This is a genomic window from Vibrio sp. R78045, from assembly GCF_042466085.1.
In the GTDB taxonomy this organism is placed as follows: Bacteria; Pseudomonadota; Gammaproteobacteria; order Enterobacterales; family Vibrionaceae; genus Vibrio; species Vibrio cyclitrophicus.
Map to the genome: position 1 here is coordinate 692057 of NZ_JAXHBS010000013.1, position 57671 is coordinate 749727.

The window sequence follows — 57671 nt, forward strand, 5'->3', positions numbered from 1 at the left end:
TAGAAAGCGCACTGCCGCTTACTTACCCAATGCAAGATCTTAAAAAAGCATAGTTTGATTGCTGTGTTCCTTTAGTAGTCACTCTTCTAAAGATAACAATATTGAGGCTTTGGTTGACTTCACTCTTCTGCATTAGAGTGGACAATCAGAGCCTTTTTTATGCCTGCAATTCCCTCAATCTACTGATTATCTTATACATAGAGTAGAAGCCTCAGGCTAAACTTGGGCCATACAGTTAGACGGTAGCAATTTAAACCAAACACTTATTGTCCGCCTAGACTTCTGTTACATTAGCGTCATCTGATACTTGTATTGACTATGAACTAAGGGAAGCTATGAAGCTTTACATTTACGACCACTGCCCTTTCTGTGCAAGAGTTGCCTACATCGCTCAATCTCTAGAATTGAACATCGAGCTTGTCTCTGTGGATTATGACGATGCTCAAACCCTTATCGATTTGATCGGTAAAAAAATGGTACCGGTCTTACAAAAAGATGACGGTTCTATCATGGCGGAGAGCTTAGATATCATCGCTTACTTTATGAATTTGAAATCAAGCGATGAACAGCGAGAACCTTCAGAGCAGGTGATTCTGTTTCAAAGCCGCGCATTCCCGTTGAGTCAGCGTATTGGTTTGCCACGTTGGTGGAAACTGGACCTTGCCGAATACCAATCACCAGCAAGCAAAGAAGCATGGCGTGCAGCCAAAGAAACCGAAGAACTCAACTTCGATAAGCTGATTGAGCAAACACCACAGTTTGTTGATCAGATTAACCCGTTATTAAAAGATACTGAGCTTTTACTGAACCTAGAAAATGGTCAGTCGTCGCTGCCGCTTATTGACCAAGCTGTGTATTTTTCTATGTTGCGCGGTTTCTGCGTTGAGCCAAGCATCACGTGGCCACCAGCACTTGAGCGTTGGTTAGAACACCAGAGCCAAACACTTAAGCTTTCGCTGCTTCGTTAACTCGTTAAAAACAAAAAGAGAAGATCACCGATGAACTTCTCTTTTTAAACACCCTATACCCCTAATTAGAGCAAGCGTCTTCTCAACCCTGTACGCTCCAAGATCCGTGTAGAAATTTCTTCAACTGATAGCGAAGAAGTGTTGATATAAGGTATCGCTTCTCGGCGGAACATCGCCTCTACAGTCTGTAACTCATACAAACATTGCGAATCACTGGCATACTCACTGCCTGCCAATCGGTTCTCACGGATTTCAGTCAATCGTTCTGCATCTATGGTCAAACCAAACAGCTTATGTCGGTAAATCTCAAACTCTGGCAAAAGCTTCAAACGCGCTAAATCGTCATGGATAAATGGGTAGTTCGCAACGCGTAAACCAAATTGCATTGCCATGTATAAGCTTGTCGGTGTCTTACCGCTTCGAGAAACACCCAGTAAGATGATGTCCGCCTCTTCCAGGCCTTTTAAAGTAATGCCGTCATCATGCGCGAGCGTATATTCAATTGCTGCAATACGGTCGAAATACTTAACCGAATCCTTATTTACACTGCGTGAGCGCTGTAATTTAGGAACCGGTGCCATTTGAATATCATCCTGAACCTTTTGAACAATACTTTCCAATACGTCATAACAGTGAGCTTGCGCTGTAAGTAATTTCGCTTTGATATCTGGGATCACAATAGAAAAGAACACTAACGGCTCTAACCCGGTATCACGATACGAAATATCAATCTCTTTTAATAAATCAGAAAGTTTGTCCTCACTTTCCACAAACGGAAAGGTTTTTTCATTGGCTTTGAATGGGAATTGACCTAGAACAACATGCCCTAAAGTCTCACATGTTATGGCCGTTCCATCAGAAACATAGAATACATCACGACTTTGAATATCAATTTGCATTTTTTATTTAATGTTTAAAATTATTTTGAGTAGGATGGTAACCATAATATAGATAATAAAACCCTGCTGACTATTACGTCCCCCACAGCTTTAGAAAATAATTTACATTTTTTTAAACTGATACGTAATCGTTTGCCTTTAAATCCCTACAATGCTTGCTATGTTTCTGGAGAAATAAATGCAAAATAATACCCTATGGTTCAATGGCCTATCCATGGAAGATGTCGACAAAGTCGGCGGTAAGAACGCCTCACTGGGCGAGATGGTTTCTAACCTATCCAATGCTGGTGTTTCTGTACCTAATGGTTTTGCTACCACTTCGTATGCGTTTAACGACTTTCTTGACTACAAAGGTCTTGATGAGCGCATTCACCAACTACTTGATGAACTTGATGTTGAAGACGTTGACGCACTGCGTAAGACAGGTGCAACGATTCGACAATGGGTTCTAGATGCCCCCTTTCCTGAATCACTAGAGCAAGACATCCGCGATAACTACCGCGAGCTGATCGAAGACAACGAAGAATTGTCTGTTGCGGTTCGTTCATCTGCAACCGCAGAAGACCTTCCAGATGCTTCTTTCGCCGGCCAACAAGAAACCTTCCTTAACGTGAAAGGTATCGATGCGGTACTCGAAGCAACCAAGCACGTTTATGCTTCACTGTTTAACGACCGTGCCATCTCTTACCGTGTACACCAAGGCTTTGATCACCGTGGAATTTCATTGTCTGCAGGTATCCAGCGTATGGTTCGCTCAGACAAAGCCTCTTCAGGTGTAATGTTTACGCTTGATACTGAGTCTGGCTTCGACCAAGTGGTGTTCATTACCTCTTCTTGGGGTCTAGGTGAAATGGTTGTACAAGGCGCGGTGAACCCAGATGAGTTCTACGTTCATAAGCCAATGTTAGAAGCGGGTCACTATCCAATCGTTAAAAAGACATTTGGTTCTAAGTTGATCAAGATGATCTACTCAACCAACCAAGAGATCGGCAAGCAAGTTGATATCATCGACACCGATAAACAAGAGCGTAACGAGTTCTCACTGAACGATGAAGAGATCAAAGAACTAGCGAAACAAGCGATGATCATCGAGAAGCACTACCAACGTCCGATGGACATTGAGTGGGCAAAAGATGGCATCGACGGTAAGCTTTACATCGTCCAAGCTCGTCCTGAAACCGTATGTTCTCAAAGTGACCAAAACGTTATCGAGCGTTACGAACTAAACAACAAGGCGGATGTCTTGGTTGAAGGCCGTGCTATCGGTCAACGCATCGGTTCAGGCCCTGTTCGCTTAGTTGATTCTCTAGACCAAATGTCATTGGTTCAAGAAGGCGACGTACTGGTAACAGACATGACAGACCCAGACTGGGAACCTGTGATGAAGAAAGCGTCCGCGATTGTGACTAACCGTGGTGGCCGTACTTGTCACGCAGCAATCATAGCTCGTGAGCTAGGTATTCCTGCAATTGTTGGTTGTGGTACAGCGACAAGCAGCCTGAATGACGGCGACACAGTAACAGTGTCATGTTCAGAAGGCGAAACCGGCTACGTTTACAACGGCGAACTCGACTTTGAAATCAAACGTTCTGAAGTTGATGAGCTGCCAATGCTGCCAACCAAAGTCATGATGAACGTGGGTAACCCAGATCGCGCATTCGACTTTGCACAGATTCCAAACGAAGGTGTTGGCCTTGCTCGTTTAGAGTTCATCATCAACAAGATGATCGGCATTCACCCGAAAGCTCTATTGAACTTCGATGCTCAAACTGACGAGCTAAAAACAGAAATCAGTGAGCGTATTCGCGGCTACAAAGATCCAATCGATTTCTACGTAAGCAAGCTGACAGAAGGCATCGCGACTATCGCATCTGCATTCTGGCCTAAGCGTGTAATCGTACGTATGTCTGACTTTAAGTCGAACGAGTACAGCAACCTAGTCGGTGGTAAAACGTTTGAACCACATGAAGAGAACCCAATGCTGGGCTTCCGTGGCGCATCTCGTTATATCTCACCAGTATTCGAAGACTGTTTCGAGCTAGAGACTCAAGCGATCAAGCGTGTTCGCAACGAAATGGGTCTGAAAAACGTTGAAATCATGATTCCATTCGTTCGTACTCCAAGCGAAGCAGCATCGGTTATCGACATTCTGGCTAAGTTCGACCTTCGCCGTGGCGACCAAGGTCTGAAAGTCATCATGATGTGTGAACTACCATCGAATGCAATTTTGGCTGAAGAGTTCTTGAAGTACTTCGATGGCTTCTCTATCGGTTCAAACGACATGACACAGCTGACGCTTGGTCTTGACCGTGACTCTGGCGATGTTGCACACCTATTCGATGAGCGTAACCCTGCTGTAAAAGCGATGCTGAAAATGGCTATCGACGCGGCAACCAAAGCGGGTAAATACGTGGGCATTTGTGGTCAAGGCCCATCTGACCATGATGACCTAGCGGAGTGGTTAATGGAACAAGGCATCAGCTCTGTATCCCTAAACCCAGACACGGTTATCGATACATGGTTGAAGCTTGGTAACGTAGCAAATAAATAACGCTTCGTGCGAGACCTAAACGACAAAAGCCAGTCACGATGACTGGCTTTTCTAGGTTCTTTGCATGTTAGCAAACTAGGGGTTAGAAGTAGTATCTCACACCAATCCAAGCCTCGGTTTGCCAATCATTCGGCATTGACACACCTTTCACATCAACATCTGCTTTGGTAATGTCATAACGCGTATTCAACCACCAAGTTCTTGCACTGTTCATCGGTACATTTAATGATGTTTTGAAAGAGAAGTTCTGCATATCGATGTCATCGCCAGAAAGATCCTGCCACTCTGGTACTAAAGACACATAGGCGCCAAAGTCACCGAGATGCTTCGCGGTAATCAAACCAAGAGAGTATCCCGTTAAATCATCTTTAGATGAAGTAACACCAGGGATCTCCATGCTACCTGTCATCAACCCTGCTCTTGGAAATACAAGAAATCCACCGGTATAAGCAGGATTAATCGCAACAACCCCGCCAACCGACAACAAATCGTTTTTGATGTTAGTACGCGTATTAATGTAATCTAATGACAGACCCACTTTAGGTGTCGCCTTAGTACCCGTCTCAAATACATGGAAATACTGGACTCTAGAGTTACTGTACTCAGTGCCAAACTTGTCTGGATCGCGAAGCGCTGTGTTACTTTCATCGACAAACGTCGCTTCAGCAAGTAGGGCAAACTGTTGACCGTTTTCTAAACCGCCAGAAACTTGTCCCTGAAATTGGATATCTGAGCTACCGTTCAACATCAATGCAGCTTGAGTATAAACTTTGGTGACATCAGCCGGGTCGATAACACGTTCGGACTCTGCATGTGCAGGCAGCGCTAAACCTAAACTCAAAGGGATCAATAGAGCAAACTTTTTCATTATATATCTCGAAAGTCGTTTGCTTCCTCCTTGAAGCCTGGAACATCCTGTTGGGTTATAAGTAGATTATTTGTCGGCAAGTAGTTTCGCTGCAGAGCGCATCAGTGCCGGGCCTTTATTCTCACCAAAACCTGAGTGGTATGGGTTGGTTGAAAACATCACGCCTACAAAATCACGCTCTGGGTCGATATAGATAAACTGGCCAAGGTTGCCACTTTTCGACATCGCACCGTCATTGAAGATATAATCGAATTGATAAGCGTTGTAGTCGGCCTTTTCGTTAAAAGCATGCACTGAACTACTATCTTTGCTGGTGCCTTCGAAGGTTTTCGGATCGCCACCATTATGAATGCGGTCAATCACCGCTTGTGAGATCACAGGCTCATCAGCAACGGCTTTCCAGCTCGGTGTAAATAACGTTCCCCAACGTGCCATATCTTCTAAGGTCGTCGAAACCAAACCTACCGCGATACCCATTCCATCAGGTGTTAGGTTGATCTGCATAGGCTGACGAGCATGTACCTTAGACCAAACACGGTCTTCAAATACCTCAGTCCAAGTCTTGTTTTCAATGTTTTCGACTAGTTTGGTCAAAACCATGGTATTGATTGAGGCATAGCGGAAATGATCACCAGCTTTCTCACCCTCTAGTTTTTGTGCTCCTTTCGCAACATTCATCCAAGTTTCCATCTCACCGGTTTTAGCTCTTGGTGAATTGAATGATGCGGCGAAGAAACGCACTACGTCAGAATCAGGATTCAATATTGATTCGAGCGTTTCTTCATTGTCTAACGCAGTCGACATGTTGAGCACTTGATGGACAGTGATTTCTTCCCAATTACTCCCTTTTAACTCGGGAATGTAATAAGTAATGTCTTGTTCTGGATCGACTTTACCTTCTTCAACCAGCATAGCGACTACTGCACCTACTGTCGTTTTCGCTGTTGACGCCCAAACGTGGCTATCTGTAGGGCTCATGCCTGGATAAGCCTGATAAACAATTTCACCCTTGTGAATTAACATGAAGCCTTGAGTTCTGAACTGCTCATCCGCTAGGTATTGCTCCATTGTCAGCTCACCTTTGGTTTCGGTGTTTACGGTTAATTTAGCAAGGCGTGAATCGATGTTTTTAACCAGTGGCTTATATTCAGCATTAGGAGCGGCAAGAGCAGTCGGCATAAATTCACTCATGTGCATGTTGTAATAGACACTATGATCACCACCCATTTGCCAATGGAAATTATTGAAATTTTCACGAGCTGAATCAACGAAACCAGGAGTAAAAGATTGGTGAGCATCTTTTACAGGTAGAGTAACCTGCGCGCCTTCAATCTTAAGCGCAGCTTCTACTGGGTTTTCTGCAAATACAGTCGATGACACAGCAAGCGATGAAATCGTGAGTGATGAAAGAATTAGGGCAATAGGTGTAAGTTTCATGTTCTTCTCCTCTTTGGGTTAGAAGAAGTATATGAAGTTGCGCTACACTTAATTAGGTCATTTGGTGACATTTATAGGTAATACTAACAATAATGAAAGCATCATCGAACATAACTAACATACTATTGAGCTCTACCAGTAATATTGCCCCGTACATTGCATATTGTGACAAGAGATCGCTTGACTGGCGCAGTGTCGCTATCGAGTGCGGTTTACCAATTGAGCTAACACAGTCTAACCAATGGCTCCCTACCCAAGATTTAATTCTTTTTATTCATCGACTTGAGCGTAAGTTTGGTTATTCGATTGGTATTGAAGTTGGGCGAAAAACCTCTCTCGAACAACTTTCACCACAGCTACACCATGAGATAGAGAAATGCATATCGTTAGAACAAGCCATTCGTTGTTTGATCGCTGAAATGCCTAGTTTGAACAACCACGTCACGATATGGACCGAGAAAAAAGATGGCTTGTGGTGGTTATGTCATCGCAGTTGCTATCATCCATCAACCTCTGGATTTGAACAATCCGAATGGTTTAGATCTCTTACAGTGATTACCCTATGCCGTAAGTTTATAGACGACCAGTGGCAACCATCACGCGCTAAACTTGTCTCTACCAACAACGGTGCGCGTCAGTTACCTAAACACTTTTTTAATTCTGATATTCAGTTTGAGCAACAATATGGTGCGATTGCGATCCCACTGCCCGACGACTATCGCGCTATCTCAGAACAAAATAGTACCCAAGATTGGGATCAAGCAGTAAAGACACTGATAAACACTTACTCGACTTTACCTTGGTTCAATATTGAGTGGTTTGCGACCATGCTCGGCATGACAAAACGAACACTACAGAGAAATCTAAAGAGTAAAGGCATTCTTTTTAAAGAAGCCAAAGAACAAGTTCGTGAAACCAAGGCAAAACGGCTACTCGAAGAGACCGACCTTTCAGTTCAAGAGATCAGTTGGCAAGTTGGTTACAGTGATTTGAGCAACTTTAACCGTGCTTTCAAAGGTTGGGTTGGTATCACAGCACCAAGTTATCGGCACAAAGCGAAGCATTAGAAATAGTCGACTTAAAAACCTTTAGACCCAATCCGCCAATATAAAACTCAGAAACAAGATACGACACCGTAAATTTCAATAAGCGAACGCATAAAGTTGCATCGCACAATGCTCACATACCGATGAAACTGTGCAAAGGTAATATCGATAGATCTAATAACAATTATTGGTATCGAGCTGACCTTACGTTATCCTTTACGCAATTCTTCATTGAGAGGTTTGTCACCACAACAAGCCTAACTTCAAGACCGATAAGAGTGTTATGAATTCTACTACCGCAACTCCCTCGCCTTCTCTTGGCCGACAACTCTATACAATGACATGGCCAATGCTATTTGGGGTACTTTCCCTGATGAGCTTCCAACTTGTAGACAGTGCTTTCATTGGCCAACTGGGCGTGCTACCGCTCGCTGTTCAAGGTTTTACACTTCCGATACAGATGATCATCATTGGTATACAGGTCGGGCTAGGAATCGCAACGACCGCGGTAATTGCAAGAGCCATTGGCGCGAATGAAACGCGCTACGCTAAGCAGCTTGGTGGATTAGTGATTGCGATGGGCAGCGTGAGTGTCGCGCTTTTCTCTGTCATCATCTATCTGCTTCGTGGGCCAATTTTACAATTGTTGGATGCGCCACCGACGGTATTACCGATCATTGATTCTTATTGGATCTATTGGCTAGCCAGCTCTTGGACAGGAGCCCTACTCTACTTCTTTTACAGTGTTTGTCGTGCCAACGGTAATACCATGCTGCCCGGTTCAATGATGATCGCGACCAGTATCATCAACTTGATATTGGATCCGATTTTCATCTTTACTTTCGACATGGGCATCAATGGAGCAGCCATTGCGACCATTTTAGCGTTCGGTGCGGGCATCTTTATCGTTGCTCCTAAGGTAACTAAGAAACATTGGATGACATTTGACTGGCACGATCTCAACATTGGTAAGAGTGTTCGCTCCATTGGCAACATCATGGGACCAGCGATGATCAGTCAGCTGCTGCCACCCGTTTCATCAATGTTTGCCACTAAGCTACTTGCTAGCTATGGCACCGCTGCCGTTGCTGCTTGGGCGTTGGGTTCACGTTTTGAATTCTTCTCGATTGTCGCCGTGCTTGCACTAACGATGTCGATGCCACCAATGATTGGACGCATGTTAGGAGAGAACAACCTGATAAACATACGTAAGCTCGTTAAGATTGCAGTCATGTTCGTATTGGGTTTCCAGCTGGTGATAGCATTAGTGACTTGGTTATTTTCGAGCGGACTGGCCAACCTAATGACCAGTGAAAGCGAAGTATCAACGATTTTGAACTATCACCTACTGATCGTGCCTATTAGCTTAGGGCCATTGGGAATCTGTATGCTGATGGTTTCTGTGTCTAACGCTCTAGGCAAGTCTTACACCGCCTTGACGATTTCAGCGCTGCGCCTGTTCGCCTTCTTCTTGCCTTGCTTGTGGGTTGGTTCGCAGCTTGCTGGTATTGAAGGCCTGTTCTGGGGTGCCATGGTGGGTAATGTGCTTGCCGGTACATGTGCTTGGTTTATGTACCAACGCGCACTTGGGCAAGTCGAGGCTAAGCTTTCTAATTAATCAGTTAGCGAACTAAACGGCTTGCCAGCTAAACCGCTATAAAGTTATTAAACGAAAAAGCAGCCACCTAGGCTGCTTTTTTAGTTTCAGACTTAAAATATATTGGGGTTAGACTTGCTCAAAGTAAGCCAAAAACTCACCGCAATCTTTTTGGAATGGTGGCAATATTTCTGCTAGTGTTTCATCATCCCAATGCCACCATTCAAAGCTTTCTAATCGCTCGGCATAGCTAGGAGCATCAAACCGAGGACGCAGTTGCCAAACGCAATCGAGTATGGCGGTACGCCTTAAGCAGCGGTTGCCAACGAAAACAATCAAGCAGTTCAGGCCCTGCATCAACATAAATGAGTTAATCATTCCATTGTGTCAAAGTACTTCGCCAGCCTAAAACTGCAGTACTTCAGTTTCATTCGGGACCATTTTAAAAGGAAGTTATTTTAAATACCCGAATTCCCTATGCTAATACATGCATTGAAAGATAAACACTTGTTTTCATATGATTTTCAGACAAAAAAAGCCCGCTGATTTCTCAGCGGGCTTTTCAATGGTGGTGGAGGGATAGGGATTTGAACCCTAGAACCGCTATTAACGGTTGCCGGTTTTCAAGACCGGTGCTTTCGACCACTCAGCCATCCCTCCAACAAATTGTCATCAATAGATTAGTACACTAATGATGTTGCTAATTGCATACGCAAATAGCGATACCTTTTGTCTTCACTTTTAAAAAAGTGAAAATAAATTTAAAGCCTGGCGATGTCCTACTCTCACATGGGGAAGCCCCACACTACCATCGGCGCTATTGTGTTTCACTTCTGAGTTCGGCATGGAATCAGGTGGGTCCACAATGCTATGGTCGCCAAGCAAATTTTGCTTTTACTTTCAGTTTTTAAAAACTGAAGGCAAAATAATCTGGAAAGCTGCTTCTCTATTTAATAGAGCTATAAAAGTTTCTCACAAACTCATTCAAGCGTTTGTAGTTTTGCTTCTGCTTTTTTAAAAGCGGAAACAAACAGTTTTGAGTCCACAAAACCCCTTGGGTGTTGTATGGTTAAGCCTCACGGGCAATTAGTACAGGTTAGCTCAATGCTTCGCAGCACTTACACACCCTGCCTATCAACGTCGTAGTCTACGACAACCCTTTAGGACACTTATAGTGCCAGGGAAAACTCATCTCAAGGCTCGCTTCCCGCTTAGATGCTTTCAGCGGTTATCGATTCCGAACTTAGCTACCGGGCAATGCCATTGGCATGACAACCCGAACACCAGAGGTTCGTCCACTCCGGTCCTCTCGTACTAGGAGCAGCCCCTTTCAATTTTCCAACGCCCACGGCAGATAGGGACCGAACTGTCTCACGACGTTCTAAACCCAGCTCGCGTACCACTTTAAATGGCGAACAGCCATACCCTTGGGACCGACTTCAGCCCCAGGATGTGATGAGCCGACATCGAGGTGCCAAACACCGCCGTCGATATGAACTCTTGGGCGGTATCAGCCTGTTATCCCCGGAGTACCTTTTATCCGTTGAGCGATGGCCCTTCCATTCAGAACCACCGGATCACTATGACCTGCTTTCGCACCTGCTCGAATTGTCATTCTCGCAGTCAAGCGGGCTTATGCCATTGCACTAACCACACGATGTCCAACCGTGTTTAGCCCACCTTCGTGCTCCTCCGTTACTCTTTGGGAGGAGACCGCCCCAGTCAAACTACCCACCAGGCACTGTCCGTAATCCCGATTCAGGGACCAACGTTAGAACATCAAAACTACAAGGGTGGTATTTCAAGGACGACTCCATCACATCTAGCGACGCAATTTCATAGTCTCCCACCTATCCTACACATGTAGGTTCAATGTTCAGTGCCAAGCTGTAGTAAAGGTTCACGGGGTCTTTCCGTCTAGCCGCGGGTACACTGCATCTTCACAGCGATTTCAATTTCACTGAGTCTCGGGTGGAGACAGCGTGGCCATCATTACGCCATTCGTGCAGGTCGGAACTTACCCGACAAGGAATTTCGCTACCTTAGGACCGTTATAGTTACGGCCGCCGTTTACCGGGGCTTCGATCAAGAGCTTCGACCGAAGTCTAACCCCATCAATTAACCTTCCGGCACCGGGCAGGCGTCACACCGTATACGTCATCTTACGATTTTGCACAGTGCTGTGTTTTTAATAAACAGTTGCAGCCACCTGGTATCTGCGACTCTCGTCTGCTCCATCCGCAAGGGACTTCACTGATAAGAGCGTACCTTCTCCCGAAGTTACGGTACCATTTTGCCTAGTTCCTTCACCCGAGTTCTCTCAAGCGCCTTGGTATTCTCTACCCGACCACCTGTGTCGGTTTGGGGTACGATTCCTTACAATCTGAAGCTTAGAGGCTTTTCCTGGAAGCATGGCATCAATGACTTCACTACCGTAGTAGCTCGACATCGTATCTCAGCGTTAATAGCGGTCCGGATTTACCTAAACCACCCGCCTACATACTTGAACCTGGACAACCGTCGCCAGGCCCACCTAGCCTTCTCCGTCCCCCCATCGCAATTGTAAGAAGTACGGGAATATTAACCCGTTTCCCATCGACTACGCCTTTCGGCCTCGCCTTAGGAGTCGACTTACCCTGCCCCGATTAACGTTGGACAGGAACCCTTGGTCTTCCGGCGAGGGAGTTTTTCACTCCCTTTATCGTTACTCATGTCAGCATTCGCACTTCTGATACCTCCAGCAGCCCTTACAGACCACCTTCAACGGCTTACAGAACGCTCCCCTACCCCACATACCCTAAGGTACGTAGCCGCAGCTTCGGTGTATAGCTTAGCCCCGTTACATCTTCCGCGCAGGCCGACTCGACCAGTGAGCTATTACGCTTTCTTTAAATGATGGCTGCTTCTAAGCCAACATCCTGGCTGTCTGAGCCTTCCCACATCGTTTCCCACTTAGCTATACTTTGGGACCTTAGCTGGCGGTCTGGGTTGTTTCCCTCTCCACGACGGACGTTAGCACCCGCCGTGTGTCTCCCGGATAGTACTTACTGGTATTCGGAGTTTGCAAAGGGTTGGTAAGTCGGGATGACCCCCTAGCCTTAACAGTGCTCTACCCCCAGTAGTATTCGTCCGAGGCGCTACCTAAATAGCTTTCGGGGAGAACCAGCTATCTCCAGGTTTGATTGGCCTTTCACCCCTAGCCACAAGTCATCCGCTAATTTTTCAACATTAGTCGGTTCGGTCCTCCAGTTGATGTTACTCAACCTTCAACCTGCCCATGGCTAGATCACCTGGTTTCGGGTCTAATCCTAGCAACTGTACGCCCAGTTAAGACTCGGTTTCCCTACGGCTCCCCTAAACGGTTAACCTTGCTACTAAAATTAAGTCGCTGACCCATTATACAAAAGGTACGCAGTCACACCACGAAGGTGCTCCTACTGCTTGTACGTACACGGTTTCAGGTTCTATTTCACTCCCCTCACAGGGGTTCTTTTCGCCTTTCCCTCACGGTACTGGTTCACTATCGGTCAGTCAGTAGTATTTAGCCTTGGAGGATGGTCCCCCCATATTCAGACAGGATATCACGTGTCCCGCCCTACTCGTTTTCACTGATTATGATGTGTCGGTTACGGGGCTATCACCCTTTATTGCGAGACTTTCCAGACTCTTCACCTGCATCATTAAAAGCTTAAGGGCTAATCCAATTTCGCTCGCCGCTACTTTCGGAATCTCGGTTGATTTCTCTTCCTCGGGGTACTTAGATGTTTCAGTTCCCCCGGTTTGCCTCCTGTTGCTATGTATTCACAACAGGATACTTACTTATGTAAGTGGGTTTCCCCATTCAGGAATCCCAGACTCAAAAGGTTATTACTACCTAATCTGGGCTTATCGCAAGTTATTACGCCTTTCATCGCCTCTGACTGCCAAGGCATCCACCGTGTACGCTTAGTCACTTAACCATACAACCCGAAAGGGTTTCTATTTGCTTTCACTTTAAAAAGTGAAGACAAATAAGCGTATGGCAACTAACCAAGGTTTTTGGTTGTCATCAAGAAGGGTTAATTCTTGATGACTGTTTGCCGGACTCAATTTACTTTTTGTTTCCACTTTTTAATAAAAAGTAGAATCAAAAAATGAACAATCATTTCTGATCATTCGAATACAAGACACTTGAATGTGTTTGTTGTGTTTATGCCGTTCTTATTAAATAAGAGCAGATAAACATTGAGAACTTTTAAATTTGATTAACTTAATCACAGCCTTGGCCGTTTTGTTTTACTTTTTAAAAAGTAAAAATAATTAAGCTAATCAGTCAGCTTTCCAAATTGTTAAAGAGCAAGAGTTTTTCAAGTTTTAAACTTTCAAAACCATTTTTAAAAACTCGCTTCAGACTGTTGTCATCAAAGAATGTTTAAAGATGGTGGGCGATACCGGGCTCGAACCAGTGACCCCCTGCTTGTAAGGCAGGTGCTCTCCCAACTGAGCTAATCGCCCATAAAAGTTTTAATTCCTTATGGAAGGAATGGTGGAGCTATGCGGGATCGAACCGCAGACCTCCTGCGTGCAAGGCAGGCGCTCTCCCAGCTGAGCTATAGCCCCATATTTTTATTTCCTTGGGAGGAAATGGTGGGCGATACCGGGCTCGAACCAGTGACCCCCTGCTTGTAAGGCAGGTGCTCTCCCAACTGAGCTAATCGCCCCAAATTTTATTTCCTTGGGAGGAAATGGTGGGTCGTGCAGGATTCGAACCTGCGACCAATTGATTAAAAGTCAACTGCTCTACCAACTGAGCTAACGACCCTTTTTACTTTTTGAAGGAAGTGGTATCCCGTAGGGGAGTCGAACCCCTGTTACCGCCGTGAAAGGGCGGTGTCCTAGGCCTCTAGACGAACGGGACACTGCTAATTTATCTCCACTTTAAAAGTAGAAACAAACTTCGAAGAACTTTGGGAGCTCTTCTTCTCTTTTTCTTTCTAAACCTAATCAATCTGTGTGGACACTCATCGTAAGTATCTTCGTATAAGGAGGTGATCCAGCCCCAGGTTCCCCTAGGGCTACCTTGTTACGACTTCACCCCAGTCATGAACCACAAAGTGGTGAGCGTCCTCCCCGAAAGGTTAAACTACCCACTTCTTTTGCAGCCCACTCCCATGGTGTGACGGGCGGTGTGTACAAGGCCCGGGAACGTATTCACCGTGACATTCTGATTCACGATTACTAGCGATTCCGACTTCATGGAGTCGAGTTGCAGACTCCAATCCGGACTACGACGCACTTTTTGGGATTCGCTCACTATCGCTAGCTTGCTGCCCTCTGTATGCGCCATTGTAGCACGTGTGTAGCCCTACTCGTAAGGGCCATGATGACTTGACGTCGTCCCCACCTTCCTCCGGTTTATCACCGGCAGTCTCCCTGGAGTTCCCGACATGACTCGCTGGCAAACAAGGATAAGGGTTGCGCTCGTTGCGGGACTTAACCCAACATTTCACAACACGAGCTGACGACAGCCATGCAGCACCTGTCTCAGAGCTCCCGAAGGCACACCTGCGTCTCCGCTGGCTTCTCTGGATGTCAAGAGTAGGTAAGGTTCTTCGCGTTGCATCGAATTAAACCACATGCTCCACCGCTTGTGCGGGCCCCCGTCAATTCATTTGAGTTTTAATCTTGCGACCGTACTCCCCAGGCGGTCTACTTAACGCGTTAGCTCCGAAAGCCACGGCTCAAGGCCACAACCTCCAAGTAGACATCGTTTACGGCGTGGACTACCAGGGTATCTAATCCTGTTTGCTCCCCACGCTTTCGCATCTGAGTGTCAGTGTCTGTCCAGGGGGCCGCCTTCGCCACTGGTATTCCTTCAGATCTCTACGCATTTCACCGCTACACCTGAAATTCTACCCCCCTCTACAGCACTCTAGTTCACCAGTTTCAAATGCAGTTCCGAGGTTGAGCCCCGGGCTTTCACATCTGACTTAATGAACCACCTGCATGCGCTTTACGCCCAGTAATTCCGATTAACGCTCGCACCCTCCGTATTACCGCGGCTGCTGGCACGGAGTTAGCCGGTGCTTCTTCTGTTGCTAACGTCAAGATGCGCAGCTATTAACTACACACCCTTCCTCACAACTGAAAGTACTTTACAACCCGAAGGCCTTCTTCATACACGCGGCATGGCTGCATCAGGCTTTCGCCCATTGTGCAATATTCCCCACTGCTGCCTCCCGTAGGAGTCTGGACCGTGTCTCAGTTCCAGTGTGGCTGATCATCCTCTCAGACCAGCTAGGGATCGTCGCCTTGGTGAGCCATTACCTCACCAACTAGCTAATCCCACCTAGGCATATCTTGACGCGAGAGGCCCGAAGGTCCCCCTCTTTGGCCCGTAGGCATCATGCGGTATTAGCCATCGTTTCCAATGGTTATCCCCCACATCAAGGCAATTTCCTAGGCATTACTCACCCGTCCGCCGCTCGACGCCCATTAACGCACCCGAAGGATTGTTAGTGTCGTTTCCGCTCGACTTGCATGTGTTAGGCCTGCCGCCAGCGTTCAATCTGAGCCATGATCAAACTCTTCAATTTAAGATTTTGTCGGCTCAATGAATACTGACTTCAAAACTAATATTCATTGCTCTTTCGAAAAAGATTGATGAACATGTAATTCTAAAGCTATTACCCCTCTCTTCTTAAATAAATAAGAACAGAATGGTAATGAATTGACTGTGCCAAATACTTTCTTTCCACAAGAGAAAGTAGTTATTCGTATTGGTCACTCAGTTCATTGAAACCAAAGTTGATTCCGAGGAATCTGTTTTACTTCTCTTAATAAAAAGGGAAGATAAAACGTTTTGATATTCATCAACGAGTGCCCACACAGATTGATAGGTTTAAATTTTTAAAGAGCTTTGCTTATCGAAACTTTCTTTTTACAAAGAAACCCTTGAAAGCGGACGTGAATTCTAGCGATTTAATCTTAAGTGTCAAACACTTTTTAAAATTAATTCCTTTCGAACTTTCCGTCTTACTGATTACTGCTGAAGCCTTGTGGCGTCTACCGTGTCAGTGAGGCGGCATTATAGAGATCATCGAAAACATGGCAACCCCTTTTTTGATAAAAATTCAAAAAAGTAGCTTAAGCGGCTACTTTTACGTCAAAACCCGCTTTCACAGGTTAAAGCTCATACAATCAAGAGCATATAACTTAGAATTTTGCGACTAGATCTTTCGAAAATGCCTCTATATCCAGTTCAATACTCCACTTTTCACTTAGCTCCACTATGTTATCTAGCGATTGCTGAACCGTTTTTATCGTCAATGTATTGTTATCTAGGTCGTATACCTGTTTTTGCGTAGTGTAATAGAAGTAAAGGATAATTAATGCTTCTCGATCGCCTTGCTCAGCTTTTAGTTGAATACGCTTAAGCTTACGATAGATTTGATTGTGAACTTGTTTAAGGTTCCACACATAAAGCGCCTCTTTAAAGTAATCATGCCCTTTCACACGACTCGCGATAAAGGCATTCAGTGCGACTGATAAAATCACCCCGAGTACATTCAAATGGAAATTGCCTGTCGCTTCCCCACTAGCGGACCCAGCTGAACCAAAAAGTTCAATCAGAATGCTACCGAATACGATAGCAAACAAGGCGAGTGACCCAACTAACGAAACCAACAGCAGGTTCATCTTCTTTCTATATTCTTCTTTATTGATTTTCTGTAACTTCATCGACTACTTCCTTAAGTAAGTCACCTAATAATTTGCGCATACTATCTACGTAAACATTGGGTCGCTTCAACCCTTACCATCTTGTAATGTGGTCATTCTCTATTTAATACGCAGAGTTCTTCTGGTTGGCGCTATAAGCAACTCTATTTGACTTCATTAATAGAAAAGAGTTACATACCGCCACAATTTTGGTTATTCATAAATTCATGTTGATAAAGTCCGTTTAGCTTTATCACATACTGACAAGGTACATTCCATGCGTTCATTTGTATTACGCGCTCGCGCAGCCCCTACAGAGAGTAAACTTATCTTAGAAGGTGTTGGGCAAAACGCTCATACCGAGATTCTGGCTCATACTCTGATGAACACGATCTTCGTTGCTCAATCTCACCGTGAGAATGTCACCGTGCACCTTGTGCTAGAGAGTACTAAAGACTTTTCACGTACCATTACATTCGATTCAAATGAAATCACCAACATTGGTGGCTTTCATGAATCTGCACTGTTATCTGCGGTAGTAAGAGCGGTTGACGCTTCTCAAGGCATGACAAAAGAACAGACACGTCAGGTAGAACCGGGCATCACTGTCCGTACCATGAGCTTTGAAAAGTTGGTCAAAGAACTGGCCGAAGACCACCAGCTGTACATGATGGATAAGAAAGGCGACATTATCCGTGATGCAGAGATTGCGGAAAACCCATGTTTCCTTCTAACTGACCACATCCCTATGCCAAAGAAAAGCTACAACAGCTTAAAGCGTTTAGGAACAGAGAAAATCAGTTTAGGTCCGAACATGCTGTTCGCTTCTCAGTGTGTAGTGTTGATCAACAATGAGCTTGATATTCGCGGTTTCTAACCTCCTAGCTAATTATCTAAACAAAAAAAGAGCTCACTTAGTTGAGCTCTTTTGCTTATTTACCTCTCAGTATCGATGGTGTTATCTCGAAATCAGGCCTGATTAACCAAAGATGAAGCTGTATAGGAAGCCTGCACCCATCGCCATGCTTAGGATAACGAATAGGAATGCTGCAATCATTTGATTCTTAAAGATTGATTTAAGCAGGATAACTTCCGTTAAACTTGCGCCTGCACTACCAATGATCAATGCCATTACTGAACCCAACGCCATACCTTTTTGTACTAAAGCTGCACTTAGTGGGATTACCGCTTCAGCACGAATGTACAGTGGAATACCAATCACGGCTGCTACTGGAATCGCATACCACATACCTTCACCAGCGTACTGTGCAATGAGGTCTGTAGGAATGAAGCCGTAGATGAATGAACCAATCGCGATACCCATCATTAGATAAGGGAATACTTGTTTGAAGTCTTTCCAAGTTGAGAACCAAATTCTCATCCAACGGCTAGGTTCTTTCTTCTCTACGATTTCAGCCGTCGCGCTTCCATCCGTTGAGCAGCCTGACACAGTCACTTGTGGTTCTTCTTTTTTCGAATCGCAGCAAGATGTCTCTTTTGCCATTACAGGCGCAGGCTCACCACATGCACTTGTACCACATGAAGATTCCGCTTTAACAGGTACTGCTTTCTTAGGGGCAGAGTCATCACAGCTAGTCCCACAGCTTGAAGCTGAACCTGACGATTCATACGCTTCAGGTTTTACGTAACGCTCAAAGCCAAGCTTCTCAAGTGCGTAACCTGCGACTACCGATACCGTCATTGCTACTAAGAAGTAGAACACAGCCACTTGCCAGCCGAACGTAATCACGAACAAGCCAATGATCACCGGGTTCAAGAGTGGGCTACCGAATAGGAACACCATCATTGGACCAAAACCTGCTCTTGCACGCAGCAATCCTTTTAGGAAAGGAATCGTCGAACATGAACAGAAAGGCGTAATCGCACCCAATAGTGCAGCAACCACATAGCCCTTACCGTTACGTGAGCTCAAGATAGATTGAATCTTTTCTGGCGTAAGAAACTCTTGCAGAATCCCAACAATGTAGCTGATCGCCAAAAAAAGGATGATTAGCTCTACTGCTAAGAAAGCGAACATATCAAGTGCGTCTTTTAGCATTGTTAACATTTCATTGCTCATAATAACTCCAAACTGGATTTAAGGCGGGACTCTATGAGGAAAGTAACTAACCCTTAATTTCGAATATTCTCGAATTATAGAAATAAACAGCTACAGTTCAAGGTTTATTTCGATAAATATCGAAATAAATTTTGGAAAACACTATTTTACAATGACTTACATAGCCACAGTTTTTAAATTTGAATTGTTCTTATATTTCGACTAACATCGAAATTAAAACTTGAGGGGTTAATATGAACTTAGAAGTCGTTGCGAAAGCACTTAAAGAGTTGGGCCACCCTGTTCGCCTAACCATTTATAAAAGTGTTGTTAAAGCTGGCTACCAAGGCATTGCAGTTGGCGGCCTACAAGAAGAACTAGGCATTCCCGGTTCTACCTTGTCTCATCACATATCAAGCTTGGCGTCTGCGGGTTTAATCAGCCAAAGACGAGAAGGAAGAACGTTATTCTGCGTGGCGGAGTATGAATGTCTAGAAGGCGTGATTGATTTCTTACAAGACGAGTGTTGCGTAAATGAACAGTGCAACTAAGGCACCTTTGAATAGGGCATCTTTGGACTTAGAACAGGTTTGGGCTGAATATCAGCAAGCGTTAAAGTCATTCCTGTATTCCAAGGTCAACAACTCTGCGGATGTAGACGACTTGCTTCAAGATATCTTGATTAAGACTTATCAGAACTTAGATAAGGTACAAGATGCGAGCAACGTAAAGTCGTGGCTATTCCAATTAGCCAATCACACGATTATCGACTTCTACCGTAAGCATGCACGCCAACAACGTGATAGCCAAATTGATGCTGAAGATCTGTGGTTTACCGATTTAGACCACGACTCTGAGTTCAAACAAAAGCTCTCATTGTGTATTGAACCTTTTATTCAGGTACTGCCAGAACAAAGCTCATCGTTACTGCTTGCTGTCGACATCAAAGGCCAAAGCCAGAAAGAGATCGCAGAGGCGCAAAACGTCAGCTACTCAACGGTTAAGTCTCGCGTTCAGAAAAGTCGTTGGGATCTTAAGAACCTGTTTGAAGAGTGCTGTAACCTGTCACTTGATCAACAAGGCAATGTGATTGATTGCGAACTCAAGCCAGACAACGATTGCAACAACTGTTAATCGTTGCATTGAAATAGAACAAAGCCAGCAATTGATGCTGGCTTTGTTGTTTTTATAATCTGCAAATCACTTTGCTTAAGCTAACCTAGTGCTTGAGCGAACCTAACTACTCTGCTTCCACTTACTAAGCTGCTTCCGCTTTGACGACCGGTTGATAGCGCCCAGGCTTATGGTTCATCGCTAGAATCAAGTTGGTGACTATCGCACCAAGCACAGACAATAGAACCAGTGACACGTCAACAATAAACAGTGAAAGCACTACAATCGTACAGTCTAACGCCATCTGAACTTTGCCCGCTCGAATACCAAAACGTTCTTGTAAGAATAACGCCAAAATGTTGAAGCCACCTAAACTCATCTTATGACGGAAAATCACCAGCATACCGGTACCAATTAGGCCACCACCCAATAACGCAGCATACAATGCATGAATTTCGGCAATTTGAATCACGTGATACAAGTGATCCACAGCGAACGAAACAATCGAAACGGCAATAAAGGTATTGACGGTGAAACGCCAGCCCATACGAGCAACCGACAAAATATAGAAAGGTAAGTTGAGTGCAAAGAACACTTGGCCAAAGCTTAAGTCAGTTACTTTGGTAATGAAAATTGCTAAACCAGCCGTGCCTCCAGTGAGCAAACCGACCTGATTGAAAAAGATAACGCCGAGTGAAACCAGTGCGCTACCTAAGATCAGTGCCAGTAAGTTTTCGCGAAAGTTATGATCTTTATCCATGTGAATGACTCTCCCTGAATCTTTTAACATCGCGTTTCAGTAGTTTTGAAACGATTTACGCCCAAATTTACGATGTTTAACAAATAAGTCGAGTGAACGAACGATGTTGGTTAGTGATTAGTTTGTATATTAGTTTTTACAGCTTTGTGAAAACCAATATAAAGCAATAACTTAAACTCTCGATTTTGATCTTTTATTCTGAATCTCAGGATTTTATAGATTAACCAGCGAACATCCATTTTTTCTATTTACTGGTCATATTTCGCTCGAATACTCACGACGAATAAATCTATGCATAAAACGCATAAAATAAATCACAAATAGTCATTTGATACATTAACCACTCGTCATTATGATGCGCGGCCTCTTACAACAGTGAGCTAATGTAAACACCTTATGTTTTCACAATCTCTTTTTGCCCAATTGGCCAGGATGATGCTATTTCTCGTCATTAGTTTGGTTATTGTGCATCACAGTCAGCCATTGATTGATCTTTTGGCTCAGCATGCCGTGAGCAGTGGCTGCCACCAGCAGTCAGCGCATGAGCACTCCGGGCACGAACATCACCATGATATGACTGAACAACCCATGTCAGAGCAAGACCACTCACACCACCATTAATTTAAGAGTATTAGAATGAGCATTTTCCGTTTTCCTTTACTGGTATGGCTTGGGATAGGCACACTTATTATCAGTCTAGGGATCAGACAATCATTCGGCATTTTCATGATGCCAATTTCAGAGCATTTCGGCACGGGTCGAGAGTTTTTCAGCTTCGCGGTTGCTCTACAAAACCTTTTGTTCGGCGTGTTCCAGCCTTTTGTTGGTATGGCCGCTGACAAATGGGGAGCAAGACGCATCATTATTGCAGGCGCATGTGCTTACAGTTTGGGTTTACTTCTTACCTCAATTTCTACCGAATCGAGCATGCTTTACGTTTCACTGGGTGCACTGGTTGGCCTTGGGTTAAGTGCGACAAGTTATGTAATCGTGTTAGGCGCGGTAGCCAAAGTAGTACCTGCAGAGCATTCGGCTAAAGCGTTTGGCTTAACCACTGCTGCTGGTTCATTTGGTATGTTCGCGGTGATTCCGGGCGCGCAATACATGCTGAACGAATTTGATTGGCAGAGTGCAATGCAAGTGTTTGGCGTGCTGTGTTGTTTCATGATCTCTTTTGCCCTGTTTATGCGAGCGCCTAAAGTAGCCTCAAACAAACAAGCGCAAGCAGAAGAGAACCAAACTCTGAAAGAAGCAATGTCTGAAGCATTTGCTCATAAAGGTTACTGGTTAATTCACGCAGGCTTCTTCGTGTGTGGTTTCCATGTAATGTTTATAGCAACGCACTTACCTAGCTACTTAGCAGACAAAGACCTACCGGCGAGCAGCGCAGCAATGGCACTGGCTTACGTTGGCATCTTCAACATCTTCGGGTCTTACTTCTGGGGTGTAATGGGCGATAAGTTCAGCAAGCGTCATGTAATGTCGGCACTGTACTTAGTGCGTACCGTGGTTATCGGAGCGTTTGTCACTTTGCCTGTTACTGAGTCAACCGCGGCTATCTTCGGTGCGGCGATTGGTTTTTGTTGGTTGGGTACGGTTCCGCTAACTTCTGGCTTAGTTCGTCAGATCTTCGGTGCTCGTTACCTGTCGACGTTGTACGGTTTGGTGTTCTTTACTCACCAAGTAGGTAGCTTCCTAGGCGCTTGGGTTGGCGGTCGTATTTACGATTACTACGGTTCTTACGAGCCAATCTGGTGGTCAACGGTAGTACTGGCGTTTGCAGCAGCACTTATTCATTTACCCATCAATGACAAACCCATTGAACGACTGAAATTGGCAATGGCTTAACGTTTTATGCTGACACCCCCATCAGCGAAAAACTAACAGTCATTCCAATAAAGAGAGTGATTATTGAAGGATAACATCTTGAGGTATCCACTCTCTTTTTCGTTGCACGTTATATCAACGATGAAAACGGTCGATATTTACATAAACATCACTGAATAATAAGACTATTATTTTCGTTTTAATTTATAGTACCCACCCGATCCTTTAAAACTAATCCGCAGGCTTATGGAATACATCGATCAGACTGTCCTTATAGCAATGGCACTCATTTTTGTCGGCTCGTTTGTGCAAACCGCAATCGGCTTTGGTTTGGCTATAGTGGCAGCCCCACTGCTGTTTTTGGTCTCTCCAGACTATGTACCTGCGCCTATCTGTCTCGTTGGCCTATTCATTTCTATATTTAACGCTTTTAAACATCGAGCGAATATTTCTATTGGCGGATTAAAAATCGCATTGCTGGGCCGCATTCCGGGTTCACTGGCAGGCGGAGCTTTGTTGGTGATGGTTTCAACGAGCGTGTTGTCATTATGGTTGGGCTTATTGGTCGTATTTGCCGTGATTGTTAGCCTACTGCCCTTTAGACTCGAACCAACCCCAACTAAGATGGGTATTGCGGGGTTCTTTTCTGGGTTCTTTGGCACCAGTTCGGGTATTGGTGGTCCACCGATGGCACTGCTGCTACAACACCAAGATGCCAATCAGCTTCGTGGTAACCTTTCTGCGTTTTTCGTGTTTAGTTCGATCATCTCGTTACTGGTACAGATCCCGATTGGCTTCTTCACCATGCACCATTTGATCATAACCATCCCTTTACTGCCAGCAGCTTGGTTGGGTTACAAGGTGGCATTGATGACGACACAAAGCATCCCTAAAGAGAAGATACGCATTGGTTCATTGCTGCTATGTTCTATCAGTGGCTTTACGGCAATCTGGCAGGGGCTAGTGGGCTAGTGAGTGGCGATAAAGACGGGAAGAAGAAAATTCTTAGAGAATCAACACAGATCAAGCCCCTTAGCGATAAAAAGGACATTCTATGACTTACGATGAATTCAACGCATTCTGCGAGTCACTACCTGCAACCAGTTATGTGATGCAGTGGAATAACTCGCACGTTTGGAAAGTGGGTGGCAAGGTGTTTTCGATTGGTGGTTGGGGACCGAAAGATGAGCCTGCGTTTATCTTCAAGACATCCGATCAGAATTTCGATTTTCTCAAAGAAGAGCAGGGATATAAACCCGCGCCCTACTTTGCTTCGCGCGGAATGAAGTGGATTCAGCTTTTTGAAAGCACATCAGAAAGGGATGAGGAACTGAGATATTACCTCACTGAATCACACCGAGTTGTCTCATTAGGGCTAACTAAAAAGAAACAAGCAGAGCTAGGGCTCAATCAATAACGTTTATTTCGTATTGCTAATCTGAGCCCTTCTTTTACAGTGAGGCAGAATCCCTAAGAAGTCTATTTCAAAAATACAGGTAAATAGCGTTCTATTTTTTGCTCTGAGATAAGCGGCACCAATAAATAGATCAAACCTGCAAAGGCAATAGATCCGGCTAAGTCTTCTGGGCGATGCATGCCAAGCCAAACTCGGCTGTAAGCGACACCACCAGCCCAAACCAGTAAACCACCTACCAAATAAAAACGCTTCGCTTCTAAAAACAATCCACCGAAGAACGCCAAACACACACCGACGAAAATCATGTGTCCAGATGGGAAAGAGTAGTCCGTTTCACCCAGCCAGTGACGCGTTCGCCACTCACTCACCTCATCTTGCACAGATGCAATTGCTGCGTTCTTTTCCATTAGTGGCAGTTCATAAAACACTTCGGGCATTTCAACGACTTCTTGCGTCACCAAATACTCAGAATAAGGACGAGGGCTTTCTGTTGAATGCTTTAAGAAGGTTTTCGCTGCAAAGCTAAGAACCAACAACAGGCCAAGCTGCAGACAAAGGCTGGCTATCTTAGCTTTGGAAAATTTCATCGCGAGCAATACCAGAGACAAAACAGCTAGCGTTACCAAGAATCCTTGGTTACCTGCTGAGTACGTCACGAACGTCATGAAGGCGCCATAGAAAGGCAAAACCGCACTTCCAAGGTCAAAGTCCGATCCAAAGATCAAAAAAGGTATGAGAGAATACAAACTTAGAACGAGCAGCAATAAGCCTTTGGATTTGTTAGAGAACAGAGAAGTCATGGCTAAGATCTTTTAGATGAAGTGGTCTGATGCTATCGCAGCTTAGCATCACCAATATCAATTTTATGTCAAAACGGTCAGTCAGCCGTCATGGTGTAACGATATTCGATTAATAGACCTATCGAGTATTGATTCGGTGAACAGCCACGCCAACACCAATAACATTCAACATCCACTTATGTTCATAGAGACAGCAAAGACCACTAAAGACGGCCTGACGCGTTCTGCTGATAAAGTGAACACTTACCGGGTTATACGACCAGAATCTTAAAAACTTTGCTGTCAGTCCTTTAAATCCAGTATTGAAAGGATTACCATCTGGTCTGCTTTCAAAAGCAAAACAGATTATTAATTTTTATTCTCAGGGCGGGGCGAAATTCCCCACCGGCGGTATGTCCTTAGCAAAATCTAAAGATAAGCCCGCGAGCGCTCGATTCGTCGAGGTCAGCAGATCTGGTGAGATGCCAGAGCCGACGGTCATAGTCCGGATGAGAGAGAATGAAAACACACTCGTTTAAGTTGGAAAGGCACACCCGCGTGAATTGGGTTCGTACCTCCAACTTAGGCGGGTGCATTTCGTTTTGGATAAAACCATAATGAGCTAAAGCCAATCATAGTACGATTGGTACAAGCCTACTTGTAATGAGTTGGCTTTGTTGTGCTCGGTTGAGATCCCTCATACAGCCCTGATTCTGGTGATATTTTAGGAGTTTAACCATGAATCAGTCTTCACTACTTGCCGAATTTGGCGAACCAATCACTCGCGTTGAAAACGCACTGCAAGCTCTACGCGAAGGTCGTGGCGTACTTTTACTCGATGATGAAGATCGCGAGAACGAAGGCGACATCATCTACTCAGTAGAACACCTAACCAATGCTCAAATGGCGCTTATGATCCGCGAATGCAGCGGCATTGTGTGCCTGTGTCTAACCGACGAGCAAGCAAATCAACTTGAACTTCCACCTATGGTTGTTGATAACAACAGCGCAAACCAAACTGCGTTTACCGTAACTATCGAAGCAAAAGTGGGTGTAACAACAGGTGTTTCTGCCGCTGACCGTGTAACAACGATCAAGACAGCTGCAAACCCAACAGCTAAGCCTACTGATCTTGCTCGCCCAGGCCACGTATTTCCGTTACGTGCGCGTAAAGGTGGCGTACTTGCACGCCGCGGTCACACAGAAGGCACTGTGGATCTTATGCAAATGGCAGGTCTTCAATCAGCAGGCGTACTGTGTGAAGTAACCAATCCAGACGGCACGATGGCAAAAGCGCCAGAGATCGTTGCTTTCGGTAAAATGCACAACATGCCAGTACTGACCATTGAAGATATGGTGATGTACCGCACCGAGTTCGACCTTAAGCTTGCATAACGTTTAATCGTTAACTCTCAATACTGACGGTCAGCAATCATCAAAATAGATACAAACGTCAGAATGAATATTGAAAGGCCTCACTACTTATTGCTATTTCTAGTTAAAAGCATATAAAGAGTGAGGCCTTTTCGTTTCTGTATCTTGCCCTAAAACATGCTGCGCATTGAGTGTGATTAATGACAAAGCCTTGTATTAAAACACACCAAATCAATAAGTTTAACCTCTCAAAAATTACCGCAATAACTGAAACGTTTTCACTCAATTGGTGACCTTATGCACCAATATTGATCACCCATAATTACCGATAAAACATAAGCAATTGAAATGTAAGATTTATTTATTTTGGCACGGTGTCTGCACTACCACTAAGTAGGTATGCAAATATTAGGAGTTGAATATGTTTGTAGTTATTTCAGTGGGTTTATCGATTGCAGTGCTTGCTGCACTGTTTCACTTTTCAAAAAAGAGACAGACAGCGCTATCACATAGGTTTGAAACTTTAGTTCTACTCAGAGAGCTACTGTTGTTATCACGTAAACATCGCGCCGCAACACACTACGCTCTTGCTTATAAGTTGTCTAGCGACTCGATTCGTAAAGTGAATGAGATTTACGACAACATACTTGAAGTATCTGAACTGCTTCAATCTCATGTGTCGTTCGATAGCCGTCCTATGTATCGCATCTATCACCTCAAGCTCATCGCCATGCACAGTGACTGGCAAAACCGAACTTTGGTACGTAACCAATCAATTCACGGCAAGACGATTCGTCACAGCATGTTCTTGATGGATGAAGTCATGATCATATGGCTGATTCAATCTGAACGAGAAGACATGAGTAGTGAATACCATATGAATTGGCAACAAATCTTGGATTGCATGGAAATCCTGACCAAACTACGAATGTGCATACCTGATATGGAAAAACCTGAAGAGTATGCGAGATTCAAGTTCTATGCATCTCAGACACACCGTAAGCTCAATCAATTATCAATGATCTGCCCTATCAGTAGCGGCTCACCGATTTGTACACGTGCGATGCATGCACTCACTGAGATCGCATCAAGCACCGAAGCAACTCAACCGGCAGATACCATGTACGAATTGACAAGCGATATATCAACCGTCGTTTCAAAAGTATACGACCAAGTATTGACGGACATAACCAGAAGCTTGTATCGACCTTTACCTGACATCAACGAAAAGGCGATAGACACCCGATTATCCGTACATCATTACATGTAAAGACTTCGTGAGAGGAGAGCGTGCTGGAACTCTGAATTATTGAGTTCAAATCCGATATCACCTTTGATATCGGATTTTTGTATTTATATGTTTATGCCTTGTGTACTTGTGTACTTAGGATATATAACCTCAAACATCCTCAGATTTAATATCGCTAGACCAAGCTTCTGCAGCAAAATCAATAAACTGACGAACAACAGGGAGTTGATAGCTGCGTGATAGATACACCGCCCAAAGTATACTACTCGGTGAAACAAAACCCCCTAACACCTTTTGTAATTTACCATCAGCAATCAATGGATTCGCTAGATCGCATGGGAGGCGTACGATCCCTTTTCCATGCTGTGCGGCTCGGGTTAACACCTCAACATCGTTGGCTTTAATGGTCCCAGACACCTCAACTGAATAATGTTGGTTATCTTTCACGAAATCCCATTTAGTCACACTAAGGTGGCGAAAGCAATTATGTTGTCGAAGTTCTTCAATTGTTTTAGGTTCTCCATGCTTGTCTAGATAAGCAGCAGATGCACACACAACCGAGTCGATTTCCATCAGCTTTCTGGCAATTAAGTTTTCATCAGGTTGATCGGTATATCGAAGGGCAATATCAATTCGCTCATCCACCAACTGAGTAAAACGATCCGAAGCAAAAAGTTCGACCATAATATTAGGGTGGCGTTCAGTGAACTGCTCGACCACATCCAATAACATGTTTTGAGTCAGCCCAATAGGCGCTGCGATTCGAATTGTCCCGGAAAGATCATCGGTTTGATTAAGCGCAGTAACCTCTAGCTCTGCGGTCTCATGAAGTATTTTTTCACAGCGTTGTAATGCGATTTCCCCTGCCGCCGTCAAACTCACCTTTCGAGTTGTTCTATGCAAAAGTCTTTGCTTTAGCCACGCTTCTATCTCTTGAACGTGGCGCGATACCTGTAAACGGCTCATATCCAAATGCTCTGCCGCTTGCGTAAAGCTGGCACAATTTGCCACTTCGACAAAACTACGCATCGCCGTCAACCTATCCATAACACACTCCCAACTTTTTACTGATTATCCGGTTTGATTCAAGTTGTGCCACCTAACAAGCCAATTAGATAACCATATAGATACAATCTACATCATTTTATGATATTTATCGCAGTTTAGTAAACTATTAGACTGCAATGGCTGTCGAGAAAACGACTTAATAAATTGAATAACTGGAGAGACATTATGAAAATTGCAGTATTAGGCGCATCAGGTTGGATTGGTAGTCACATTGCTCAAGAAGCTCAATCTCGTGGTCACGACGTGGTTGCTGTAGTAAGAGATGCAAGCAAAGTAGAAACCAAAGGTGTTGAGGTTCGTTCATTTGATTTACAAGATGAAGTCGCAAATCTAGCAAGCGCACTATCCGGCGTTGATGCAGTAATCACTTCGATTGGCGGACGTGCTTTGGGCAATCACGACATCGTAAAAAACACTGCGACTAAATTGCTGGAAACATTACCGAGCATCGGTATCGAGCGCCTACTTTGGGTTGGCGGTGCAGGCTCATTAGAAGTGGCGCCAAACATTCCGTTAGTTACTGTTCCTGACTTCCCAGCGGATTACAAAAACGAAGCGCTAGCACAGGGCGAAGCGCTTGAAGTGTTCAGACAATCTGATAACGAAGTTAACTGGACGTTCATTAGCCCTGCAGCAGAAATCTTCCCGGGCGATAAGCTATCAACCTACCGCACTGGTGGTGATCAACTGCTCACCGACGAAGATGGCAACAGCAAAATATCCGTCAGCGATTACGCTATTGCGATGATTGATGAACTAGAAGCTGGCAAGTTCCCGCGTCAACGTATTGGTGTCGCTTACTAGTCTGCCCATATGTGAAAATTGAAAAAGCCGATTGCTCAAAGCAATGCGGCTTTTTCATCTTTATATGGAGCATTCCTCTAATCCAATGGCAAGTGCCCCGTTTTCACGAAGATAACAGTCTCTTCTTCCACATAAGGGAAATGCTCGCTCATGTGAGGGCTACGCATCCATGTGTGTTTCGGGTACTCGCCGTGTTCATCTTTAAAGGTGCCCGACAACACAAAGATCTCTTCACCACCAAAATGACGATGCGGCTGAAAGCGTTCGCCGACAGGCCACTTCACTAAAGCGACATGTTCGTGCTCAAACTCATGCAGTGGCATAACTTGTAAGCCACCAATACCTGCAAGCCATTCCGTTTCTAGGGTATTGATACGAACTTGAGTTAAGTCTCTCGCATTAAACTGATTAAGCTTAACCAAGATCGTACAGCCATTTTTGCTTGATGGAGAATGCGCACTTCCCGGCGGATTACGGATATAAGTGCCAGCAGGGAAATCTCCAGTTTCATCAGAGAAAACACCCTCTAACACGAAGATTTCTTCGCCTTTCGGATGCGGGTGCTCAGAAAACGAAGATTCAGGATCGTACTTCACAATACTGGTCGTGTGACCTGATTCTTTCTCTTCTCTTTCAAGCGGCTTGCGCCATACCCCTATAGCAGGGCTTGCAATCCAGTCTAATGATTCGGTTTCAATAACCAGTTTTTTTGAAAAGTCCATGTTGAACATAATGGCGACCTTACTCTTGTTATCGTTATAATTATTCTTATTATCTTTCCAGCTTTTATTCTACGCGAATACTCATCAAAGAGGCCATCTCGCTGCATTTTTCCTGCGCGACAGCCACCTTAAAAGAATCCTAATTAATTGCGGCCAGCAATCACACCGCCATCAACATCCCAGACTGCACCCGTTACCCAATCAGCACTGTCTGACAGTAAGAAAGAGATACTATTAGCGATGTCCTTCGGCAAACCTACTCGACCAATTGGGTGGAACGCATTAAAACCTTCTAGTGCTTGGTCCACTTCTTCTGGTTTAATGAATGATTCGTAAATTGGCGTTTTAACCACAGCCGGAGACACGGCATTCACGCGAATGTTATGCTCAGCCAGTTCCATTGCCATGTGTTGTGTTAATGCGTGCAGGCCAGCTTTAGCCATTGAATAGGCAGAAGATGGCGTCGCTTTGATTGCTTGCTTACCCCACATAGAACCAACGTTAACCACATTGCCACCGCCGTTCTTGATCATCAATTTGCTTATCGCTTGAGTGATGAAGAAGGTTGCTTTATTCAGCTTCATATATTGCTCGTAATCAGATTCTTGGTGCTCAATAAACGCTTTAGGGTTGAAATAACCTGCAGCATTAACAAGGTAACCAATACCTTCATCTAACGACTCAAGGTGTTCAATAAGGCGAGACACACTCGCATCATCATAAAGGTTAGCTTGCCAACCTGAAGCGTGACCTAACGATTGCAATTCTGACACTGCTTTATCTAACTTAGTTGGGTTATTGCCGACAACCAACACATGAATGTTTTGAGCGACTAATTGCTTCGCTGTTTCAAAGCCCATGCCACTCGTGCCGCCGATTACTACTGCAATACCATTTTTAGTGAAGTTCATTTTGTTATCTCCTAAGTCATGTGAACGTGGTAATCTTAGGCCTTGAACTAACACTATGAATAGTAAGTACAAATCGGTTAGGTAGGTACTTATTGGTACATCTTTATGAAAAATCAGGAAAACTTTTTTTCAAGAAAATCAGCACCAGAGCGTTCAGCTCGCATGGTGGAAACCATCTATGGCTGTAAATGGTCGCTAACGGTTTACCAATTACTGGCAAATGGCATTAATCGCCCCGGTGAAATGGTGCGCTCAGTAGAAGGGCTATCGACCAAGGTATTGAATGAATGTTTGAAGCGAAATGTAGAGTTTGGGATTTTAGATAAGCAAATGTTCAACGAACTGCCACCAAGAGTTGAATACCAAGTGACGCCGTTCGGCGAGAAGTTCTTGTTGATTCTAGACCAGCTGGAAAACCTACAAAACGAAATCGACGAGATGTAAGCCCAAGCCTGTCCAACTATTGCTAAAAGAAAGAGGAAGGTAGGCCGCGCCATTTAGCTGACTGGCATTTGCTCAAAACGGCCTTTCACAAAATCAATAAAGGTTCTAATTCGACTTGGTTGATAGCGGTCTCGATGGTAGATCGCTGAAAAGTCGACCTTAGGCACTACCCATTCTTCAAACACTTGCAGCAATTGCCCGTCGTTCAGTTCTTGTAAGCAATAGATGGTTGGCACACGAATAATTCCGTTGCCCGACTTCGCGCCCTGCACCAACACTCGCCCATTTTTACATTGCAGTCTGCCCGTCACATGCACATCGACCGTTTTCTTGGTGTCATCTAGCGCTTGAAAGCTCCACTTACGCACCGAGCCCGTTAAGCAATCATGATGGATCAGATCTTTAGGGTGACTAGGCTTTCCTTTTCGAGCAAAGTACTCTGGGCTAGCGAGTGTTCCCATCTCAATGTCCAAAAGCTTTCTTGCGATAAACCCTGCATCTTCTAAGCTCCCCATGCGAAAAGCGATATCAAACGCGTCTTCAATCAGGTCCACTCGGTTACTACTAAAATCAAGACTGATGCTGATGTCTGGGTAAAGCTGCATAAACTCATTCACTAGATCCGCGATGATCACCTCACCAAGATAACCCCCGACACAGTTTACTTTTATGTCGCCACGTACTTCTTCGACATCATCCACAGCAGCAATCAGAGCTTGGTCTATATCATCTAAGGCTTGTTCACATCTCGCGTACAGATCTTGCCCTGCGTGAGTCAGCCTTAAGGTTCGAGTGGTGCGGATAAACAGTGTCACACCCATCTGTTTTTCCAGGCTACTCACTTGGCGTGATACGTGGGAGCGTGACACATCAAGCTCCTCCGCCGCTTTAGTGAAGTTACCTAAACGAGCGATAAGCACGAAAGAACGAATATCAGACAGGTTAATTTGATTGAGCATAGTAGCCAGCTTACATGTGAAATTTGAAGATGATGAAGTAATAAAGTGAACGCATTTATTGTTGCATCACAGCAACAGTGTTTCAAGTAAAGCGCTATATATCAACAATGCTATTTTCCTTAATATACCTCCATCGCAACGAAGCAAGGCAACAAGCTCTTGATTCGAATGCACTTAAACAACATGTCGTAGCCAACCGACGCAATAAAAGTACAGAGGAAATAAAATGAAAAAACTAATCGTAATTACAGGTGCAAGCTCTGGTATTGGTGAAGCAATCGCTCGTCGTCTAAGCGATGAAGGTCACCCTCTTCTACTTTTAGCTCGTCGTGTTGACCGCCTTGAAGCGCTGAACCTACCAAACTCACTATCAGTAAAAGTAGACGTAACAGACAAAGCGTCTTTTGATGCAGCCATCGCACAAGGTGAAGAGAAATTTGGCCCTGTAGACGCGCTTATCAACAACGCTGGTGCAATGCTTCTTGGTCAAATCGATACTCAAGACGCTCAAGAGTGGAAGACAATGTTCGATGTGAACGTTATTGGCCTTCTAAACGGCATGCAATCTGTACTTACTCCGATGATGGAACGCAACACAGGTACTATCATCAACATCAGCTCTATCGCGGGTAAGAAAACATTCCCAAGCCATGCTGCTTACTGTGGTACTAAGTTCGCGGTACACGCTATTTCTGAGAACGTTCGTGAAGAAGTTGCGGCTTCAAATGTTCGTGTTACGACTATCGCACCAGGTGCTGTAGAGACTGAGCTTCTGTCGCACACTACCTCTCAAGAGATCAAAGACGGTTACGATTCTTGGAAAGAAGACATGGGCGGCGTACTGGCAGCTGACGATATTGCTCGCGCGGTATCATTCGCTTACCAGCAACCACAGAACGTTTGTATCCGTGAAATTGCTCTAGCGCCAACTAAGCAACAGCCATAGAAGTTAATTATCACGCATATATTTGTGATGCATAAATAGAAAGCGCCACTACTTATTCAGTAGTGGCGCTTTTGTTTTTATTGAGTCTAGCTACAAGCAGTAACCGTGATTAAAACTCAACGCGATAAACTGACGTACTACCACTCACTTCGTTGCCAACCGCAATAAAGTGGTTACCAGAGCGAGTGAAATACTTGATTGACTCTGGGCCTAGGTCACCCGCTTTCGAGTTGTAAGTCTCGTTGTCGCAATCACCGTCTTCATCAACCTTTGTGCATACAGGTTGAGTAAAATCGCGGTTGTTCAAGTAGCTGATGAAACTTGCGTTCTTAGGCTGCGTTACGTCGTAAACCATAATGCCACCTTGGCGCTCAAGTCCAATAAAGGCATACTGCTTGCCGTTAATCTCAGCCACTTCGATCGCTTCAGGCTCAACCCCTTTATCATCACTGCGATCGTCACCACTTTGGTTGTTATCGTTGGTGCTGTTGAAGTTTGCAGGATCTTGCTCAAGAACGATTCGAGCGAAATCATCACCGCTATCAAACACTAACTCGCCTGACTCATCCCAGATAGAGAAAGAACGGCTACCGAATGCTTGAACCTTTTGGTCAGCAGCAAGTGTCTCTTGTGGCTTAATCACTTTAAGACGAGCAAGTTGCTTATTGTCTTTGAGTGCCCCAGCCAATGGGTGGTTCGCGTCAACGTCTAGCTTCTTGCCACGCACTTCATCGACATAAGCAATACAAAAATCTTTTTCTGTGGTGTAGTTTTCGGTGCCTTGATAGTCATCACCATCCCACTCAAAGCCTTTGTCGTCACACAATTGTTGCGTCGTCTTGATGCCATATTCACGGCCGTCGCCTTCGTTTGCAGTCACAATGTAGGTGTTACCATCAACACTGTAGCTGGTGATGCTGTCTGGCATGTAAAGGCCTTCTAGCATTGCGTAGCTTTGTAGGTTACCTATGTTTTTGTCTTTATTTGACGCATCCAACTGAGCAGTATCCCAAGGCTTTCCACCTAATCCCAGAATCGCATCCACTTCTGCACTCGCCACGTCAATTGCTGCCAATGCATTGTTCTCTTGCAGGGCTACGTAAAGCTTTCCGTTATCAGCAAACGTTAGGTATTCCGGTTCAAGGTCTTGAGCAACGGTTGCATTAGGCGCCGAGATTCGAACCTTGTCGGTTAGTTCTGCATACCGTGGCTGACCTTGGTTAAATGCCTTAAAATCAATCTGCGTGACTTTCGCTTGCAAAGGACCATTGGTTAAATCAACCAGTGTCACTGAGCCTTCAGGATCAATGCTGTAATCCGAATTCGGCTCTCCTTCATTTGCAGAGGCAATATAGTGACCATCTTTCGAGAAGCTCACCATGTCCGGTAATGCACCAGCCGTATAAGTAGTGATCAGCTCTAGCGTGTCTGAGCGATACAGAGCAATGATGCCATTTTGTTGCTTGTCGGCGTTTTCAATCGCGACAGCAACTAAACCCTGATGAGTAGATACACTGTTCGCAGCACCGATATTAATACCAGAAGCCGCAGCGGCTGATTGAAGGTCGATAGAGCCCTCAGAAGTTGGTGCGCTGTCAGCGTCCATCGATAGCACATCAACTTTTTGTGCTTGAGCGTTAACCACATAAAGCTTGTCGGTACATGAATCGTAGCTGACGATTTCGGCTGCAGAAGTATCAAACGGGGCGTCAGCAATAGCACGACCAACCAAACTAATTCCAGAAAGAGTGGCATCTGTCATGTTCGGTTGTTGAATGGATTGGCATTGGAGGCTAAAAGTATCAAGTGACGTTTGAGATGATGTTGCAGTCGTTGATGGTGTTACCAACGTTGAAGTTGACTGAGAACACCCAACCAGAGCAGAACTTACCGCGATAGGCAGTAATAGAGCCAGCTTATTAAATTTACGATTCATATATCCTCCATAATTAGAATCGAGATCATAGGAGCCGAATATGACAGTTGGCTTTCTGTTTTATTAACAATCTATTACGAATGAGGAATATTTTTCATTAATAAAGTTAGCTAGCGAATAAACAAAAAAAACGCCCAAGCTGGCTGATACTTGAGCGCCTTTAGTAAACTGAATAGGTGGGTTAGAAGTTGTAACCACCACCGATCATGAATACCCATGGGTCGATATCAACGTCAGTTTTGAATGTATCTGTCGCAGTCTTGTATGTTGCTGTTGTTCCTATATCTGCGTACCAAACTGAAGCATTCAGGAACCAGTCTTCATTGATCATGTAGTCAATACCAATGTTTGCCGCCAAGCCCCAAGAGTCATCTAAAGACACATCCGTTAGGCCTGCGTTTTTGCCGTTGGCATTCAAACTTTCATCAAAAAATACCGTGTAGTTGATACCCGCGCCTACATAAGGACGGAAGTCACTGTTCGCTTGACCGAAGTAGTACTGCACCATAAACGTTGGCGGCAGGTGTTTAGTGTCAGCAACTTTACCTAAGCCATTAACAGAAATGCTGTGAGAGAAAGGGCTCGCCGCTAGCACTTCAAAACTGATGTTGTCAGTAAACATGTAGCCGAAAGTAAGGCCTAGTTGAGTATCTGAATCTACTGAAAACTCTAGGTCTGGATTGTTAAGCACTGCGCCGCTGCTATCATTTGGAGATACTGTTGCAGCACCTGCACGGATGATGAAATCACCTTCTTTATGAGCTAGCACATTAGTTGACATAAGAGCCGCAATAACCGCAATACCACATACTGTTTTTTTCATTATTATTTCCTTTTGAGGGCTTATTCTAATTGTGAATGAGTAATCATTTCTTATTTTGCGTGCAAGGTAGCACAGAATAACCCTACTTTATTGATGGAAATCAATTTGTGAAAACTTGTGACTATTTATGTAAATTTATATCGACCTGATCACTTTATTTCCTCATTTTATTGACAATTTTGTAATGCAGGTTTTCCGTGCGTCATGCCATTAAATTCAAGGTCTCAACCTTACTTAGATCTTTTGGATCAAAATAGAGCAAGCCAACATACGTGCGCCTCAATTTAGTGCAACCATATGTTATTTTCTCACACCGCACTTAATATTCAATGAGTTACATCTGGCTTGGTGCTTGCAAGTGTATGTACATAATCATAAATACATTAAGGTTCTGACCATGCAAGACACTCTAACTATCGTTCTGGCCGGCGGTGTTGGCTCTCGGCTTTCCCCCCTCACCGATAATCGCGCAAAACCTGCGGTACCATTTGGTGGCAAATATCGAATCATCGATTTCACTCTAGCGAACTGCCTGCACTCAGGGCTTCGTCAAATTTTAGTGCTGACTCAATACAAATCTCACTCTTTACAAAAACATTTACGAGATGGTTGGTCGGTGCTTAACCCCGAGCTTGGCGAATACATCACCAATGTCCCCCCACAAATGCGAACAGGTGATAGCTGGTACAGCGGTACGGCCGACGCCATTTATCAAAACTTGTATTTGCTCTCTCGCAGTGAAGCGAAGCATGTGGTGGTGTTGTCAGGCGACCATATATATCGTATGGACTACGCGCCAATGCTCAAACAACATAAACAGAATGAAGCCGACTTAACCGTGGCTTGTATGGAAGTGTCGATTGACGAAGCCAAAGAGTTTGGCGTTATGGAAATTAACGAAGCGCATCAAATAAGTAACTTCACAGAAAAACCACGCTACCCTGCATGCGTACCCGGAAGACCAACACGAAGCATGGCTTCAATGGGTATTTATATCTTCGATAAAGAAGTGTTAACACAAGCACTATTGGCGGACGCAGAAAATCCAGACTCCAGCCACGATTTTGGCAAAGACGTGATACCTAAATTAGTGGGTGAGAAAAGCGTTTATGCTTACAAGTTTGGAGATACCGAAGGCAGAGTCACACAAGATGCATACTGGAGAGATGTCGGTACACTCGACTCTTATTACCAAGCCAATATGGACTTACTAAAACCGGTTTCTCCTATCGATTTATATCAACCTGATTGGGCAATTCGAACTTACGAACCTCAATTGCCGCCCGCGCGAACCATAGCGTCAGTAGAAGGTAATCAAGGTATATTTATTAACTCAATGATCGCAAATGGTGTGGTGATAGAGGGTGGTTCAGCGCAGAATTCGATCTTCTTTCCTAAGGTAAAAGTCAACAACGCGGCCATTGTGATTGACAGTATTCTTTTTGAAGATGTTGAAATCGGGAAAAACTGTCACATACAAAACTGTATCATCGACAAGCATGTGAAAGTACCAGATGGTACTCAAATCGGTATTGACAGTAGAGCGGATGCTGCGCGCTTTCATATGTCAAAAAAAGGTGTGATCGTGGTTCCATCGTCTTACGAGTTTAATAAATCCTAACCTACAATAGAATTCAATCTATCCATAAAAAGGCAACTTCAGTTGCCTTTTTCAGTACTCGATTCAACCAAAGTACAATTATTTATTTCAGTGTGGGTAACGTCTAAATGCACGAGAACCTCTATGAAATATTCAGTAATTTATAGATACCCAGCTAGAATAAGTCTTTGAGTTGATAGATTGCTAAGGCGATAAAATTTAGTTTTCTAGAATGACGTAAAGCAATAATTCAAAGATGGAGTTTTTTTGAACATGTATTGAAAACACGAAACATAATATGCGATCAGTTAATCTGACTTTCAAGGGACGACCAAGAGATTATTTGATAACACTGAAGTGAATCACACATGTGTACTTTCTCAGTTGGTGAATCTGTCCGATGTTTGCTACGTTTAAATGACACAGTCATTGGAAAGGTATGATTTATGAAAGTAAATGTTCAAACACATCATGTATCAATTAACGACGAGTCACGTAAAGACATCGAGAGTAAATTCGAGAAGATATCTAGCCATTTCCCATCACTGATTAGCTGTGACATCATCATTACAAAAGAACACGGTCATCATCAGGTTGAAGTATTCACCAACTACGAAGGTGTACGTGTATCAGCTAAAGCAACAGATGACGTTATGTACCCAGCAATCGCTTCAGCACTCAAGAAACTGGAAGCAGGCCTAAGTAACCGTAAGGGACAATTAAAAGCAGATCTACACGAGAAACCAACGAGCACGAAGCCAGAAATTGCTTCAGACATCATCCAAGAGATGAAACTGGTATAATTACTCACGTGGTTGAAGCGTACTAATTAATAGTAATAGACGCTCAGTAAGAATTTCAAAGCCAGCACCTTTTGCTGGCTTTTTCGATCTTTAGACCAAGACCTACTTTGTCGTTCTAACCTCAAACTTAACCCGATCTCATACAGTTTTCACTCGCTTAAGCCATTGGCTGCTATTTAAGTATAAGTAGTATTAAGAGAAATTATAGAATAGAACTTTAACCCTAATTTAGACAACAAAGGAATGTTAATTATGAAGAAAATCGCATTGATACTTTTTCTAGCAACACAACTAATGGCGTGTACAGAAGTCGGCAGTGAAGCTTGGTGTACTGATATGAAAGAGAAGCCTAAAGGTGACTGGACAGCCAATGAAGCCGGTGACTTTGCTAAGCATTGTGTTTTCTAAACACACTCATATCTCTAGCCTATTTATCTTTTGATGCAAAAAAACGACCGCTAGGTAGACCGAAGTACCTAGGGTCGCTTGAGCTTCAACATGCTAGATAAGCTCTTAACTTTGATGCAGTACACAGAGCGCACCGCATAAAACTATCGGGTTAAATGAGTTTGTTACGGATATGAATCACCACGGCTTCAGCGATGATAACCACCGCAAAGATACTCACTAATACCATCGACACTTTTTGCCATTCAAACAAGTTCTGAGCATCATTTAGCACCACACCTATACCACCAGCGCCCACCAAACCTAATACCGCAGATTCACGTACATTGATGTCCCAACGGAACAATACGATTGAGTAAAACGCTGGCATCACTTGTGGCCAATAACCTTTGAGCAAGATACTCATCCATGAAGCACCCGTTGCACGTAGAGCTTCAATCGGCCCCATGTTCACTTCAGCAATAGCTTCCGCCAACAGCTTCCCTACAAAGCCGATACTACGAATAGCAATTGCCATGATACCTGCGAGGACACCAGGCCCAAACAGTGCAATAAACAGCAATGCCCACACCAGTGAATTCACCGAACGTGAAGACACGAGAAAGAACTGAGCAATCCAGTTCAGCGTTTTATTTGGCGTAATGTTTGGTGCATTCAATAGCGCGAGTGGAATCGCAAACACTAGGGTAAACAAGGTACCTAACGTCGCGATGTGTAATGTTTCGATCATCGCCGCATGAATTGATTCAGGGTAAAACGCGTAATCCATTGGGACCATTCGTTCAAACATATCGGCAAACTGTGCAGGCGCGTCGTATAGAAACTCAGGTATCACTTCAACCGTCTGCCAAGACCAAACAATTGCGCACACAAGGCTAAGGTAAACGGCAAATCGAGCTACTCGTTCATTTGGTGTAAAGCGTTGCCACTCTTTATCGATAGATGCAGTTGTCATTAGAAGATTCTCCTAACAATATTGGAAAGAAATTCACCAACGAGAATCAGTGCGATAATGGTGATCAAAATAGCAGCGACGAAGTCGTAATCAAACCGTTGGAATGCAGAGAAAAGCGTACCGCCTAGGCCTCCAGCCCCCACGATGCCAACCATGGTTGAATTACGTAAATTTGAGTCCAGTTGGTAACTCGCAAAGCCAATGAAACGAGTGAATACTTGAGGCATCACCGCGTACAAGATGACACTAATGAAACTCGCACCTGTTGCTTTAATTGCTTCAACCGGTTTGAACGAGATCTCTTCAATCGCTTCTGCAAAAAGCTTGGCGATAAAACCGATGGATGCGAATACTAATGTCAGAATCCCCGCGAGAGCGCCAAAACCAACCGCTTTTACAAACAAGATGGCAATAATCACTGGATGAAAAGAACGACACAGTGCGATGAAACAACGGATTGGCGTTGAGACAATTGAGGGCATCATATTTCTCGCCGCAAGTAAGCCAAGGAACAGTGAAATAACGATACCGAAAAAGCTAGAGATGATCGCAATCTGTAAGCTTTCTGCTAAGCCGCTCAATAAAAGGTTAGTACGCGAAAAATCAGGTGGAAACATTCTTGATAGTAACCGCTCACTTTCACCAAACCCAATGATCAAACGATCAAAGGTCAGTCCCAATGTCGAGAAACTATAAAAAAGATACCCAACAATTGCAGCGATGATTGCTCGGTTCGTCCACGAAGTTTTGAACGGATTTTCATGCTTCGAAAATGAACTCGTTGACGAAGATGCACTTGTTGATGAGCTTGGGTTTAATCCAGCCATGATTCACCCCCGTAGATAATTTTAAGATCGTCCTCTGAAATACCTTCAGGGCTACCATCGTAATGCACCTTACCATTACACATACCAATGATGCGCTTGGCATAACGCTTGGCTAAGTTCACATCATGAATATTCACCAACACAGGAATATTTTTCTGCTCGGCGAAGGTTTCCATTAGCTCCATAATCTCAACCGCGGTTTTCGGGTCGAGTGATGAAGTTGGTTCATCCGCCAATAAGATATATGGGTCTTGCATGACGGCGCGAGCAATACCAACACGCTGTCTTTGCCCGCCCGATAAGCTATCGGCACGTTGGTTTGCAAAGTCTTGTAAGCCAACAAACTCGAGTAGCTCGAAAGCTTTTGCTAAGTCTTGGGCAGAGTAACTACGACGCCATGCATTCCAAGCTGTCATGTAACCTAAACGACCACTCAGCACGTTCTCGATAACGGTTAAACGCTCAACTAAGTTATATTCTTGGAAAACCATTCCTATATGACGGCGCTGCCTACGTAACGCTTGTCCTTTTAATTGAGTCAAATCGGCGCCATCAAAAATAATCTCGCCTTGACTTGGATCGTTAAGACGGTTGATACAACGTAGAAGCGTACTTTTACCAGTACCCGACGGGCCAATGATGGCAATGATACCCGGCTCATCGATATCGATGTTAATGCCCTTAAGGATTGGCTTGCCTGCCACGTATTCATGAAAAAGGTTATTTATCTTTATTCCTTCATAGCTTGCTACGGCCATACTGCATTTCCTTGTGCGAATTTTAGAATGATCTATGCCCTACCCATGAGGGCATAGATTTTAAATAAGCTTACTCAGTGAATAAGCTGAATAGTTAACTAATTAACGGGGGGAATTACTGGCTATTGGCTTGTTTTGCTAGCTCTGCTGCTTTTTTCTTAGCACGTTTCGCTGCGTCTTTCTCTGCCAGTTTCTTTAGGCCAGCTTTAGTGTAAGCCGTACCAGTTGCGTGTGCGATATCACGAATAACACCCCACTCTTCCTTGTAGCTAATCGGCGAGAAACGATCTGCGCCCTTGAATGATGCACTCATTTCAGGCGTAAAGCGGTAGCTAAAGAACGCTTCGTTGATCTTCTCAACTAGCTCTGGTTTTAGATTGTAAGCGTATCCAAAAGCAGAAGTTGGGAAGCGTGGGCTGCGGTAGATGATCTTCAGTTCGGAATCGTCGACACGACCAGCTGCCACCATTCGATCGTACACATCCGATGCCACAGGTGCCGCATCATAGTCTCCATTGAAGACACCTAAAATAGATTGGTCATGCTTACCGGAATAAAGCACTTTGTAGTCTTCATCTGGCACTAGACCTTTCGCTGGGAATAGCGCTCGTGGAGCTAGGTTGCCAGAGTTGGAAGATGCAGAAGTGTGTGCAACCTTTTTGCCTTTCAGATCAGACATTTTATTAATGCCGCTATCTTTACGCACAATCGTGATTAGGTTATAGCCTTGGAAGCCAGACTCATCGCCTTTTACTGCGATAGGAACATAACCCGCTAGGTTAACTGCGTAGCCTGTCGGGCCCGTAGAGAAACCAGCAACGTGCAGTCGACCAGAACGCATCGCTTCTACTTGCGCAGAATTCGAGTGCACCGTGTAGTAAATTACCCGCTTACCCGTAATTTTACTTAGGTGAGCTTGGAAGTCGGCGAACGCGTCTTTGTATAATGCTGGGTCTTCAACCGGAGTGTAAGTAAACACAAGCGTACTTGGGTCGTTCCACTCATCTGGGTTCTTTGGTGAATCGGCCACTAAATCTTGGTTTTCATCACAGTATCGATCGTCTAACACACCACGGCTAGAGCAGTCGCTTGCCATAGCCATTGAAGGAAGCAGTAATGAGCTAGCGATTAACAGTCCTTTAACACTGATTTTCATATTCAAACCTTACTTTTACTTATTGTTGAAAGTCACGTTGACCATTGCAGCCTTTGTGCCAATTTTTTATTTATTAAATTTCAATAAGTTATAATAAACCCCAAGCTAGACAATATATTTTGAGTCATTAATGTCCAACTAAAAATTCATAATTTGGGTCATTTTTGTCCCAACAGTTTTAGTGAAAAAAAAGAGCCCGAAGGCTCTTTGGTTCACGGCTTTTTCTCTTATTATTGGGCTAAGCGATTAACCATCAACAGTCGAAATCGTTGGCCTGTCACCGCCTAAGCGTCGCTGTCCATACAGTTCGCGTAGTAAGTTACGGTTGCTGGCCAATCGCTGAATACGCCCATTACACCGACGTCTTGCGCCAGCACATCGAGCATTTTCATCATATCGCCATCATTATTGATGCCGTCTTTTACACTCTTGTAATACCAACCACCGCCTTGCGCTAATGGGCCAGAGCGCTCAAGTGTCCACGCGATAATGTCGAGGTCTGCACCTTTAGCGAGCTTGGCGTAGTTGGACGCAACCAATTCGTTGTTTTCATCTAAATCAACCAGAGCGAACAGAGGTGGTGCGATGATATTCACACCTGCATCGCGCAGTTCTTTCATGTTCTCAACAGACGCGACAAAGTCCGCTTTTTCGTAAACACGGTCATCAAGATAAACCGCTTGCTTGCCAAACTTCGGTGCTTCTTTGATCCAATACTTCACATCATCCAAGTTGAATGACTGTAGGTAGGTCTCAGAGGGCTCGAAGCCCGCCTCTTTTAGTTCATCCACCAACTTCTGCGCATACATCTCTTGGCTAAAGTCATTGAAAGGCATGTCAACCGCTGCTGATTTCAATTCAGGAGTGACCTTCACTCCATGCTTTTTAAACAGTGCTGCACTTTCTGCGTGTGTCATCAATGTCCCACTTTGGCTGTAAAGATCAGTTCTCCAACCAGGAGTGCCGTTCATGTACTCTTCCACCGTGGTGGCTTTTGGGTTCGCCCCATCCATTTTGCCTTTTAACGTCTTAAACTCAGCCAGCGTGAAATCAGACGTACGACACTCAACTTGAGCATCTTCGCCTGTCGCTGGGTTAGCAGGTGTAAATGGCACTGAACACTTATTAGCGAGATCTGGGTGCGCTAAAACATCGGTTGTGGTGTGCAGATCACTTTGGGAATGACGACATACCAGCGCCTTATCTTTAGTAAAAGTAACATCACATTCAACGACGCCCGCGCCCATTTGAATCGCGGCTAAGTAGGATTCCTTGGTGTGCTCCGGAAACTGCATCGCAGCACCACGGTGCCCAATAGAAAAATCGCTACGATGAAAAGGTCCTTCGCTACAACTCAGTAGCTTGGTTTTCAAAGGGCTCTCATCCATATTGTTGACTAAAAAGAGGGGACGAGGTCCTAAGTTTGCAGGCTCAGTAGAGGCCCATGCCGTCATTGAGCTAACGCCTAGCATCAGAGCAATAGAACCCTTCAGTATTTGCTTCATGTTTGTATCTCCTTGCAACAAGCAATTATTTTTCTAATTTCCTTGATTCGATCATTTAGGTTTTCTCTGAAATGACCTCATGTGGGCTGACGCCACAATGTAGGGGTTGCACGCTTTGTGCCAAATGTTAAAGCTATTTTATTACAACCACTTGAAACGGTTAACCATGCGACTAAAAACCAAATGGGTCATTGTTGTCTCGTGCATTTCCTTTTGACTTTGGTTTTCCATTTAACAATCAACTGAACGGGTTAAGCCTTGAAACTTTCTTTATCCAGTTGATGTTTTTTCATTTTTCGATAAAGAGTTTTGCGCGGTAGGTTCAGCTTATTTGAAACCTCACTAATATTGCCTGCGCTTTCAATAAGGGCTTCAGTCAGCACGTTTCTTTCGTACTGTTCCATCTGCTTTTCAAACGCAAAATCTTCTCCAGGCGCTTCACAAATCGGCGATTGCAGGTCAAAACCGTCGCCTACAATACCCAAAACAAAACGGTCGGCCACATTACGTAATTCGCGCACGTTTCCAGGCCATTCGTGTCGACATAGCTGCTGTATCTGCTCCGGATAAATCGTTGAAGGGCGCGTCTTGTATTTTTGGCTTGCCTGAATCACAAAGTGGCGAAACAGCACCTGAATATCTTCTTTTCTATGGCGTAACGCAGGGAGGTTTAAGCTTGCAATATTAAGGCGATAAAAGAGATCCGCTCTAAACTCACCTGTTTCACTTAAACTTGCCAGATCAGCTTTACTGGCAGCGACCACCACAATATCGACAGGGATCAATTCATTGCCGCCAACGCGTTCTATCATTCGCTCTTGAATCACACGAAGCAATTTAATCTGCACCGCAATCGGCATACTTTCTATTTCATCGAGAAACAGAGTACCGCCATTGGCTTGCTCTATTTTACCAATACGCTTTTTGTTAGCACTGGTAAATGAACCGGCTTCGTGGCCAAACAACTCACTCTCAATAATGCTTTCTGTCATACCCCCGCAATTAATCGCAACAAACGGTCTAGCCTTACGACGGCTAAATTGATGTAGAGCACGAGCAATCACCTCTTTACCCGTTCCGGTTTCACCATTAATAATGGTATCGACACCGGTATGCGATAAGGCAAGCACTTGGTTACGTATGGTTTCCATCGCTTTTGACTGGCCAATGACCACCGACTCAATCGGTAAGTCTGTTTCCTGATCGTCACCGGATATTTTCGGACTGTTGTGCTGACATTGTGCCAACGCGAGATCGAGTTTTTCCACTAGCTCACTAGCATTTAGTGGTTTTTCTAAAAAATCGAAAGCACCTAACTTCATCGCTTCTATTGCCATCGGAATATCACCGTGGCCACTCATCAACAACACAGGAACATCAGCCGCTCGGTGTTGAATTGAACTTAATAACGTCAAGCCATCCACTTTCGGCATACGTACGTCACACAACACCACTGAATGGCTGTTCGCCTTGAGTGACTTAAGGCCAAGGTTGGGGTCGGTAAAAGTGGTGACGCGAAAACCTTCCAGCTCTAACATTTCGCTCACGGCTTCAACGACATCGATTTCATCGTCGATAAGAACTATGTGTTTGTCTGAAATCATGATCTTGTGCCTTTTGGTAAAGTGACGATAAATGTGGTGCCTTGGTATTCCACTGATTCAACATGAATCGAACCACCAAAGTCTTTTATTATGTTGTAGGCGATAGACAGGCCGAGCCCAAGCCCTTTGCCTGTTGTTTTTTGGCTATAAAAGGGGTCGAACAAATGCGGTATATCCTCTTCAGAGATGCCTGATCCGTTGTCATTAACTGAAATCTGAATTGTGTGTGTGAGTTCTTGTGTAGATATTCTGAGTTGAGGTTGATCTTTATGTTCGACGGCATCCAAAGCATTGCTGATCAAATTAACCAATACCTGCTCTAAGCGGATGCTGTTGGCTCGCACAAATAGGTTGTTTTGTGGTGAATACTGAATCGACACTGCACTCTGCCTGGTTTCAAAAAGATCAATCGCATCACCAATCACATTTTCCAATTCAACATTATCGATCTTGCCATCGCTCTTACGCGAGAAAGCCTTCAAATGGCGGGTGATCGCAGCCACTTTTTCTAACAAGACCTCGATCTTTTTCAAGTTATCTTCTGCCCTATCAGGCCTTTGCTTTCCTAACCAAAGCTGAGCACTTCGAACGTGGCTATTCACCGCCGTCAGAGGTTGATTGATCTCATGCGTAATCCCGACACTTAACTGCCCCAGAGCAGCCAACTTTCCGGCTTGGATTAACTCGTCTTGAGTCACTCGCAGTTTTGCTTCAGCTATAGTTCGTTCTTCAACCTCAGCCTCTAGTTTACGGTTGGTTTGTTTTACAACTTTGGCAGTGGTTTGGAACACCTTGAGATACTTGGCCATTTGCGTCACTTCGTCTTTTCCACGAATCGAGACTTCGGTATCTAAATGTCCTGTAGATATGGCAAACATGTTGTCTTTCAACTGTAACAGCCTTTCTAAAATGCTCTTTCGCACGTAAAACCATGAAATGGCAGCGGCAGCCAATACGCTAAACAAAGAAAGAAAAAGAGAGAGACGTTGGTTGGATTGCAAAGACTGCTGCGCTTGTTGAATGGATTCGTCAATATTGCCATTCACTTTGCTGGTGTTCCTTTCAATCTGTACGGTAAGCTGATTCAGGTGCTCACGACTGTTTTGGAGGAAGTACTGTTCTTGATAGAGATGATCGAGCGCTTTGTTCTTGAGTTCATATAAGCTACTGTCACTAGAAGCAAGGTCATAAATAACGGTCAATTGATGATCTAATTTTGGGAAATCACTTCTCAGGTCCCCACTTACCCAAAGTTTCCACCACTCTTCACCAATCTGCTCTAATCGGTAGCTAGTGTAGTCTAGTTCATTAAAACTGGAGTCGTTATAGAGCTTTTCGACCAAGCCTAATTGGTAATAAAGCAAAGACTTTAACTGGGTGTATTGAATTTGCTCTTTAGCTGACTCAGGTAAGCGGTCGAGCTCATCACTGGCTTGTTGTAACAGAGGGTAAAAGCCCTCAAGCAAATTGCGAAGTTCCTGATTGAGCTGTTCTGACTCAATCTCACTTTGATACAACAGGCTTAGACTATTATTAACTTGGGCGATAATATCTTTGAAATAGGAGTGATAATCTGGGAACTGAATCATGACGCTATTCATTTCTGAAATAGCACCTTCAATTTTTAGCATTGCCTGTTTACGCTCTAAATTAGATTCCGCACCACTGAGTTGGGATGAGGTTGTAATAATCACTCTTACCATATCATTAAGGCGTGCAGCATTATCTAAGGCTGGGATTTCACTCTCTTTCAACTCAACTAAACGCTGGTTTAAATCGTCAAAAGTGAAACTGGAAACCACGGAAAGAAAGATGGTAGTCATTGATAACATGGCTAATGCCAGCACTAAGCGAAGCTCAATACCTTTCCAACCAAACCACTTGCGGTGTGGGATTTTAATCGAAAACGGGCGCTCAAAGCTGTCCTTACTTTCTGTAACCTTGGAGACATGACGACTCACTAGCTCCACCCTCTTCTCATCAAAAATCAATAGAAATTGGTCAATGATTCAAATAGTTAAGGCTTACACCTTATTCAACCTCACATCAGATAGCTTTAGTAGAACTATTAAACGAAGAGTAATCATTAACATTTCACATAAGATATCATAACAATTATTTTATAAAGCTTGGTTTGTCTGTTTTGCGATAATGAAAAGTGACCCCACCGACAGAAACGTGATTACTCTATCAATAAGAAAGCCAACAATAGAAAAGCTTTAATAACGAACAAGTCAACTCAAGCGCTTAAAAACTCTAATACTATTAATCAATTAGCACTCTAACTCTCCTACCCCACAAAAACAAAAAATCGCACAAGCTCTCACCTATGCGATTTTTATTCATAACGTTGCTCTCAATAAATAGGAACAAACAAACTTAGAGAATGATCATCCCATCTCTATATGTCAGGGCTGGTGAAACATCTTGCCCCAGTAATACAGGGCCATCCAGATCGACAATCTCAGATTGAACCGCAATCGGAAGCGCTGCACGCATCGCCAACGACGTGCCAAGCATACAACCCGACATCAAAGTGAATCCGAGCTTTTGAGCTTCCTCTGCAAGCGCCAATGCCTCTGTCAAACCACCCGTTTTATCGAGCTTAATGTTGACCATTTCATACTTACCCAACAAAGATGAAAGCTGTGAAGTGGTATGGCAACTTTCATCGGCACACAGTGGAATTGGGTGTTCTATATGTGCCAATGACGCATCTTGTTGCTGCGGTAAAGGCTGTTCGATCATCGCAATATCAAATTCAGTCAGTTGATTAAATAGTTCTTCGAGGTTCAACCCTGTCCACGCTTCATTCGCATCCAGTACAATCTGAACATCAGGTGCAGCTTCTCGCACAGCACGAACGCGCTCGACGACTTGCTCGCCGTCAAGCTTCACTTTCAGAAGTTTCACACCGTTCGCGACATAGTCTCGAGTCTGAGTCGCCATCGCTTCTGGAGTGCCAATTGAGACAGTCATTGCAGTCACGATTTGAGTTGGCAACTCAAACAGGCTATTCGGAAATAACTGGTTATGTTGTTTGGCCTCCAGCTCCCAAAGCGCACAATCAACCGCATTACGCGCAGCACCTCCAGTCAATAAAGACTGGAGGTGATCTCTTAGCTCTGCGGGATCGGTAATGCCTCGTTCAAACATTGCTTCAAGTGCGCTAGACGCTTGTTGGATTTGCGCTAATACAGACTCTGATGACTCGCCATACCTTGGGTAAGGTGTGCACTCTCCCTGAGCTTGTTTGTCATCATGTTCAATGTAAACACGAACAACGTGACACTCAGTTCGGCTGCCACGAGAGATGCGAAAAGCCGTTTGCATCGCGATAGTAATGGGTTCTGCTGTAATCTTCATAATTTCACTCGGTTGATGTTCGCTTTAACAAATGGAAACGTAGAAATGATGAAGTCGTTAAAGTGAATGTCGCAAATGATCAGTAATGTGTTGTACACCAAAACGAACAGGGTCCGTAACGGGCACTTGATAGAGTGTGCTCCATTCTTGGCATAATGTCTCAGCGTCTTCAATGCTAATTGCCGACGTGTTCAAGCAGATGCCAACCAATTTCACATCTGGATTCGTCAGTCGTGCCGCTTGTAAGTTGGCTTCAATCGTCTGTTCTATGTTTGGCAATTGAGCATAAGGAAGGTTACGAATATGTGGTCGCCCGACTTCATGGCACAACACCAAAGCATCGGCTTGTGCGCCATGTAATAACCCCAAACTCACGCCTGCAAACGAAGGGTTGAACAAAGAACCCTGCCCTTCAATGATGTCCCACTCGTGGTCGGTAAAATCGGGGCTAATCGCTTCAACCGCACCGGAAATAAAATCCGCAACCACAGCGTCAATCGAAATTCCGCTGCCTTCAATCAAAATACCTGTCTGTCCTGTCGCTTTAAACTGAGCGGATGTTCCCGCTTGTTTAAGCGATTTTTCAATCGCTAATGCCGAGAACATTTTGCCTACTGAGCAATCTGTTCCGACCGTAAGCAAGCGCTTACCTTGACGAGGCTTACCGTTACCAACATTAAGAACACCGTCAAAATGGCGTACATCATGAAGCTTAGTCAATCCTTTTAGCTCCATGTCAGCAAGCGGTGAAAATTCACCCAATCGTTGATGCATGCCAGATGCAATCTCAAATCCCATTTCTGCAGCAGCCAAAAGGATTGACTGCCAAGAATCAGGAATGACGCCCCCCGGATTTGCGGTGCCAATCACTAGCGTTTTCGCCCCCTGCGCTTGCGCCTCTTGCAAGGTCATGTCCATTAAGCCCAGTGAAACGGTATCGCCCGTTAAACGCAGTTGGCCTAAGCAGATTTCTGGTCGCCATTGGTGGATACCACGGGCTGTTTTTGCGGCGAGCGGGTCAGTAACATCCCCAAGAAAAAGAAGATAAGGTTGAGCGATAAACATGAGCTTTCCTAATTAATAATTCCTTGTATGGGTTTACTTTAATTAAGAGCTTAGAAGCTGCCGAATACCTATTTATCGCGTGCCTATAACATGCTGTTATGGGTGAAAGATTTGGTTATAAACTTGAGGGAATTATAGGCAAAGCTAAACGCTATCGGCTAACTGCTCTCAGCGAACAGTTCTTAGATAACAGCTTTTTACGAACAACTTTTAACTAACAAGCCCCCCTGCAGTGCGGAAATGAACTGCTTAGTCGCAATAGATTGTGGCGTATGTTCTGCACAGAGAGTCGATACCGAGAATTGTATGTCCGGCTGTAGTGACAACACACAAACCGAGTCGTCATGTTGATACTGCTCTGCCGTCCACGGATCCACAATCGCAAACCCGGCTTGGTATTTAACTAGTTCAGCAGCCGCGCTATATCCACGCACAGATATTGGACAATGATAATGTTCATCTCGCGCCACAAGGCTTTGATGCAACAGCAGCCCTAATGGGTCACGGCTATCGAGCCCGATGATTGGCAAAGGATAATTGATCAGATCATCGAGGGTTAATTCCAAGGGTAAATGATCAACCGTATTAGAAGGAGCCAAAACCTTGAGGGATTCGGTTAAGAGCGTTTCATTTAATATGGTAGGCGGTGCTTCGTCCCCAAACGCAATAGCAATATCAAGCTCATGCTTTAATAGCCCAGCGCACAGTTCATCACGGTTTGCTGTCAGCAACTCAAAAGAGAGATCTTGCTTACTGCCATTTTGCTCGCGAGACATTTGGGCGATTACCGGAGTCAGTAATTTAGTCGCTAAAATCGGCGGCGCACCAATACGTAAATGCTGATGGCCTTGCTTCACTTTGTTGGTCAAAGATCGAAACTGACCCAGTTGCTGATACACTTTTTCAGCTTCGGGCAACAAGGTTTTTGCCTCTACCGTTGGCACTAGTCTCCCTTTAACACGTTCGAATAAACCAAACCCGAGTTGTTGCTCGGTGTGCGCCAGAATACGGGTCACGTTAGGCTGAGACACATGCAAACTGCGCGCGGCTCCAGATACGGTTCCAGTCTGCATAATGGCGTAAAAGACTTCCAACTGTCTTAGGTTCAAATTGATGTCCTTATGGTTCACGAAACCAGTTTAGGCTTGGCTTTCTAGTATTGGCTAAGTTGTCTATCTGTTTAATTAGCTAGCTATCTATCCATTTGTCCATTTGTCCATTTATCCATTTATCCATTTATCCATTTATCCATTCTGCTATTTGCGTGAGTTTATTTTAATAACTCTTTTATCTTAGGTTGAAGTATCTCAGCCCAAACTTGATAAGCCTTAGCATTCAAATGCAAATCATCACAACTGTATTCATTGGATAGTAATTTATTCGGTGCTAGCACACGGTTTACATCCAAAAACTCGATATCATGTTGTTCGCAATAAGCCTGTAGTCTTTTGATGAGTTCTGAAACTTGAGGATTCAACCCTTGCAGTTTAGATCCTACATAAAGCGTTGATTGCACCAAGATTCGAATATCGTTTTCTTGCCATACCTTAAGCATATCAACATAGTTCTGATAGATATGCTCAACGCTGTAACCTTGTGCAAGATCGTTAATTCCCGCCATAAAACACACCAGCTTTGGCTTCACATTCAACGTGGTATCAATACGGCGCAACATACCGGTTGTGGTATCGCCTGCAAGGCCACGGTTGACCATTGATACATCACGGAAAATATCCGCCCACGGTGCCCATTCAGTAATCGAATCACCAAACATGACTAAGTCTGCATTCGGAGAAAAATGGCGATGATTATCTGATGTCATTATGTAACGGCTCATGCTGTGGCCTCGCTGTTGAATCTCAGATTGAAGTGCAATCGATTCGAGGATTTCACTATCTGGTGTAGTACTATCAAACTGAGCAAGTAACCCTTCGATGTGAGGCTTGAAAGGGCTAAGACGAGTACTTAGTTGATGCTGTTCTTTAAGGGAAGATAATCGCTCTAACAAAGCATATAGAGATTGGTTTTGACCGACTTCTTGGAATAACTGATATAAATCGAGGACAGGATGTTGTTGCAGTGCGGCAAGTAATTGCTTGTCTTCCATGGTGTTATCTAACCCTTCAATTATCTGATGATGAACTCAAGATAATATCCGATTGCGGACGGGATAGATAACACTAGAAGCAGAGAGTTACTTTTCTTTAACCAATAAGTGATTGCGATTATCACGGCTTCTCTTAATGAGATCGTTGCTCTCATCTATTTCATCTGACTTAGCAAGGCGGTCATAAAGCAAAACATTCACGGTTGCCGCTAAATTCATGCAACCAACCGTTGGCACATACACAACGTGATCCGCTCTATCGGCAACATCTTGAGAAATAGAACCGTCTTCAGGGCCAAAAATATAGATAGCGTTTTCTGGGTGTTTAAAACGCGGAAGTGGTGTTGCACCCTCAGCAAGTTCCACACACACAATTTGTGTTTCAGGCTCAAGGTCGTCTAAAAATGACTCAACACCAGTAAGCGGGATCGTACGCGCTGCGCTTTTAGTGTCGGTATGGAATTTAGCGGCTTTTTCGTAGCGTTGCCCTGTATATTTAACTTCGTCGACTTGATAACAACCAGCCGCACGCATAACAGCGCCAACATTCGTAGGACTCTTTGGGTTAGTTAAACCAATAGTCACATGGCTTTTGTTCATGAATCTTCTCACTTAACGAATAGACATAGCAGGGTGCTACAAAGCGTCGCATTCTAACAAAGCAATGTCGAATGCAAAAGCACATAAACGCACCAAATAACGACGTGCACTGCCCTTGATTACATAGGCCTGTGAGCAAGAAAACAGAACCACCTTCATATTTACCAAACAAATGCTATTTGGGATAACAATTAAACAACAAGTTCATTTACATTTTTAAATCACATTAATAATCTGTTGAAAACTGCATTGGACAATCGCACAGGAACCGTGACATGACCCTAACCATCAAAAACCGCCTCTATATTCTCTCTTTCATACCTTTGTTACTCATGGCGATTGGTATGATGAGCGTGACTTATATGAAGAGCACCGAGCTAACCGCACAACAAGTAGAATCGACGCGTAGCAATATGATGGCGATGAAAGAAAAAGAACTCAAAGCGTACCTGCAAATGGCCTACTCTGCGATCAGTCCATTTTTGGACAGAGGCGCAACGCTAGAAGAAGCTTTACCAACATTGAGAACATTAGAATATGGCGAATCTGGTTATATTTTTGGTTATGACTCGAAAGGTGTCCGAGTTGTGGTTGGTCAAAGTAACGATGGCATCGGTAAAAACTACTATGACCTTCAAGACAAGCAAGGCAACTACTTAATCCGCGACCTGATCAAGAATGCTAAATTAGGGGAATTCACGACTTACTATTTCCCGAAGCCGGGCCAATCTGTCGCGCTACCTAAACTCAGCTACTCAGTATTTGTGCCGCAGTGGGATTTGATGTTGGGTACTGGCTTCTACACTGATGACATCGACGCTGTTATTGCCGAAATGAAAGAAAGCTCAAATGCCGCGCTACAAAGCTCATTAACGGCTATCGCGATTTTCTGTGGCTTTATTGCCCTTATTGTCGCGATATTTGCTGTCGCGGTGAATCGCACTATCATGCAGCCACTTGAGCAGTTTGACCGCTCAATTAGTGCTTTTGCCAGTGGCGAAGCCGATCTCACGGCCCGAATGGAAGCATTCAAAGCCCCAGAATTCACCAAGCTTAGCGAAAATTTCAATGCCTTCGTTGCTAGCCTACAAACCATCATTCGCAGCGTAAGTGATGTTGGCCAGCAAGTTGTCGCTGAAACCAGCAGTATGTCTTCTCGTGCCGCACAGGTTGATGAGATTGCCAGTGGCCAACGTGAAGAAACTGAACAAGTCGCGACGGCAATGACCGAGATGACGACTACCGCACAAGAGATCTCGAGTAATGCGAGTCAAGCTGCGGATTCCGCGAAACAAGCAGAAAACAACGCTAAAGAAGCTCAACAGATTGTCAATGCGGCTGCAAACTCGGTTGCAGGCCTTGCCAGCGAAGTATCAGAAGCGAACACTGTGGTATCAAGACTAGAGGGTGATGTACAAAACATTTCGTCTTCATTGACAGTCATTCAAGACATTGCGGAACAAACTAACTTATTAGCATTGAATGCTGCAATTGAGGCCGCACGTGCCGGTGAACAAGGACGTGGATTTGCGGTGGTAGCTGACGAGGTTCGTAAGTTGGCAAGTCGAACCCAAGAAAGTACAGGTGACATTCACAAGATGATTCAACAGCTAAAAGCCGCTTCAGATGCTGCCGTAAAAGCCATGGATTCGAGCCAAAATCGAAGTGCTCAAACCGTGGAAGAAGCGAATGCCGCTGCTGCAGCACTGGCGAAAATTCAGGCGTCGATTGATACCATCATGGATATGAATTCACTGATTGCCACCGCGACGGAACAACAAAACATTGTAGGCCAAGAGATCTCACAACGTATCGTCGTAATCTCAGATCAAAGCTCGCAATCAGCATCGCTGGCGAATCAGAACCGCACTGGTAGCCAAAACCTAAACAGCCGCGCGAATGAGCTTTACCACTTGGTGGATCGCTTCACGGTCTAGGACATTTACGGTCTATTAAATAGCAAGTAAACGCAACTTAACGTTAAGACTTTTCACACTAAATAAAAACGGGCTTCAGAATCTCTAATCTGAAGCCCGTTTTTTTTATCGGTGGTAGCTTTAGATCATAAACTAATCCAATTGTTCAGAAAGAAAGTCTACTAACAATCGAACCTTAGAAGATAGGTTGCGATTTTGCGGATAAAGCGCCCAGATCCCCTCTTTATCGTCTCGATAGTCAGACAGTACTTCAACCAACCCTCCTGATTCTAGATCTTCACTTACGTAGTATTCAGGCAACTGTACCAAGCCAATGCTCTGCTTGGCTGCATCTAACAAGGCTAAACCACTATTGCACTTAATGCGCCCATTAACACGAACCGAACGAGGTCGGCCATTTTCTTTAAAACGCCAATGTTCGAAACCACCGACTAAACATTGATGATTGTTCAATTCAGAGAGCGTATGTGGCTCACCATACCGTTCAATGTACTCTGGGCTGGCACATACATAGAGTTGGCGTTGAGAGAGCTTCTTTGCCACCAGGCTTGAATCTTCTAAGCGACCAAGACGAATCGCTACATCAACACCAGAATCGATAAGATCAAGTTTTTGATTAGTCAGCATCAATTCAAGTTCTACCTGTGGATGAAGCTTTAAAAATTGATGTAACAGAGGCGCGAGTTGGCGCTCACCATAAGTCACAGGCGCGGTCACTTTAAGCAACCCTTTAGGTGTCGACTGCATCTGCGTGACCGCAAGTTCAGCAATTTCTAAACCTTCGACCAACAACTTACATTGTTGATAATAGAGTTGCCCAGCCTCTGTTAGGGAAACCTTACGTGTCGTTCGATTAAGCAGTTTTACTGCCAAACGTTCTTCGAGGTTTGCCACTCTACGGCTGATTTGAGCCACTGATGTAGCAAGCTTCTGCGCTGCACCAGTAAAGCTTTCACGCTCTGCTACTGCAACAAACTCACTTACCCCTTCCCAATTAGCCATGCCTTTACCTTATGCTAAACAACGGTTACCCATACAGTGTATTGAAGTTATAAATCAGTGTCACTTGCTTGATATGCTCTGTACATAAACCTTCGCTATCTGCAATCGTTCAAAACGATCTCAACCAAGCCCTGACATTTCTAAATATTTCTCACTGAACACTAACAAATTTAGTATTTCTTCTGACACTAGTCTTACCACTTCATTGATATGTTGGTTCTGTACCGCAACACAGGTACTTCAACAAAGAACAAAGTAAGGTACTCATATGAAAAAATTAATCATACTTGCATCAACTCTTGTACTCAGCACGACAGCGTTTGCAGCAACTAAAACAACGATTCAAGAAACAACGCTAAAATCTGATACTTTTGTTACTGAAGCGGAAGCATACGATGCAGGAACCAACCTTATGGATGAGCTAAGCACAAAGACATCTTTTGAGCTTTCTAGAGAACTGCCACAGTTCCAACAAACAACTAAGTACAATTCATTCAAGATTGATGATGCGAATATGGAAGTGAAAAAAATCACCAACATGAGCGGCGACACCCATTATCAAGCTAACGTAAAAGTTGACTACCGTTACACATATAAAGACGGTCGTAGCAGCTAATACTGACTAGATCGGCAAAGCACCTGCGTGCCTAAAATAAAACCCCGTATCTAAAAAGTCTTTATATAAAGAATGCTCGTATATAAAAATAAAGCCCGCACTCATTGAGTGCGGGCTTTTTAGTTGTCGCTACTCACTATAGATTGACCGTCTAGCCAGTAACTCTCTTGAACAGCATCTCTTAGACTTCGAATTGAGAAACCAAACCATCTAGCGCTTCACATTGCTCCGCCAAAGCCATACATGCGTTTTCTGCACTGTTCGCCATTTCCACCATTTGCATAGTGCTTTCAGCTATACGTTGAACGTTCTGGTTCACTTCTTCCGATACTTGAGATTGCTGAGAAGCCGCAGTTGCGATTTGCGTGTTCATCTCATTCATCATACCGATAGAGTTACGAATTTCACTCAATGACGACGCAGCTGTACTCGCTTGAACAATGGTTTTCTCGCCACTAACTTTACTTTCGTTCATCACGCTCACCGCTTGTTTAGCGCCAACTTCTAAGCGTTCAATCATCGACTGAATTTCACCCGTACTGTCTTGAGTTTTACTTGCCAAGGCTCTAACTTCATCAGCAACAACAGCGAAACCACGACCTTGTTCACCAGCACGTGCCGCTTCAATCGCAGCGTTCAATGCAAGTAGGTTAGTTTGTTCAGCAATGCCTCTAATTACACCAAGAATAGAAGCAATGTTCTTAACATCACTGTCTAGTTCATGAACAACACCACTCGCGTTTTCGATATCATGCGCCAAGCGCTCAATCGAACTCACCGTTAAGCCTAAAGTTTTATCTGCAGATTCCACTTCTCTATTTGCCGTATTGCTTGCAGAAGCCGCTTCTAACGCATTACCACTTACGGCAACGCTGGTTGCTTGCATCTCATGAACTGCAGCAGCAACTACTTCACTCTCTTTCTGTTGATTAGAAGAAAACTGAGCCACACCTTGAGTCAGTGATTTGATGTTTTCCATCTCAGAACGTACAGCGTTAGAAGTGGTAATAACCTGTTCGATGGTCACATGAATCTTGCCAACAAACTGGTTGAAAGCAGAGCTAAGTCGAGCAATTTCATCACTCCCCTCAACGCTCATACGTTGAG

50 protein-coding genes, 6 tRNA genes, 3 rRNA genes and 1 riboswitch (2 of these 60 running past the window's edge) are annotated in these 57671 nt (G+C 44.3%); of the genes, 22 read left to right on the forward strand and 37 right to left on the reverse strand.

The annotated features are described in order from the left end of the window. Together SJY39_RS13690 and grxB are read left to right on the forward strand one after the other, a co-directional pair. Window positions 1-53, forward strand: the 3' end of a protein-coding gene (locus SJY39_RS13690; protein WP_010428418.1) for a hypothetical protein. 106 nt of this gene lie to the left of the window's left edge; only the last 53 of its 159 coding nucleotides appear in the window; the start codon falls outside the window, past its left edge; the stop codon is at window positions 51-53. 282 nt (window positions 54-335) lie between these two features. Next, window positions 336-968 carry a glutaredoxin 2 gene (gene grxB, locus SJY39_RS13695; protein ID WP_010428415.1) on the forward strand — a complete coding sequence of 211 codons (633 nt, stop codon included), beginning with the start codon at window positions 336-338 and terminating at the stop codon, window positions 966-968. Between the two features lie 65 nt (window positions 969-1033). Here grxB and SJY39_RS13700 read toward each other — a convergent pair whose 3' ends face one another. Beyond that, entirely contained in the window at window positions 1034-1867 is an 834-nt protein-coding gene (locus SJY39_RS13700; RefSeq protein ID WP_010428412.1) for a pyruvate, water dikinase regulatory protein, read from the reverse strand. Between the two features lie 178 nt (window positions 1868-2045). Between SJY39_RS13700 and ppsA the strand changes: the two genes are divergently transcribed. Continuing rightward, window positions 2046-4418 (forward strand): phosphoenolpyruvate synthase, encoded by a 2373-nt coding sequence (gene ppsA / locus SJY39_RS13705; RefSeq protein WP_010428409.1) that lies wholly within the window; start codon window positions 2046-2048, stop codon window positions 4416-4418. Between the two features lie 82 nt (window positions 4419-4500). Here ppsA and SJY39_RS13710 read toward each other — a convergent pair whose 3' ends face one another. Further along, window positions 4501-5286: a hypothetical protein gene (locus SJY39_RS13710; protein WP_010428407.1), complete on the reverse strand. Its 786-nt coding sequence runs from the start codon at window positions 5284-5286 to the stop codon at window positions 4501-4503. A 66-nt stretch (window positions 5287-5352) separates the two neighbouring features. Further along, window positions 5353-6723, reverse strand: coding sequence for a serine hydrolase (locus SJY39_RS13715; protein ID WP_010428405.1), 1371 nt, complete (start codon window positions 6721-6723; stop codon window positions 5353-5355). A gap of 92 nt (window positions 6724-6815) precedes the next feature. Here SJY39_RS13715 and SJY39_RS13720 point away from each other — a divergent pair, with 92 nt between their 5' ends. Both SJY39_RS13720 and SJY39_RS13725 read left to right on the forward strand, forming a co-directional pair. Beyond that, window positions 6816-7790, forward strand: coding sequence for an AraC family transcriptional regulator (locus tag SJY39_RS13720; protein ID WP_010428403.1), 975 nt, complete (start codon window positions 6816-6818; stop codon window positions 7788-7790). A gap of 262 nt (window positions 7791-8052) precedes the next feature. Then, a complete protein-coding gene (locus tag SJY39_RS13725; RefSeq protein ID WP_016785945.1) occupies window positions 8053-9387 on the forward strand; it encodes an MATE family efflux transporter in 1335 nt (444 codons plus the stop codon). A gap of 108 nt (window positions 9388-9495) precedes the next feature. On the opposite strand, the gene SJY39_RS13730 is transcribed toward SJY39_RS13725, so the two are convergent. The 11 genes from SJY39_RS13730 to SJY39_RS13780 form a co-directional block, all read right to left on the reverse strand. After that, window positions 9496-9729 carry a phosphonate metabolism protein gene (locus SJY39_RS13730; RefSeq protein ID WP_010428389.1) on the reverse strand — a complete coding sequence of 78 codons (234 nt, stop codon included), beginning with the start codon at window positions 9727-9729 and terminating at the stop codon, window positions 9496-9498. Between the two features lie 206 nt (window positions 9730-9935). Continuing rightward, window positions 9936-10026: transfer RNA gene (locus SJY39_RS13735), tRNA-Ser, on the reverse strand. Window positions 10027-10132: 106 nt separating this feature from the next. Further along, a 5S ribosomal RNA gene (gene rrf, locus SJY39_RS13740) occupies window positions 10133-10248 on the reverse strand. Between the two features lie 183 nt (window positions 10249-10431). After that, window positions 10432-13325, reverse strand: a 23S ribosomal RNA gene (locus tag SJY39_RS13745). A 459-nt stretch (window positions 13326-13784) separates the two neighbouring features. Beyond that, window positions 13785-13860: transfer RNA gene (locus SJY39_RS13750), tRNA-Val, on the reverse strand. 29 nt (window positions 13861-13889) lie between these two features. Next, a tRNA-Ala gene (locus tag SJY39_RS13755) sits at window positions 13890-13965 on the reverse strand. 25 nt (window positions 13966-13990) lie between these two features. Further along, a tRNA-Val gene (locus SJY39_RS13760) sits at window positions 13991-14066 on the reverse strand. A 25-nt stretch (window positions 14067-14091) separates the two neighbouring features. Next, window positions 14092-14167 (reverse strand) — tRNA-Lys (locus SJY39_RS13765). A 20-nt stretch (window positions 14168-14187) separates the two neighbouring features. Then, window positions 14188-14263: transfer RNA gene (locus tag SJY39_RS13770), tRNA-Glu, on the reverse strand. 123 nt (window positions 14264-14386) lie between these two features. Beyond that, a 16S ribosomal RNA gene (locus tag SJY39_RS13775) occupies window positions 14387-15941 on the reverse strand. The 16S, 23S and 5S rRNA genes sit together here with 6 tRNA genes alongside, the layout of an rRNA operon. Window positions 15942-16560: 619 nt before the next feature. After that, on the reverse strand, window positions 16561-17085 hold the full coding sequence (locus SJY39_RS13780; protein ID WP_016799033.1) for a DUF3087 family protein: 525 nt from the start codon (window positions 17083-17085) through the stop codon (window positions 16561-16563). A gap of 256 nt (window positions 17086-17341) precedes the next feature. Between SJY39_RS13780 and trmY the strand changes: the two genes are divergently transcribed. Beyond that, complete coding sequence (gene trmY, locus SJY39_RS13785) at window positions 17342-17941, forward strand: tRNA (pseudouridine(54)-N(1))-methyltransferase TrmY (protein ID WP_372264065.1); 600 nt, start codon at window positions 17342-17344, stop codon at window positions 17939-17941. Between the two features lie 102 nt (window positions 17942-18043). On the opposite strand, the gene SJY39_RS13790 is transcribed toward trmY, so the two are convergent. Continuing rightward, window positions 18044-19144, reverse strand: coding sequence for a permease (locus SJY39_RS13790; RefSeq protein ID WP_010433080.1), 1101 nt, complete (start codon window positions 19142-19144; stop codon window positions 18044-18046). A 233-nt stretch (window positions 19145-19377) separates the two neighbouring features. Between SJY39_RS13790 and SJY39_RS13795 the strand changes: the two genes are divergently transcribed. Together SJY39_RS13795 and sigZ are read left to right on the forward strand one after the other, a co-directional pair. Beyond that, window positions 19378-19674 carry a helix-turn-helix transcriptional regulator gene (locus SJY39_RS13795; protein ID WP_010433077.1) on the forward strand — a complete coding sequence of 99 codons (297 nt, stop codon included), beginning with the start codon at window positions 19378-19380 and terminating at the stop codon, window positions 19672-19674. Continuing rightward, on the forward strand, window positions 19658-20257 hold the full coding sequence (gene sigZ / locus SJY39_RS13800) for an RNA polymerase sigma factor SigZ (protein ID WP_010433074.1): 600 nt from the start codon (window positions 19658-19660) through the stop codon (window positions 20255-20257). Before SJY39_RS13795 ends, sigZ begins: the two co-directional genes overlap by 17 nt. 124 nt (window positions 20258-20381) lie before the next feature. On the opposite strand, the gene SJY39_RS13805 is transcribed toward sigZ, so the two are convergent. Further along, window positions 20382-20996 carry a YitT family protein gene (locus tag SJY39_RS13805; protein ID WP_010433071.1) on the reverse strand — a complete coding sequence of 205 codons (615 nt, stop codon included), beginning with the start codon at window positions 20994-20996 and terminating at the stop codon, window positions 20382-20384. A 432-nt stretch (window positions 20997-21428) separates the two neighbouring features. On the opposite strand from SJY39_RS13805, the gene SJY39_RS13810 reads away from it, so the two are divergent. The 4 genes from SJY39_RS13810 (at window position 21429) to SJY39_RS13825 (ending at window position 24240) form a co-directional block, all read left to right on the forward strand. Further along, the gene (locus SJY39_RS13810) at window positions 21429-21617 is read left to right on the forward strand and encodes a hypothetical protein (RefSeq protein ID WP_154724269.1); all 189 of its coding nucleotides are present in this window, start codon (window positions 21429-21431) and stop codon (window positions 21615-21617) included. 15 nt (window positions 21618-21632) lie between these two features. Further along, window positions 21633-22844, forward strand: coding sequence for an MFS transporter (locus SJY39_RS13815; protein WP_016793361.1), 1212 nt, complete (start codon window positions 21633-21635; stop codon window positions 22842-22844). Between the two features lie 225 nt (window positions 22845-23069). Continuing rightward, the gene (locus SJY39_RS13820) at window positions 23070-23795 is read left to right on the forward strand and encodes a sulfite exporter TauE/SafE family protein (protein ID WP_171343509.1); all 726 of its coding nucleotides are present in this window, start codon (window positions 23070-23072) and stop codon (window positions 23793-23795) included. Window positions 23796-23877: 82 nt separating this feature from the next. Next, window positions 23878-24240 carry an MmcQ/YjbR family DNA-binding protein gene (locus tag SJY39_RS13825; protein WP_010433062.1) on the forward strand — a complete coding sequence of 121 codons (363 nt, stop codon included), beginning with the start codon at window positions 23878-23880 and terminating at the stop codon, window positions 24238-24240. 62 nt (window positions 24241-24302) lie between these two features. Here the strand turns inward: SJY39_RS13825 and SJY39_RS13830 are convergent, their stop codons facing one another. Further along, window positions 24303-25040 carry a phosphatase PAP2 family protein gene (locus SJY39_RS13830; RefSeq protein WP_016767022.1) on the reverse strand — a complete coding sequence of 246 codons (738 nt, stop codon included), beginning with the start codon at window positions 25038-25040 and terminating at the stop codon, window positions 24303-24305. Between the two features lie 353 nt (window positions 25041-25393). After that, window positions 25394-25544, forward strand: a riboswitch (FMN riboswitch). A gap of 213 nt (window positions 25545-25757) precedes the next feature. Between SJY39_RS13830 and ribB the strand changes: the two genes are divergently transcribed. Both ribB and SJY39_RS13840 read left to right on the forward strand, forming a co-directional pair. Next, window positions 25758-26414 carry a 3,4-dihydroxy-2-butanone-4-phosphate synthase gene (gene ribB, locus SJY39_RS13835; protein WP_004733029.1) on the forward strand — a complete coding sequence of 219 codons (657 nt, stop codon included), beginning with the start codon at window positions 25758-25760 and terminating at the stop codon, window positions 26412-26414. A 400-nt stretch (window positions 26415-26814) separates the two neighbouring features. Further along, window positions 26815-27663 (forward strand): hypothetical protein, encoded by an 849-nt coding sequence (locus tag SJY39_RS13840; protein WP_010433054.1) that lies wholly within the window; start codon window positions 26815-26817, stop codon window positions 27661-27663. A 129-nt stretch (window positions 27664-27792) separates the two neighbouring features. Here SJY39_RS13840 and SJY39_RS13845 read toward each other — a convergent pair whose 3' ends face one another. Further along, a complete protein-coding gene (locus tag SJY39_RS13845; RefSeq protein WP_010433052.1) occupies window positions 27793-28689 on the reverse strand; it encodes a LysR family transcriptional regulator in 897 nt (298 codons plus the stop codon). Window positions 28690-28875: 186 nt separating this feature from the next. Between SJY39_RS13845 and SJY39_RS13850 the strand changes: the two genes are divergently transcribed. Then, complete coding sequence (locus tag SJY39_RS13850; protein ID WP_016767019.1) at window positions 28876-29514, forward strand: NAD(P)-dependent oxidoreductase; 639 nt, start codon at window positions 28876-28878, stop codon at window positions 29512-29514. A 77-nt stretch (window positions 29515-29591) separates the two neighbouring features. Here SJY39_RS13850 and SJY39_RS13855 read toward each other — a convergent pair whose 3' ends face one another. Further along, window positions 29592-30245, reverse strand: coding sequence for a cupin domain-containing protein (locus SJY39_RS13855; RefSeq protein WP_016784397.1), 654 nt, complete (start codon window positions 30243-30245; stop codon window positions 29592-29594). Between the two features lie 134 nt (window positions 30246-30379). Next, window positions 30380-31147, reverse strand: a complete 768-nt coding sequence (locus SJY39_RS13860) for an SDR family NAD(P)-dependent oxidoreductase (RefSeq protein ID WP_016793360.1) — start codon at window positions 31145-31147, stop codon at window positions 30380-30382. 105 nt (window positions 31148-31252) lie between these two features. Between SJY39_RS13860 and SJY39_RS13865 the strand changes: the two genes are divergently transcribed. Continuing rightward, window positions 31253-31591 (forward strand): helix-turn-helix domain-containing protein, encoded by a 339-nt coding sequence (locus tag SJY39_RS13865; protein ID WP_004733017.1) that lies wholly within the window; start codon window positions 31253-31255, stop codon window positions 31589-31591. 53 nt (window positions 31592-31644) lie between these two features. On the opposite strand, the gene SJY39_RS13870 is transcribed toward SJY39_RS13865, so the two are convergent. After that, window positions 31645-32550 (reverse strand): LysR family transcriptional regulator, encoded by a 906-nt coding sequence (locus tag SJY39_RS13870; protein WP_016792707.1) that lies wholly within the window; start codon window positions 32548-32550, stop codon window positions 31645-31647. A 226-nt stretch (window positions 32551-32776) separates the two neighbouring features. On the opposite strand from SJY39_RS13870, the gene SJY39_RS13875 reads away from it, so the two are divergent. Beyond that, the gene (locus SJY39_RS13875) at window positions 32777-33496 is read left to right on the forward strand and encodes an SDR family oxidoreductase (RefSeq protein ID WP_016792708.1); all 720 of its coding nucleotides are present in this window, start codon (window positions 32777-32779) and stop codon (window positions 33494-33496) included. Window positions 33497-33605: 109 nt separating this feature from the next. Here the strand turns inward: SJY39_RS13875 and SJY39_RS13880 are convergent, their stop codons facing one another. Then, complete coding sequence (locus tag SJY39_RS13880) at window positions 33606-35432, reverse strand: choice-of-anchor I family protein (protein ID WP_016787852.1); 1827 nt, start codon at window positions 35430-35432, stop codon at window positions 33606-33608. Between the two features lie 181 nt (window positions 35433-35613). Beyond that, window positions 35614-36255, reverse strand: coding sequence for an outer membrane protein OmpW (ompW, locus tag SJY39_RS13885; RefSeq protein ID WP_010433032.1), 642 nt, complete (start codon window positions 36253-36255; stop codon window positions 35614-35616). A gap of 397 nt (window positions 36256-36652) precedes the next feature. Between ompW and glgC the strand changes: the two genes are divergently transcribed. The 3 genes from glgC (at window position 36653) to SJY39_RS13900 (ending at window position 39066) form a co-directional block, all read left to right on the forward strand. Further along, window positions 36653-37876, forward strand: a complete 1224-nt coding sequence (glgC, locus tag SJY39_RS13890; protein WP_010433030.1) for a glucose-1-phosphate adenylyltransferase — start codon at window positions 36653-36655, stop codon at window positions 37874-37876. A gap of 425 nt (window positions 37877-38301) precedes the next feature. Beyond that, window positions 38302-38658: a ribosome hibernation-promoting factor, HPF/YfiA family gene (gene hpf, locus SJY39_RS13895; protein WP_010433026.1), complete on the forward strand. Its 357-nt coding sequence runs from the start codon at window positions 38302-38304 to the stop codon at window positions 38656-38658. A gap of 252 nt (window positions 38659-38910) precedes the next feature. After that, window positions 38911-39066 carry a DUF3012 domain-containing protein gene (locus SJY39_RS13900; RefSeq protein WP_004732998.1) on the forward strand — a complete coding sequence of 52 codons (156 nt, stop codon included), beginning with the start codon at window positions 38911-38913 and terminating at the stop codon, window positions 39064-39066. A gap of 151 nt (window positions 39067-39217) precedes the next feature. Here SJY39_RS13900 and phnE (SJY39_RS13905) read toward each other — a convergent pair whose 3' ends face one another. The 12 genes from phnE (SJY39_RS13905) to SJY39_RS13960 form a co-directional block, all read right to left on the reverse strand. Next, window positions 39218-40021, reverse strand: coding sequence for a phosphonate ABC transporter, permease protein PhnE (phnE, locus tag SJY39_RS13905; protein ID WP_010433019.1), 804 nt, complete (start codon window positions 40019-40021; stop codon window positions 39218-39220). Beyond that, complete coding sequence (gene phnE, locus SJY39_RS13910) at window positions 40021-40848, reverse strand: phosphonate ABC transporter, permease protein PhnE (RefSeq protein ID WP_010433017.1); 828 nt, start codon at window positions 40846-40848, stop codon at window positions 40021-40023. The genes phnE (SJY39_RS13905) and phnE (SJY39_RS13910) overlap by 1 nt, the downstream gene beginning before the upstream one ends. Continuing rightward, window positions 40836-41606, reverse strand: coding sequence for a phosphonate ABC transporter ATP-binding protein (gene phnC, locus SJY39_RS13915; protein ID WP_372275188.1), 771 nt, complete (start codon window positions 41604-41606; stop codon window positions 40836-40838). Before phnC ends, phnE (SJY39_RS13910) begins: the two co-directional genes overlap by 13 nt. Window positions 41607-41721: 115 nt before the next feature. Then, window positions 41722-42762: a phosphate/phosphite/phosphonate ABC transporter substrate-binding protein gene (gene phnD, locus SJY39_RS13920; protein ID WP_010433011.1), complete on the reverse strand. Its 1041-nt coding sequence runs from the start codon at window positions 42760-42762 to the stop codon at window positions 41722-41724. Window positions 42763-43046: 284 nt separating this feature from the next. Continuing rightward, entirely contained in the window at window positions 43047-44267 is a 1221-nt protein-coding gene (locus SJY39_RS13925; protein WP_010433010.1) for a glycerophosphodiester phosphodiesterase family protein, read from the reverse strand. Window positions 44268-44518: 251 nt separating this feature from the next. After that, on the reverse strand, window positions 44519-45871 hold the full coding sequence (locus SJY39_RS13930) for a sigma-54 dependent transcriptional regulator (protein WP_010433009.1): 1353 nt from the start codon (window positions 45869-45871) through the stop codon (window positions 44519-44521). Next, window positions 45868-47841, reverse strand: a complete 1974-nt coding sequence (locus SJY39_RS13935; protein WP_016767011.1) for an ATP-binding protein — start codon at window positions 47839-47841, stop codon at window positions 45868-45870. The genes SJY39_RS13930 and SJY39_RS13935 overlap by 4 nt, the downstream gene beginning before the upstream one ends. A 409-nt stretch (window positions 47842-48250) precedes the next feature. Continuing rightward, window positions 48251-49237 carry an N-acetyl-D-Glu racemase DgcA gene (gene dgcA, locus SJY39_RS13940; RefSeq protein ID WP_016793359.1) on the reverse strand — a complete coding sequence of 329 codons (987 nt, stop codon included), beginning with the start codon at window positions 49235-49237 and terminating at the stop codon, window positions 48251-48253. 57 nt (window positions 49238-49294) lie between these two features. Beyond that, a complete protein-coding gene (gene dgcN, locus SJY39_RS13945; protein WP_016793358.1) occupies window positions 49295-50302 on the reverse strand; it encodes an N-acetyltransferase DgcN in 1008 nt (335 codons plus the stop codon). Window positions 50303-50499: 197 nt separating this feature from the next. Beyond that, window positions 50500-51411: a LysR family transcriptional regulator gene (locus SJY39_RS13950; protein ID WP_032546019.1), complete on the reverse strand. Its 912-nt coding sequence runs from the start codon at window positions 51409-51411 to the stop codon at window positions 50500-50502. A 161-nt stretch (window positions 51412-51572) separates the two neighbouring features. Further along, complete coding sequence (locus tag SJY39_RS13955) at window positions 51573-52409, reverse strand: SGNH/GDSL hydrolase family protein (RefSeq protein WP_010432992.1); 837 nt, start codon at window positions 52407-52409, stop codon at window positions 51573-51575. Between the two features lie 87 nt (window positions 52410-52496). Continuing rightward, window positions 52497-53009, reverse strand: a complete 513-nt coding sequence (locus SJY39_RS13960) for an RNA methyltransferase (RefSeq protein ID WP_010432989.1) — start codon at window positions 53007-53009, stop codon at window positions 52497-52499. A gap of 275 nt (window positions 53010-53284) precedes the next feature. Between SJY39_RS13960 and SJY39_RS13965 the strand changes: the two genes are divergently transcribed. Beyond that, window positions 53285-54946 carry a methyl-accepting chemotaxis protein gene (locus SJY39_RS13965; protein ID WP_010432986.1) on the forward strand — a complete coding sequence of 554 codons (1662 nt, stop codon included), beginning with the start codon at window positions 53285-53287 and terminating at the stop codon, window positions 54944-54946. Window positions 54947-55078: 132 nt separating this feature from the next. Here the strand turns inward: SJY39_RS13965 and SJY39_RS13970 are convergent, their stop codons facing one another. Continuing rightward, a complete protein-coding gene (locus SJY39_RS13970) occupies window positions 55079-55948 on the reverse strand; it encodes a LysR family transcriptional regulator (RefSeq protein ID WP_010432983.1) in 870 nt (289 codons plus the stop codon). Window positions 55949-56216: 268 nt separating this feature from the next. Between SJY39_RS13970 and SJY39_RS13975 the strand changes: the two genes are divergently transcribed. Beyond that, the gene (locus SJY39_RS13975) at window positions 56217-56564 is read left to right on the forward strand and encodes a DUF3316 domain-containing protein (protein ID WP_010432981.1); all 348 of its coding nucleotides are present in this window, start codon (window positions 56217-56219) and stop codon (window positions 56562-56564) included. Between the two features lie 181 nt (window positions 56565-56745). On the opposite strand, the gene SJY39_RS13980 is transcribed toward SJY39_RS13975, so the two are convergent. Next, window positions 56746-57671 carry the 3' portion of a methyl-accepting chemotaxis protein gene (locus SJY39_RS13980; protein ID WP_010432978.1) on the reverse strand. The gene runs 712 nt beyond the window's last position, so 926 of the gene's 1638 nt are visible here — the last part of the coding sequence; its start codon lies beyond the right edge, outside the window; its stop codon occupies window positions 56746-56748.

What these genes read in the sequence shown, in the direction of transcription:
- grxB (WP_010428415.1), top strand. Translation starts at nt 336, where the DNA reads ATGAAGCTTTACATTTACGACCACTGCCCTTTCTGTGCAAGAGTTGCC.
- SJY39_RS13700 (WP_010428412.1), bottom strand. Translation starts at nt 1,867, where the DNA reads ATGCAAATTGATATTCAAAGTCGTGATGTATTCTATGTTTCTGATGGA.
- ppsA (WP_010428409.1), top strand. Translation starts at nt 2,046, where the DNA reads ATGCAAAATAATACCCTATGGTTCAATGGCCTATCCATGGAAGATGTC.
- SJY39_RS13710 (WP_010428407.1), bottom strand. Translation starts at nt 5,286, where the DNA reads ATGAAAAAGTTTGCTCTATTGATCCCTTTGAGTTTAGGTTTAGCGCTG.
- SJY39_RS13715 (WP_010428405.1), bottom strand. Translation starts at nt 6,723, where the DNA reads ATGAAACTTACACCTATTGCCCTAATTCTTTCATCACTCACGATTTCA.
- SJY39_RS13720 (WP_010428403.1), top strand. Translation starts at nt 6,816, where the DNA reads ATGAAAGCATCATCGAACATAACTAACATACTATTGAGCTCTACCAGT.
- SJY39_RS13725 (WP_016785945.1), top strand. Translation starts at nt 8,053, where the DNA reads ATGAATTCTACTACCGCAACTCCCTCGCCTTCTCTTGGCCGACAACTC.
- SJY39_RS13730 (WP_010428389.1), bottom strand. Translation starts at nt 9,729, where the DNA reads ATGTTGATGCAGGGCCTGAACTGCTTGATTGTTTTCGTTGGCAACCGC.
- SJY39_RS13780 (WP_016799033.1), bottom strand. Translation starts at nt 17,085, where the DNA reads ATGAAGTTACAGAAAATCAATAAAGAAGAATATAGAAAGAAGATGAAC.
- trmY (WP_372264065.1), top strand. Translation starts at nt 17,342, where the DNA reads ATGCGTTCATTTGTATTACGCGCTCGCGCAGCCCCTACAGAGAGTAAA.
- SJY39_RS13790 (WP_010433080.1), bottom strand. Translation starts at nt 19,144, where the DNA reads ATGAGCAATGAAATGTTAACAATGCTAAAAGACGCACTTGATATGTTC.
- SJY39_RS13795 (WP_010433077.1), top strand. Translation starts at nt 19,378, where the DNA reads ATGAACTTAGAAGTCGTTGCGAAAGCACTTAAAGAGTTGGGCCACCCT.
- sigZ (WP_010433074.1), top strand. Translation starts at nt 19,658, where the DNA reads ATGAACAGTGCAACTAAGGCACCTTTGAATAGGGCATCTTTGGACTTA.
- SJY39_RS13805 (WP_010433071.1), bottom strand. Translation starts at nt 20,996, where the DNA reads ATGGATAAAGATCATAACTTTCGCGAAAACTTACTGGCACTGATCTTA.
- SJY39_RS13810 (WP_154724269.1), top strand. Translation starts at nt 21,429, where the DNA reads ATGATGCTATTTCTCGTCATTAGTTTGGTTATTGTGCATCACAGTCAG.
- SJY39_RS13815 (WP_016793361.1), top strand. Translation starts at nt 21,633, where the DNA reads ATGAGCATTTTCCGTTTTCCTTTACTGGTATGGCTTGGGATAGGCACA.
- SJY39_RS13820 (WP_171343509.1), top strand. Translation starts at nt 23,070, where the DNA reads ATGGAATACATCGATCAGACTGTCCTTATAGCAATGGCACTCATTTTT.
- SJY39_RS13825 (WP_010433062.1), top strand. Translation starts at nt 23,878, where the DNA reads ATGACTTACGATGAATTCAACGCATTCTGCGAGTCACTACCTGCAACC.
- SJY39_RS13830 (WP_016767022.1), bottom strand. Translation starts at nt 25,040, where the DNA reads ATGACTTCTCTGTTCTCTAACAAATCCAAAGGCTTATTGCTGCTCGTT.
- ribB (WP_004733029.1), top strand. Translation starts at nt 25,758, where the DNA reads ATGAATCAGTCTTCACTACTTGCCGAATTTGGCGAACCAATCACTCGC.
- SJY39_RS13840 (WP_010433054.1), top strand. Translation starts at nt 26,815, where the DNA reads ATGTTTGTAGTTATTTCAGTGGGTTTATCGATTGCAGTGCTTGCTGCA.
- SJY39_RS13845 (WP_010433052.1), bottom strand. Translation starts at nt 28,689, where the DNA reads ATGGATAGGTTGACGGCGATGCGTAGTTTTGTCGAAGTGGCAAATTGT.
- SJY39_RS13850 (WP_016767019.1), top strand. Translation starts at nt 28,876, where the DNA reads ATGAAAATTGCAGTATTAGGCGCATCAGGTTGGATTGGTAGTCACATT.
- SJY39_RS13855 (WP_016784397.1), bottom strand. Translation starts at nt 30,245, where the DNA reads ATGTTCAACATGGACTTTTCAAAAAAACTGGTTATTGAAACCGAATCA.
- SJY39_RS13860 (WP_016793360.1), bottom strand. Translation starts at nt 31,147, where the DNA reads ATGAACTTCACTAAAAATGGTATTGCAGTAGTAATCGGCGGCACGAGT.
- SJY39_RS13865 (WP_004733017.1), top strand. Translation starts at nt 31,253, where the DNA reads ATGAAAAATCAGGAAAACTTTTTTTCAAGAAAATCAGCACCAGAGCGT.
- SJY39_RS13870 (WP_016792707.1), bottom strand. Translation starts at nt 32,550, where the DNA reads ATGCTCAATCAAATTAACCTGTCTGATATTCGTTCTTTCGTGCTTATC.
- SJY39_RS13875 (WP_016792708.1), top strand. Translation starts at nt 32,777, where the DNA reads ATGAAAAAACTAATCGTAATTACAGGTGCAAGCTCTGGTATTGGTGAA.
- SJY39_RS13880 (WP_016787852.1), bottom strand. Translation starts at nt 35,432, where the DNA reads ATGAATCGTAAATTTAATAAGCTGGCTCTATTACTGCCTATCGCGGTA.
- ompW (WP_010433032.1), bottom strand. Translation starts at nt 36,255, where the DNA reads ATGAAAAAAACAGTATGTGGTATTGCGGTTATTGCGGCTCTTATGTCA.
- glgC (WP_010433030.1), top strand. Translation starts at nt 36,653, where the DNA reads ATGCAAGACACTCTAACTATCGTTCTGGCCGGCGGTGTTGGCTCTCGG.
- hpf (WP_010433026.1), top strand. Translation starts at nt 38,302, where the DNA reads ATGAAAGTAAATGTTCAAACACATCATGTATCAATTAACGACGAGTCA.
- SJY39_RS13900 (WP_004732998.1), top strand. Translation starts at nt 38,911, where the DNA reads ATGAAGAAAATCGCATTGATACTTTTTCTAGCAACACAACTAATGGCG.
- phnE (WP_010433019.1), bottom strand. Translation starts at nt 40,021, where the DNA reads ATGACAACTGCATCTATCGATAAAGAGTGGCAACGCTTTACACCAAAT.
- phnE (WP_010433017.1), bottom strand. Translation starts at nt 40,848, where the DNA reads ATGGCTGGATTAAACCCAAGCTCATCAACAAGTGCATCTTCGTCAACG.
- phnC (WP_372275188.1), bottom strand. Translation starts at nt 41,606, where the DNA reads ATGGCCGTAGCAAGCTATGAAGGAATAAAGATAAATAACCTTTTTCAT.
- phnD (WP_010433011.1), bottom strand. Translation starts at nt 42,762, where the DNA reads ATGAAAATCAGTGTTAAAGGACTGTTAATCGCTAGCTCATTACTGCTT.
- SJY39_RS13925 (WP_010433010.1), bottom strand. Translation starts at nt 44,267, where the DNA reads ATGAAGCAAATACTGAAGGGTTCTATTGCTCTGATGCTAGGCGTTAGC.
- SJY39_RS13930 (WP_010433009.1), bottom strand. Translation starts at nt 45,871, where the DNA reads ATGATTTCAGACAAACACATAGTTCTTATCGACGATGAAATCGATGTC.
- dgcA (WP_016793359.1), bottom strand. Translation starts at nt 49,237, where the DNA reads ATGAAGATTACAGCAGAACCCATTACTATCGCGATGCAAACGGCTTTT.
- dgcN (WP_016793358.1), bottom strand. Translation starts at nt 50,302, where the DNA reads ATGTTTATCGCTCAACCTTATCTTCTTTTTCTTGGGGATGTTACTGAC.
- SJY39_RS13955 (WP_010432992.1), bottom strand. Translation starts at nt 52,409, where the DNA reads ATGGAAGACAAGCAATTACTTGCCGCACTGCAACAACATCCTGTCCTC.
- SJY39_RS13960 (WP_010432989.1), bottom strand. Translation starts at nt 53,009, where the DNA reads ATGAACAAAAGCCATGTGACTATTGGTTTAACTAACCCAAAGAGTCCT.
- SJY39_RS13965 (WP_010432986.1), top strand. Translation starts at nt 53,285, where the DNA reads ATGACCCTAACCATCAAAAACCGCCTCTATATTCTCTCTTTCATACCT.
- SJY39_RS13970 (WP_010432983.1), bottom strand. Translation starts at nt 55,948, where the DNA reads ATGGCTAATTGGGAAGGGGTAAGTGAGTTTGTTGCAGTAGCAGAGCGT.
- SJY39_RS13975 (WP_010432981.1), top strand. Translation starts at nt 56,217, where the DNA reads ATGAAAAAATTAATCATACTTGCATCAACTCTTGTACTCAGCACGACA.